Below are 54483 nucleotides of genomic sequence, written 5' to 3' on the forward strand. Positions count from 1 at the left end.
CAGGAGCCCGCGGCCGCCGGCGGCGGGGGGGGGGGCGGGGGGGGGGGAGGGTGTGGGTTGTACCCCCCCGAGGTTTTGCTGGGGCTCTTGGGGGGTGGGGTCGGGGGGCGGGCTTTTTCCCCCCCCCGACCCGATGCCTTCCGGGAGCTACGGGCGAGGCCTCGCGCCCTGCAGAGTGCGAGGCCTCGGCTGCGGAGCGCTGTGCTCAGAAGGCGGGCAGGACGCCGCCGTCGGGCCACTGGGTCTCGATGAACTCACGCACCTCGTCGGAGTGCAGCAGCCCGTTCAGCGTGACGATCTCCGCACGTTCCTTGTCCTCGCTGCGCACGGCCAGGAAGTTCGCGTACGGGTTGTCCTCGCCGGACTCGACGAACAGGGAGTCCGTCACGGGGTTGAGCCCGGCCTCCAGGGCGTAGTTGCCGTTGATGATGGCCAGGTCGACGTCGTCGAGCGCCCGCACGAGCGACTCCGGGGCCGTCTCGATGAACTCGAAGTTCATCGGGTTGTCCTCGATGTCGAGCAGGGTCGGGTCGGCGTCGCCGGTGTCCGCGAGCGTGATGAGGCCGTTCTTCTCCAGCAGGTCCAGCGCGCGGGCCTGGTTGCCCGGGTCGTTGGTGATGCCGAAGACGGCGTCGTCCGGCACGTCCTCGATCGTCTCCCACTCGTTGGAGTACGCGGCGTAGGGCTCGATGTGCACGCCCTCGAAGTGGTCGAACTCGTACCCCTGCTCCTCGACCTGCGAGGTGAAGTAGGGCAGGTGCTGGAAGTAGTTCGCGTCCAGGTCGCCCTCGGCGAGCGCGGTGTTCGGCAGCACGTAGTCGTCGAAGACCTCGATCTGCAGGTCGATCCCCGCCTCCTCGGCGAGGTTGTCCTTGACGAACTCCAGGACCTCGGCGTGCGGTGTCGGGCTGGCGCCGACGGTGAGCGTCACGGGGCCCGAGGCCTCGGAAGCTGTGTCGTCCGAGCCCTCGTCGGCGGACCCGCCGCAGGCGGCGAGAGTGAGCGCGGTGACGGTCGCGAGCGCGACGACGCTCAGGTTCTTTCTCATGGGTCGTCCTCCAGGACGGTTCGGGGAGATGGGTTCAGCGGTGGTCGAAGGCCCGGGCGAGACGGTCCCCCAGGAGCTGGATAAGGATGACGAGCACGGCGAGCAGCACCACGCAGACCGTCATGACGGCGGTGTCGAAGCGCTGGTAGCCGTACGAGATGGCCAGGGCGCCGAGCCCGCCGGCGCCGATCACGCCCGCCATGGCGGAGTAGCCCAGGAGCGCGATCACGGTGACCGTGAACGAGGAGACGAGTGCGGGCAGCGCCTCGCGCAGCAGCACGTGGACCGTGATGCTGGCCTGGCCGGCGCCCATGACGCGGGCGGCCTCGATCTTGCCGTCGGGCACGTCCCGGAACGCGGTCTCCGCGAGGCGCGCGTAGAAGGGGATGGCGCCCACGGTCAGCGGCACGACGGCGGCCTCCCACTGCAGGGTGGTGCCGACGACGAACCGCGTGAACGGCAGCAGCGCGATCATCAGCACCAGGAACGGCAGGGAGCGCACCACGTTGGCGACCAGGCCGACGACGGCGTTGACCGGCCGGCTCGGCGTCGTGCCGCCGGCCGACGTGCTGTAGAGGAAGACGCCGAGCGGCAGGCCCAGCGCCAGGGTCAGCAGCGAGGAGACCGCGACCATGAGCAGCGTCTCGACGGTCGCCTCCGGGAGCATCTCCTGCACCACGCGGTTGGAGACCAGCTCGTCCCACCAGGTCATCGGGTCACCTCGACCTCGTCGGTGGGTGCGGAGCCGGAGGGCTCTGCGCCAGCCTGCTCACCCAGCAGGCCGCTCTCGGCGAGCCGGGCGCGCACTGCCGCCGTCCGGGCGACGGGCACGTCGAGCTGCAGGCGGCCCACCTGGCGTCCCGCGATGGTCTCGATGGTGCCGGCGGCCACCTGGACGTCCGGGCCGAGGTCCGCGAGCGCGCGCAGCACCTGGTCGGTGGGCGTGCGGTCGGTGGTGTAGGCGACATCCAGCAGCGACCGCTCGCTCCCCACGGGCAGGTCGGGGACCGGGACCAGGTCGCGGGCGAGCCGGGAGCCGGTGCGGCCGGCGACCTCGGCGACGGGCCCGTGCTCGGCGACCCGCCCGCCGTCCAGCAGCGTGACGGTGTCGCAGACCTCGCGCACCACGCTCATCTCGTGGGTGATCACGAGCACGGCGATCGAGAGCCGGTCGCGCAGGTCCCGGATCAGGGAGAGGATCTGCCGTGTGGTCGCCCCGTCCAGCGCCGACGTCGGCTCGTCGCACAGCAGCACCGCGGGCCGGGCGGCCAGGGCGCGGGCGATGCCGACGCGCTGGCGCTGCCCGCCGGAGAGCTGCGCGGGGTGGGCGTCGAGCCGGTCGCCGAGGCCCACCAGGTCGAGCAGCTCCCGCGCCCGCTCGCGCCGCTCCCGGCGTCCGACGCCGGCGATCTGCAGCGGGTACTCGACGTTGCTCGCGATGGTGCGCGAGTCGAGCAGGTTGACGTGCTGGAACACCATGCCGATGCGGCGGCGCGCCGAGCGCAGCCGCCGCTCGGACAGGCCCGTGAGCTCGACGCCGTCGACCTCGACCGTGCCCGAGGTGGGCCGTTCCAGCAGGGTGAGGCAGCGGATGAGGGTGGACTTCCCGGCGCCGGAGTGGCCCACGACGCCGTGGATCTCGCCGGCGGCGACCGTGAGGTCGACGCCGGCGAGGGCGGTCACGGGGCGGGCACCGGCGTCGTACACCTTGCGCAGGCCGGTCAGGCGCACGCGGGGCGTGTCGGTGGAGGTGGGCGGCACGAGGTTCCTTCGGGGTGGTCGACGACGACGTCGGGGTGCGGGCTGCGCATGAAAGCACGCCCACGGGCGTGGTCAGGACCAGGACCAGGAACGTTTCAGGATGTGAGACGGCTGGCGGGCCCTACGCCGCGCGCGCCGCGCGCACCGGGGCGAGCGCGCCCGACCATGCGACCACGTCGTCGAACAGGTCGGTGAGCGCGGCCTCCTGACGCGGCTCCGGGGTCAGGGTCACGTACTCCTCGAAGTCGTGGTGGAACGACAGGGCGACGGCGCTGCGGACGGTCGCCAGGCGCAGCTCGGCCGCGACGAGCCGCAGGTGTTCGACGGCGCGGGTGCCGCCGGCCACGCCGTAGCTGACGAAGCCCGCGGCCTTGTCGTTCCACTCCGCGTAGAGGTAGTCGATGGCGTTCTTGAGCACGCCCGTGGTGGAGTGGTTGTACTCGGGCGTGACGAACACGTACCCGTCGAACCGCCCGATCACCCGCGACCACGCCTTCGTGTGGTCGTGCGTGTACGCGCCGCCGGAGGCCGGGACCGGCTCGTCGAGATGGGGGAGCGGACGGTCCGCGAGGTCGATCAGCTCGAAGGTCGCGTCGGTGCGCTCCTTGGCGCGGTCGAGGACCCACTGCGACACGGCGTCGCTGTAGCGTCCCGGACGGGTGCTGCCGACGATGATGGCGATCTCGGTCATGGTGCTGCTCCTTGGGCGTGGCGCCGGTTCGTGGACGGGAACCGGCGCGTGCGGTGTTGTCGGTCGTCAGCCGGAACAGGCGGCGACAGGCCCTTATGCCGGGTTTCGATCGCGCACTTCGAAGTGCGTCAGGCACCCTGAGGTGCCTGATGGGAAGCCGATGGAGGACGGAGTCGAGATGACCGACGCACATGAGCCCGCGCTCGCCACCGCGGACGGGTCGGTCCCGCGGTGCGCCACCGCCGAGGACCGGGACGCCGTCGGGCGGCTGTTCCGGCGGGTGGGGGACCGCTGGTCGCTGGTGGTGATCGCGCGGCTGCGGGACGGGCCGGTGCGGTTCACCACGCTGCTGCGCGGCATCGACGGCATCTCGCACCGGCTGCTGACGGTCACGCTCAACCGCCTCGCCGACGACGGGCTGGTCTCGCGCCAGGCGTTCGCCGAGGTGCCGCCACGGGTCGAGTACGCCCTGACCGAGCGCGGCGTGTCGCTCCTGGGCCCCGTCGGCGAGCTCGCGGCCTGGGCGGAGCGCAGGACGGAGGACGTGAGCGACTGACGGACACCCCGAGGTCACGTGGTCGGCTCCCGCCGGCCCTGTGACCTGGCCGTTCGCGGGGGCCGGCTCTAGTGTGGCCCGGTGGCCCCCTCGAACTCGCTCCGCATCGCGATAGCCCAGACGACCATCAGTGCGGACGCCCGGCAGAACGGCGAGACCGTGCGGCGGCTCATGCGGGAGGCTGCCGAGGCGGGCGCCCGTCTGATCCAGTTCCCCGAGGGGTGCCTGTCCGGGTACGCGAAGGAACAGATCAGCGACTGGGACCAGGTGGACTGGTCCGCCGTCGAGGAGGAGCACCACCGTGTGGCCGGGCTCGCGGCCGACCTACGACTCTGGGTCGTGCTGGGCAGCACCCACCGGCTCACCCCGCCGCACCGTCCGCACAACAGCCTGTACGTGATCGACGACGCCGGGCAGGTGGTCGGCCGCTACGACAAGCGCTACTGCTCCCACACCGAGATCAACCACTACTACACGCCCGGATTCGAACCGATGACGTTCTCTGTCGACGGGTTCACGTTCGGCTGTGCGATCTGCGTCGAGATCAACTTTCCTGAGCTGTTCTCGGAGTACGAACGGCTCGACGTGGACTGCTTGCTGCTGTCGGCCTACCCGGTGGACTCGATCTTCGAGGTCAAGGCGCGGGCGCACGCCGCGATCAACAACTACTGGCTGGCGATGTCCACCCCCGCACAGACCGCACACCTGCTCCGCTCCGAGCTGATCGGACCGGAGGGGACCGTGCTGGCGCGGGTGGGCGCGGGCGCCGAGCTCGTCATCGGTGAGCTGGACCGGGGCGCGCCGGAGCTCCAGGTCGCTCTGGGCAAGGCCCGTCCGTGGCGAGCCAGCGCCCGGGAGGGCGAGATCTACCGCACGAGGCGTGTCACGGACACGCGGAGCGCCGATCTCACCAACTTCTGAAGAGCGCACGAGCGCTGACCGGCAGGTTGCTCGGCGGCCCACCGTCACCGCAGCGAGCGCGGATCACGGTGGGCCGCCGGTCAGGTCGACGCCGGTGCCTACTTCTCCCAGCCGATGGTCTCCGGCAGCGGCGAGTAGAAGATGGTGCCGCCGATGTTGGCCAGGCCTTCGGACACCCCATAGATCGACGGTCCGCTGAACAGCGGCAGCAGGCCGTACTGCTGCAGGCCCTCACGCTCGATGGCGTTCGTCTCCTTCAGGGCCTCGACCGGGTCGGAGATCGTGGCGGCCTCGGCGATCCGCTCGTCGATCTCCGGTGTACCGGTGCCGGTCAGGTTGTCCAGGCTCTCGCTGCCGTAGAACCCGTCCAGGTCCTTGGCCCCGAACGGGTCCAGCGAGCGGTGCCCCACGTAGAACAGGTCGAAGCGGCGTTCTTCGAGGATCGAGTTCCACTCGCTGTCGGGCGTCGGGTTGATGTCGAGCTGGACCCCTATCGCCTTGAGCTGCTGGGCCAGGGCGCTCGTCCAGGCCTTCTCGAGCGGGTCGTCGCCGAGCAGCGGGTAGTCGAGCTCCAGCCGGGTGCCGTCCTTCTCCCGGACCCCGTCGTCGCCCGCGACGTAGCCTGCCGCCTCGAGGTCGGCGGCCGCCTGCTCCGGGTCGTACGTGACCGCCTGGCCCACGTTGTCCTCGTAGCCCTCCTGGAACGAGTACAGGTAGTTCGAGCCCGGCAGGGGCTCGGCGTAGTCGAGCCCCTGGAACTGGATCTCGGCGATCTGGGCCCGGTCGACGCTCTCGACGATCGCCTTGCGCACCGCGATGTCCGACAGCGCGGGTGACTTGGCGTTGAGCAGCAGCTTGTAGACGAAGGGGCTGCCGCCCTGGCGGATCTCGGTGCCCTCCACGCCCTGCAGGCGCTCCAGGCCCTCGGCGTCGCCGGCCGACGCGTAGTCGAGCTCGCCGTTCCGGAACGCGTTGGTGACGGCGTCCCCCTCCAGGTTCACCAGGACGCGCTTGTCGAGCCGACCCTTCTTGCCCCACCACTTGTCGTTGCGCACGAAGGTGACGTTGCCGGTCTTGGTGTCGAGCTCGCCGATCGTGTACGGGCCGGCGCCCCACTCCGGGTGTGCCTGGTCGACGTAGGCCTCGTTGAAGGTGTCGACGTCGGCCAGCTCCGGGTGGAGCACGGTCGTGAACAGGCCGGGCCACCAGGGGTCGGGGTGCGCGAACTCGATGACCGCCTGCTTGTCCGTCTCGCCCTTGGTCACCGAGGTGATGCCCTTGTAGCCGATGGCGGCGCTGGCGAGATAGTCCTTGTCGGACCCGTTGCTGGTCTTCCAGACCGTCTCGATCGCCCGCCAGTCGATCGGCGTGCCGTCGTTGAACGTCGCGTCCTTGTTGATCGTGATCGTGACCGTCTGCGCGTCGTCGGTGACCTCCTCGGCCACGTCGGCGAAGTAGTCGGGGTTGTACTGCACGTCCCCGGTGGGGGAGAAGGTGATGGTCACCGGGTTGTACCAGTTCCAGAACCGCGAGCTGTTCAGGTCGGAGTTCGTGTGGAACGGGTTGCCCTGGGGTGAGTACGTGCCCGGGACGCGCAGGGTGCCGCCCTCGGCCACGTTCTCGTACGGCTGCGGGTTGTAGTCGACCGGTGCGGGCGCCGCGGTGGCCGTGGGGGTGGAGCCCTGGTCGTCCGCCGGGCCGCCGGTCGAGCAGCCGGCCGCGAGCAGCGCCACGGCGGCGGCCGCGGCGACGGTGCGGACGAGTGGTCCGGTGCGGTGGATCGAGCGTCGTACAGGCATCGGTGTTCCTTCCTGGTTCCGCCCGCGGGATGTGCGGGCCGGGTCTGTGGGGGTGGGTCCGGTCCGGTAGGTCAGGCTGCGTGGCAGGCGGCCCGGGTTCCGGCCGGCGGGGTGTCCAGCTCCGGGCGCCGGGTCAGGCACAGGTGCTGGACGGCGTCGGGCAGGGTGGGGCGCAGCGGACACCGGTCGGCGAAGGCGCAGCCGGGTGGCAGGGCGGCCGCGCTCGGCTGCTCGCCGGCCAGGACGATCCGGGAGCGGGTCCGTTCCCGGACGGGGTCGGGGATGGGCGCGGCGGAGAGCAGCGCGCGGGTGTAGGGGTGGCGGGGGTCGGTGAAGAGGTCCTCGGCGTCGCCGGTCTCCACGAGCCGGCCCAGGTACATCACGACGATCCGGTCCGCGATGTGCCGCACCACGGCCAGGTCGTGCGCCACCACCAGATACGCCAGGCCGAGCTCGGCCTGGAGCCGGGCGAGCAGGTTCAGGACGTCGGCCTGGACCGAGACGTCCAGGGCCGAGACGGGCTCGTCGAGGACGAGCAGCCGGGGCCGGGTCGCCAGCGCGCGGGCGATGGTCACGCGCTGGCGCTGCCCGCCCGAGAATGCGGTGGGGAAGCGATCGAGCGACTCCGGCGGCAGCCCGACCAGGTCGAGCAGCTCCAGTACCCGCGTGCGGGTGGTCGCGGCGTCCACACCCGCCGCGCGCAGCGGTTCGGCGATCAGCTCGTAGACGGGCAGCCGCGGGTCCAGCGCTCCGGTCGGGTCCTGCATGACGATCTGGACCGACTGCCGCAGGTCGCGGGCCGACTGTCGGTCGCGCGGCTTTCCGACGTCGGTGCCGAGCACCTCGATGCTGCCGCTCTCCGGCGCACGCAGGCGCAGCAGCTCCAGGAGCGTCGTCGACTTGCCGCTGCCGGACTCCCCGACGAGGCAGAACGTCTCGCCCGCGCGGATCTCGAAGCTGACGTCGCCCACGGCGCGCAGGGTGCCGACCTGGCGCCGCAGCAGCGCACCCCGGGTGACCGGGAACGACTTGGCGAGGCCCTGGACACGCACCACGGTCTCGCTGACCTCGGCCGGGAGGACGGCGCCGGCGTCCGGGTTGCTGCCGGCGCCGTCGGGCAGTGTCGGGCCGGCGTCGTCGAACACGTCGCCCGGGCGCTGCCCGGAGACCTCGGCCGCCCGCAGGCACGCGCTCGCGTGGGCTCGGCCGGCGACGAGCTCCAGGGTCGGCTCGGCGGTGCGGCACCCGTCGATCGCGAGCGGGCAGCGCGGCGCGAACGGGCAGCCGGCGGGGCGGGCGAGCGGGGACGGCGGCTCCCCGCCGATGGGCACCAGCGGCTCGCGCCGGCGCGCGTCGACCGAGGGCACGGACCCGAGCAGACCCAGGGTGTAGGGCATCGCCGGGGCGGCGAAGACCTCGTGCACCTCGCCCCGCTCGACGACCCGGCCCGCGTACATGACGGCGACGTCGTCGGCGTGGCCGGCCACGACCCCGAGGTCGTGCGTGATCAGCAGCACCCCGGCGCCCGTGACCTCCTTCGCGGTCTCCAGCACGTCGAGCACCTGGGCCTGGACGGTGACGTCCAGGGCAGTGGTCGGCTCGTCGGCGATGATCAGGTCTGGGTCGTTCGCGATCGCCAACGCGATCACCACCCGCTGCCGCATGCCGCCGGAGAACTCGTGGGGGAACTGACGGGCCCGCTGTCGGGGGTCCGGAATCCCGACCAGGTCGAGCAGCTCGACCGCGCGCTCCCACGCCGCGCGCCGGGACGCGCGCGTGTGGACCCGGACGGCGTCGGCGAGCTGACGGCCGACCGTGGAGATCGGGGTGAGCGCGGACAGCGGGTCCTGGAACACGACGCCGATCCGCGCGCCGCGCACGCCGGACCACTGGCGGTCGTCCAGGCCGAGGAGCGGACGCCCGTCCAGGCGCACGTCGCCCTCGACCCGCGCGGTCCCGGGCAGCAGCCCGGCCACGCTCATCGCGGCGGCGGACTTGCCGGAGCCCGACTCGCCGACGATCGCGAGGGTGCGCCCGGCGTGCAGCTCGAGGTCGATGCCGCGCACCGCGTGCACGGGCCCGTGCTCGGAGCCGAACGTGACGTGCAGGTCGCGCACCGACAGCAGCGGGGCGCTCATCCGTGTGCCCCCGCCGTGGAGGTGGGGTCGAGCGCGTCGCGCAGGCCGTCGCCGACCAGTGTCATGGACACGGTCAGCAGCACGAGCAGCCCGGCGGGGAAGCCGAACATCCAGGGCGCGTGCGTGATGTTGGCCGCGCCCGCGGCGAGCATCGAGCCGAGGGAGACGTCGGGCGCCTTGATGCCGAAGCCGAGGAAGGACAGCGACGTCTCGCTGAGCACGGTGCTCACGACACCGAGGGTGAGGTTCACGACGAGCAGGGCTCCCAGGTGGGGGACGATGTGGCGGGCGACGATGCGCCACGCGGGCACACCCATGAACTCGGCCATCAGCACCCAGTCGCGCTCCCGCAGCGACGTCGAGACGGCCCAGATGACACGCGCCGTGGACATCCACCCGAAGAGTGTGAGGACCACGATCAGCACCACCCAGTCGCCCGCCACGCGGTTGGAGACCAGCGCCAGGATCAGGAACGACGGCACGACGAGCAGGAAGTGGATGGTGGCCAGCGCGACGCGCTCGGTACGACCGCCGAGGTAGGCGGCGCCCGCACCCACGAACGCTGCGATCGTGATGGTCGCGGCGGAGACCACGGTCGCGATGACCAGGGAGCGCTGCAGGCCGTGCACCGACTGGGCGAGGATGTCGTTGCCCGCCTGGTTGGTGCCGAAGGGGTGCTCCAGCGACGGCGGCTGGGTGAGCGCGGTGAAGTCGGACTCGTCCCAGCCCTGAACGGTCAGCAGGCCTCCGGCCACGGCGTACAGCACCAGCAGGGCGAACAGCGCGGCGCCCAGGACGGCGCCGCGGTTACGGGCGAACCGGCGCAGGTAGATCCGGGACCGGCCCAGGCGCAAAGGTGCGGGCACCGACTCGGGAAGCGGGCCCGGTGTGGCGCCCGCGGGGAGGTTCGTCATCTCAGGACACCCGCACTCTCGGGTCGAGCAGGGCGGTGGCGACGTCCGCCAGGATCGCCCCGACGGCGGTCGCGACCGCGCCGAACGCCGCGACGGCCACCACGCCGTGCACGTTGTTCAGGGCGATCGTCTGGGTGAAGTAGCTGCCCATGCCCCGCCAGCCGAAGACGGTCTCGGTGATGATCGCCCCCGTGAAGATGGCTGGGATGCTGAAGGCGACAGAGGCCGCGGTGGGGATCAGCGCGGCCGGCAGGGCGTGCCGCCGGATTGCCTGCGCGCGGGTAAGTCCGGTCGCCCGGGCGGTGCGGACGAAGTCGGCGTCGATCGTGTCCAGCAGCAGGGCGCGCTGGGTGAGGTGGTAGCCCACATAGCCGAGCAGCACCAGGTTCGCGGTGGGCAGCAGCAGCCGGACGAGCCGGTCGCCGACGATGTTCCAGGTGCCCTCGATCCCGGGGGCGCCGCTGCCTGCCACCAGGAAGAACTGGTGCCCGATGACGTGGTTGGCCCAGACGGCCAGCAGCACCAGGACCAGCGCGCTCACGGCGGTCGGGACGTTGAACAGCACGACCGAGACGGCCTGGGCGATGCGGTCCGCGGCGCGGTACTGCCGGCTCGCGGTCCAGACCCCGAGGCCGACGCCGAGCACCACCGACAGGAGCACGCCCGCGGTCAGGAGCTGGGCGCTGACGAGCATGCGGAACCCGATCTCGTCGTTCACCCACGTCCCGGTCGGGGACCGCCCCCAGTCGAAGTGCAGGACGACGCCGGTCAGCCAGCCCCACCACCGGCTCAGCAGGGGCTCGGTCGGATCGAGACCGTACGGCGCCAGCGCCGCCGCGATCTGCTCCGGCGTCCGGGGCGGGCGCAGCTCCCGGTAGTTGGACTGGGGGTCGAGGAACCAGCTGGCCAGAAAGTACGTCGCGTTCGTGGCGACGACGATCATGGCCAGCCATCCGGCCGTCTTGCGTGCGATGTAGCGCAGCACCCTTGTCGCTTCCTTCCGAGGCCGGGGCAGGCAGGGCCCGGCGAGCGGCGACACGTTAGGAGCCCGAAGCAATCGTGCAAACCAATGTGGCCAAATGTCCGCATCGTGGACAAAAGGGCCATGGTCGTCGGGTGGTACGCGAGCGGCCCCGCACCTGGGGCAGGTGCGGGACCGTGGCGAGGACGCGGCTCAGAGGACGGGCGGCACCGCGCCGGCGGGTTCGGTGACGGCGGTTGCGCCCAGCAGCGCACGTGGCATGACGGCGACGGCGCGCCGGTCGCGCAGCACCACGGCGTGCCCGGCCTCGTTCGGCCAGTGTTCCAATGCGTCGGTGACGAGCTCGCCGGTACCGACCACGGGCGGGGGCGGTCCGGCGGCGTCGCTGACGGGGGCGATGGCGCGTAGGAAGAGGGCGTGGGCGGTGTCGATGGTGGCGTACCCGATCGTCAGGTCGGGTCGTTCGCCTTCCGTCAGCCAGCTCAAGCTGCCTTGTGTATGTCGAACGGGCCCCGCTGACCCCGGCTCAGTGCGGTGCGTACGTTGGTGATCCCGTCTGGGCCTGGGCGAGTGCGCAGGCGCGTAGACCCAGGAGAGAGTCGGTGTCGGCGATTGACAATCCTTGCAGAGGTTGCGTCTTCGCCGGTCAAGCTGCCCTCGCGATCACGCAAGGGTGTGACGATACCTGCCAAGTCCCCCTCCGGACACTCTTCAACCCGCTGTGACCAGCGGGTTTGCCGAGCAGACGACCGCCGAGCACCTCGTAGAGGTCTCGGCGTTCTTTTTTTGTGGCGCGACCACGGGCGCTGAACGATCCGCCCACGATCTGTAGGTCCCGTCTCCTTCGTGACGAGCGCAGTGGTGATGGTCTCGGACGTGAGGCCGCCCGCGAGGATGCGGACGAGGTCGTTCTTCGTCTCGGCGATCTGCTTGTGCTGGGCACCTGGGCACCTGGGCACCTGGGCAATTTGCCGAGACCGATCCTGATTGCCTACCGCTCCGAACCCTCTAGGTCCTACTCAGGCGGCAGCCTGCCGCCTTCACAACGGAGGATCGGTCATGCGTACGTCAAGAATCGCTCCCTTGGCTGCGACAGCGGCCCTGGTGGGTCTGCCGTCGGTAGCCGCGCCGGCCGTCGCGGCAGAGAGCAACGAGCTCGCTGCTGAGCTCACTCAGCTCGACGACGCCGCAAGCCCAAACAGGATCAGCGCATGACACAGGCCACTGAGAGCCCCGCGGCGCCTTCGGTCGAGCGCTCTCCGGGCGGCGTGGGCTGGGCCGCGCTCGCAGGCGTGCTCGCTGGTGGCGCCGGGCTGGCCGTCGCGGAGCTCGTCGCCGCGGTTGTCGCACCCGGTGCCAGCACGCTCTTCGCGGGCGGCGCCGCCGTGGTGGACGCCGTGCCCCCAGGGCTCAAGGACGTTGCCGTGGAGTGGTTCGGCACCAACGACAAGGCCGTGCTGCTCGCCACGATGGGTGTGGTGCTGGCACTGGGTGCGGCGCTCGCGGGCTGGCTGGAGCTGCGCCGTCCGCCGGCGGGCGCGGTCCTGATGGGAGTTGTCGGCGTCGTCGGGGTCGTGGTCGCGGTGCTGCGCCCGAGCGCGACGCCGCTGTGGGCACTGCCCAGCGCCATCGGGCTGGGCGCCGCAGTGCTCCTGCTGCGTGCCGCCGTGGCGCGGCTGCGGCCTGTGCCGGGCCGGGGCGAGGTCTCGGCGGGCGAGACTCCGGGCGGCGCCGTGAACCGGCGTGGCTTCCTGGCCGTGTCGGGCATCACCGTGGGTGTCGCGGTGCTCGCGCTGGCCGGCTCGCGCGTGCTGTCCGCGGGCTCGACCGCGATCAGCGCCGTGCGGGAGAAGCTGCGCCTGCCCGCAGCGCGCACGCCGGCGCCGCCGGTGCCCGCCGGGGCTGACCTGAAGCTCGACGGCCTGGCGCCGTACGTCACCCCGAACGCGGACTTCTACCGCATCGACACCGCGCTGATCGTGCCGCAGGTGAACCCGCAGGACTGGTCGCTGGAGGTCCGTGGTCTCGTCGACGAGCCGTTCACGCTCACCTGGGACGAGCTCATGGAGCTGCCGATGGAAGAGCACTACGTCACTCTCTCGTGCGTCAGCAACGCCGTGGGCGGCGACCTGGTCGGCAACGCGCTGTGGCTCGGCTACCCGATTCGCGCGCTCCTGGAGCGGGCCAAGCCTCAGGCCGGCGCCGACATGGTGCTCTCCGGCAGCGACGACGGGTTCAGCGCCGGCACGCCGCTGGAGGTGCTCCAGGACCCGGACCGCGAGTGCCTGCTGGCGATCGGTATGAACGGCGAGCCCCTGCCCGAGGAGCATGGCTTCCCCGCGCGGCTCGTGGTGCCCGGCCTGTACGGGTACGTCTCGGCGACCAAGTGGGTCACCTCGCTGGAGGTCACCACCTTCGACGCCGACCAGGGCTACTGGACGCCGCGCGGCTGGTCAGCACTGGGGCCGATCAAGATCGCGTCGCGGATCGACGTGCCGCGCTTGTCCACGCCCGTGTCCGCCGGCGCCGTCACCGTCGCGGGCGTCGCCTGGGCGCAGCACACCGGCATCAGCAAGGTCGAGGTCCGGGCCGACGGCGGGGACTGGGTCACCGCCGAGCTCGCCGAGGCGGTGGGGCCGGACACCTGGCGCCAGTGGCGCACGTCGATCGATCTGGACGCCGGTTACCACAGCCTCGCGGTGCGTGCCACGGACTCGGGCGGACAGGTCCAGACCGAGACCAAGGCGCCGCCGGCTCCCAACGGCGCGTCGGGCTGGCAGACCGTCTCGATCACCGTGGACTGACCGGGGCGGTCGGGCCGTAGGTTCCTGAACTGGAGAAATGCGATCTGACCTGCGGGATCTTGTTCGGGTCCGAGGGGCGGCAGCGCCGGCCCGACGGCAGACGATGTCCCTCGTCGACACATCGGGCAGGTGTGCGTAGGGTGACCGGGTGGGGCGGGCCCAGAAGCGGATCGATGTCTTCATCTCGTACAGCAGGGCCGTCGACTCCCGGCTCGCGCCGGCGATCCAGCGTGGCCTGTCCCGCCTCGCGAAGAAGTGGTACCGGATCCGCGCGCTCACGGTCTTCCGCGACCAGACGGACCTGTCCGCGGCCGACTCGCTCGGCAGCGCGATCGAGCAGGCGCTGGACGACTCCAGGTTCTTCCTGCTTCTCGCCTCGCCCGAGGCTGCTCGGTCGAAGTGGGTGCGCCGGGAGTGCGAGTACTGGCTGCGCACCCGGGGCAGCGGCGCGTTCCTGATCGCATTGACGGACGGCACGATCTCGTGGGACGAGGAAGCCGGCGACTTCGACTGGGCCGCGACCGACGCGCTTCCGCCTGGCCTCGCAGGACAGTTCGATGCAGAACCGATCTGGGAGAACCTCACCTGGTCCCGTGATGTCACGTACCTGACGTTGAGGCACGGCGAGTTCCGCAGTGCGATCGCGACCCTGGCCGCCCCCGTCCACGGCCTCTCCAAGCGCGAGCTCGACAACGAGGACGTCAAGACGTTCCGCCAGCTCATGGGCGCCGCGGGGGTGCTGGTCAGCGGCCTGATGGTGCTCTTCGTCCTCGCTGGGCTCCTGTACCTGCAGGTCGACGTCGAGAAGGACAGGGCACTGGCGAACCTCGGTGACGCGACCGCGCTGAGCACGACCGCGCAGGCACAGCAGCAGCTTGTCGACGACACGGGGCACGACGTGCGCGCCTACCAGTTCCTCCTGGCGGGCCGGTCGGTCGCGAGATCATCCGCGGCCGAGGGCGCCGTGTACGACGCCGGGTTCGACGCCCTGTACACGCACCCGAACCTGCTCGACGTCGTCGCGCCGGCTCCAGGTGTCTCCGAGGGACTGACCACCGTGTCCGCGGACGGCACCCGTGCAGCCTCCGCCACCAGCGCCGGGCATGTCGAGGTGTGGAGCACCGGGACCGGGAACGCCGTCGGGCCGGAGCTGCAGGGCGCGACGGCGCCGGGCGGTGACGCCCTCGGGATCACGTTCAGCTCCGACGGGCGTCGTGTCGCCGTCGTGCACCCGGGAAGCGTCGTCGTGTGGGACACGGAATCCGGCGAGAAGGTGGCTGAGATCGCCAGGGACGTCCAGGTGCTCGAAGCCGGCATCGCGCTGAGCCCGGACGGGGGCATCGTCGCCGTCAACGGCGCGGACCTGCGGCTCTGGGACGTGGGGACCGGGGAACTGATCGATGCGCCGCTGCACGTGGTGGGCGGCGGGCATGTCGCGTTCAGCCCGGACGGGCGCCACGTCGCGTACGTCGACGTCTTCTCGGCCGGCGGCACGGTCCACATCCGTGAGGTCGCTGACCTCGATGGCGACGCGGTCACCTTCGACGACTCCGGCGGCATGTCCACCTGCATCGGCTTCAGCCCTGACGGGCGCGGGATCGCCGTCGGCACCGCCGAAGGGTCGCTGCGGCTGTGGGACGCACGCACGGGCGAGCCTGTGGGTTCCCGGATGACGGGCCACGAGGGCCCCGTGAACGACATCGCTTTCAGCCGCGACGGGACCCGCATAGCCACCACCGGGCAGGACAGGACCGTCCGCCTGTGGGACGCCGCAGCCGGCGAACCGGTCGGCTATCCGCTGACCGGGCCCAACCAGGCGGCCAACTTCGTGCGGTTCTCCCGTGACGGAGACGAGCTCGTCTCCGTCTCCTCCGACTACACGGTGCGGCGGTGGGACACCATGACGGGCTCGGAACCGCTCGATCTCGACGGACCGCTCGGCCCTGCACAGATCGCAGTCTCTCCTCAGGGAACCCGAGTGGCCGCGGGTGGGGCCCACGGGCTTCAGGTCTGGGACTACGTGACCGGGGAGCGGGTCGCGTCGGTACCGGTTCGCGACGGCGTCCGGAGCGTCGATTTCAGCCCGGACGGACGGTCGATCGTGATCGTGACCGTGCTCGGCGGCGACGTGATGGTCTGGGACGGCACGTCGCTGCGGCCCGTGTCCTTCACACCCTCCATCGACGCGGCCACGACGGCCGCGTTCATGCCCGAAGGGCTGCCGTTCATGCCCACCGGCACGGAGATCGCCGTCGGAACCGCGTCCGGCGACCTGGTGCTCGAGGACGTCGACGAGAACCTCGACGGCACTCCCGGCGCTACGATCCCTATCGGCTGCCCCGTCGGCCACATCGAGATCAGCGATGACGGCATGCGCCTCGCGAGCGGCTGCGTCGACAGCAGCAAGCTCGTCACTGTGGACGGGGCCACGGGATCAGCCGAGGTAGAGGAAGGGCCGGCCGCTGTCGACACGACGGTGTTCAGCCCGGACGGCAACACGCTGATCACCGGGACCTCCGACGGTCTGGTGTACCGCCGCGTCGGGAGTGCCGGCCGGAGCGCCTCCGTCGGCGTCCACCGCGACCGGATCACCGCTGTCGCCTACAGCCCCGACGGGCGGTTCTTTGCGTCCGCGAGCGAGGACGGCTCGGTGATCATCTATCCCGCGACGAGCACGCGGATCTCGGCCCGGCTCACTACCGGATTCGACTCCGTCGCCGCGCTCGCCTTCACGCCCGACGGCAGCCACCTCGTGGCGTTCGGCGGCAGTGAGCGCTCCGCCCGGATCTGGCGGGTCTTCCCGGACATCGGCACCGCGCTGTGCGACCGGACGCCGTACAACCTGAACGAGGAAGACTGGAACAAGTGGGTCTCGTCATCGCTCGACCACGAACTGCCGTGCCCCGGCAAGCCACCGGAGCCGGGCAGAGGTTCGTAGGACGTCCCGCTGCCTCGATTTGGGCACTGGACAGCACCGTCCGGAATGCTGTTGTATCGATTCAGTCGAGGGCCCGGGGTGAATCTTGCTCTGTTGGCTGTCGGCTTTCGTGGTCGATCCAGGCGTGAGCAAGGAGGCTCCCAGAGACCGCCGTCCACGAGAAGTGCCAGGTACGGCACGTGCACGCAGCCGATGCACGGCCCAGGCCAGGCAGTTTCGCTCGAACTGACCCAGTCCTTCTCCGACCTGCTCGGAGTGCGATGACGCAAGGAGGAATGAGCCATGCGAACGACCAGAACCACCGTAGGAGCCGTGGCCGTGCTGATGGTGGGTGCGCTTGCCGTCGGGGGCGGCCCGGCAGGCGCGCAGCCAGGCCCAGGGAGCGGCCCCGGAAGCGCCGGGAACGTGCAGCTCGAACATCTCGACCGCGGGCTCGTCGCCGCGAGCACCAGCGAGGGCGTCTTCCTCTCCTGGCGCCTGCTGGTCGACGAGGTCACCGGGCACACCGACGCGGGGATGGCGGGCGCCGACTTCGTCGTCTACCGCGACGGCAGGCGCGTCGCCACGGTCACGGACTCGACCAACTACGTCGACGCGGCCGGCGGTGCGGCGTCCCGGTACGCCGTCGCGCCGGTGACGCGGGGCAAGGGCGGCGGCGAGCGGATCGGGACGCGCAGCGCCCCGGTGACCGCCTGGTCCGACGGCCACCTCGACATCCCGCTGAACAAGCCCGCCGACGGCGTGACGCCCGCGGGGGAGAGCTTCACGTACTCGGCGAACGACGCGTCGGTCGCGGATCTCGACCGGGACGGCGAGCTCGAGATCGTGCTCAAGTGGGACCCGTCCAACTCGAAGGACGTGTCGCAGAAGGGATACACGGGCAACGCGTACCTGGACGCCTACGAGCTGGACGGCACCCAGCTCTGGCGCATCGATCTGGGGGTCAACATCCGGGCGGGCGCGCACTACACGCAGTTCCCCGTCTACGACTTCGACGGCGACGGCCAGGCCGAGGTCATGATGAAGACCGCGCCCGGCACGAAGGTCACGACCTACCGGAACGGCCGGCCTGCCGGCGAGCGGTACGTGCCGATCTCACGGGAGGACCGCCGGGCGGGCGTCACCGACGGGTCCGACTTCCGCTGGAGCGCGGCGGACTACGCCGACCATCTGGTGGAGCTGTTCCAGGGATGGACCGACGAGCCCGAGGTCCGCAGCGGCCAGTGGCCGGCGACGCTCGAGGAGGCGTTCGGCATCGAGCAGAGGTACACCTACCCGCTCTCGGCCGCCGACGCCCGCGAGCTGGTGGACTACTACATCGACGAGTGGGCGCCGGCCCGGTCCGACCGCAACGACCTGCGCACCTTCGCCGGCTTCGTCCAGACCGGGCCGGAGTACCTCACCGTCTTCGACGGCCGCTCCGGCCGGCCCCTGGAGACCGTCGACTACGAGCCCGGGCGCACCGACGACGGACTGCGCTGGGGCGACTACGAGTGGACCCGCATCGAGCCCGGCAACCGGGTCGACCGGTTCCTGTCCGGCGTCGCCTACCTCGACGGCGAGCACCCGTCGGCGATCTTCGCGCGCGGGTACTACACGCGGGCCGCGATCGTGGCCTACGACTGGGACGGGCGGGACCTGTCCACGCGCTGGGTCGCGGACTCCGGGTTCAAGCCGATGAACAACCCCTTCCTGGACAGCGAGAACAAGGACGTCGAGCCGGACCCGGACAACGAGCTCACGCGGCTGTGGGGTCAGGGGTTCCACTCGTTGTCCGCGGCGGACGTCGACGGCGACGGCAGGCACGAGATCGTCTACGGCGCGGCCACCCTCGACGACGACGGCACGCTGCTGTACTCGTCGTCCGACACCCTGCCCGAGGGGTCGGCGGACCCCGGCGCGACCGCGAACCTGGGCCACGGCGACGCCATGCACGTGACCGACGTCGACCCGTCGCGCCCGGGCCTGGAGATCTGGACCTGCCACGAGGGCGGCGCGGGTGTGCCCTACGGTTCCGTGCTGCGCGACGCCGCCACGGGCGAGGCGCTGTTCGGCGCGTACTCCGGCGTCGACACCGGACGCGCCCTTCTGGGCGACGTGCGACCGGACGTGCCTGGCCTGGAGGTCTGGCGCAGCGCCCAGGCGGGCGACGACCGGCCGCGGGCCGCCGGCCTGCTCAGCGCGACCGGTGAGCTGCTGGACCAGACAGGTCCCGGCCTCAACCAGAGCATCCGGTGGGCCGGTGACGGCACGACCCAGGTCGTGAGCGGTGACCGGGAGGAGACGCCGACCATCGAGGACTGGTCCAGGGGCACGGTGCTGACCGCCGAGGGCACCCGCACCAACAACTACTGGAAGGGCAACCCGTCGCTCGTCGCCGACATCCTCGGTGACTGGCGTGAGGAGCTCGTCTTGCCCACCGTGGACTCCTCGGCCCTACGGATCTACACGTCCACCGAGGTGAGCGGGATCAAGATGTACACGCTGCTGCACGACCCGCAGTACCGCGCCGAGGTGGCGCGGCAGCAGACCACCTACAACCAGCCGTCGCACCCGGGGTTCTACCTCGCGTCCGACACCGACTGGTCCCGGGTACCCGTCCCGTCACTGCGGTAGCGGTCCGGGACTGCTGGACATGCTTCGCTGAGGTGCCAGCCTGGTACCTCAGCGAAGCAGGGCTCACCGACCCCGGGGTACCAGCCGCACGAGCTGCGTGACGTGCTTGGGCTCGAGCTCGTCGAGGCTGTGTGCCCCGAGCAGCTTCATGGTCCGGACGACCTCGGTCGCGAGGATCTCGAGGGCGCGATCCACCCCGGCCCGGCCTCCGGCCATGAGTCCGTACAGGTAGGCGCGGCCGACCATGGTGAACCGTGCACCGAGCGCCACGGAGGCGACGATGTCCGCACCGTTCATGATGCCGGTGTCCAGGCCGATCTCGGTGTGCGCGCCGACCTCGCGGACCACGTCGGGCAGCAGGTGGAACGGGACGGGGGCGCGGTCGAGCTGGCGGCCGCCGTGGTTGGACAGGACGATGCCGTCGACGCCGTGGTCCACGAGGGCCTTCGCGTCACCCACGGACTGCACACCCTTGACCACGATCTTTCCTGGCCACATCTCCCGGATGATCGACAGGTCCTCGTAGCTGATCGTCGGGTCCATGGCCGAGTCGACCAGCTCCCCGACGGTGCCGCCCGTGGAGGAGAGCGATGCGAACTCGAGCTTGGGCGTGGTGAGGAAGTCGACCCACCACCACGGTCGCGGGATCGCGTCGACGACGGTGCCGAGCGTCAGCGCCGGCGGGATCGAGAAGCCGTTGCGGTTGTCCCGCAGGCGCGCACCCGCGACCGGCGTGTCGACGGTGAAGTGCAGGGTGTCGAACCCGGCCTCGGCTGCTCGGTCCACGAGGTCGTAGGAGACCTCGCGCTGCCGCATCACGTAGAGCTGGAACCAGTTGCGGCCGGTCGGGTTGGCCGCGGCGACGTCCTCGATGGAGGTCGTGCCCAGGGTCGAGAGGGTGAAGGGGATGCCGACGGCGCCCGCGGCCCCGGCCCCGGCGGTCTCGCCCTCGGTCTGCATCAGGCGCGTGAACCCGGTCGGTGCGATCGCGAAGGGGAACGCCATCGGGCCGCCGAGCACCTCGCGGCCGGTGTCGACGTGCGACACGTCGCGCAGCACCTCCGGGTGGAACTCGATGTCACGGAACGCGCCACGGGCGCGCGCCAGCGACAGCTCGCCCTCGGCGGCGCCGTCGGTGTAGTCGAAGGCTGCCTTCGGGGTGCGGCGCTTCGCGATCAGGCGCAGGTCCGCGATGGTGAGGGCGGCCGAGAGCCGACGGCGGCGCGCGTCGAAGTCGGGACGCTTGAACTGCATGAGCTCCAGGAGCTCCTGGGGCTTGGGGAACTGGCGCTGGACCACGGCTACCTCGACGGGTTGGTGACGGACGGAAAGGAATTTTCGCACGATGGCGCGCGGGTCTTCGGGCCAGCTGCTGAGCAGCCATGGGTGCGGGGCTGTCGGGCTCAGTCGCCTCGGGACGGCATCCACGGAATGGCCCGTCGCCGCCCGGGACGAGATCCTCAAAGGAGCGTGAACGCAATGGCGCGTACCCCGAAGCAGACGGCGAGCGAAGCCGATGGTTTGACCTACCGCCGAGCCCGTACCTGGGAGATCGCCTTCTCCCAGATGAACAACGGCTCGGCCATGGTCTTCTACACCCTCGTCGGTCTCATGAGCTATCTGCAGAACGCCGGGTACGGCATCGCGGTCGCGGCCGCCGGCCGTGGGGGATGCCCAGCCGCCCGCCGGCCCGAAGGATGGCGAGCCGGCGGCTTACGCGCCCCGCGGCGTCAGGCGTCGCTTTCGTCCGGTTGCCTCGCGGGCCCGAGCGAGTCGGGCATACCTGTTGTTGAATCCGAGTAACGTCTATTTGGAAACGGTGACCGCGATGAACGGTCTGAGCCTGGGGATCCCCGGGGTGGTGGGGGTCAGACCAGGAACGCACTTCTGTGCGCTCTACTCAGGCCCGGACGAGCGCGACCGGCTGTTGTTCTCCTTCCTGGAGGAGGGGTTGCGACACGGCGACAAGTGTCTGTGCCTGATCGACGACGTCGAGCCGGAGCGGGTCCGCGACCGGGCCTTGCGACCGGCGGGACCGGAGCGCTCGCCCCGGTCGGCTCAGCTCGACGTCGAACGGGCGTCGGACACCTACCTCCGTTCGGGGGCGTTCAGCATCGACGACATGATGAGCTTCCTCCTCGAGCGGATGGACGCGGCCGTCGGCGACGACTTCGGCCTCCTGCGTGCCGCCGGCGAGATGTCGTGGGTGCTGCCGGGTCCCCCGGGCTGGGAAGAGCTGTTCCGCTACGAGTCGGCCGTCAACCAGGCCGTCGTGCAGATGCCCGCCATCCTCATCTGCCTCTACGACCTGCAGAAGTTCGGGGCCGACATGCTCGTCGAGGTGCTGCATACCCACCCGCGGGTCCTGCTGGACCGCACCGTCATCGACAACCCGCACTACGTGGACCCGACGGAGTACGCCCCGCCCGCCGAGCTCACCTCGGGATCGCCGTATCCGCTGGTCAAGGCAGGTGCGGGTCGCGATGAGGTAACGGACCGGTGGGCGTCCCTGACCGACGCGGAGCTGCGGATCGCCTCCGGCGTCGCCCAGGGGCTGACCAACCGCGAGATCGCGGAGGAGCTGTACCTGTCCCCGCACACCGTGGATGCCCACCTCAAGCACGTCTACCTCAAGCTCGACATCCATACGCGCGTCGAGCTGACCGTGCTCGCCCTGCAGCACCACGGCGCAACGGGCTAGCCCGGGCGGTCCCCTCGATTACCCCGTTCACGGGATGTGGGTGACGTGCACGCCCGAGCAGCATGGCCGGTGGAACGTACCTCCGGCGAATGGACCAGTCATGGGCAGGGCAGTCGGTATCGACCTGGGAACGACCAACTCGGTGATCGCGGCGATGGAAGGTGTACAGCCGCAGGTCATCCCCAACACGGAGGGCAACCGGACGACGCCGTCGGTGGTCGCCTTCCTGGAGAACGGCGAGCGGCTGGTCGGTCAGATGGCCCGACGCCAGGCGATCCTGAATCCGAAGGGCACGATCTACTCGGCGAAGCGATTCATCGGCCGCAAGTTCGACGAGCTCAGCAGCGAGCTGAACGCCGTCTCGTTCGACGTGGTCGCCGATCCGGACGGCGCGGCGCGCTTCCGGGTCAACGGAAAGCTCTACGCCCCGGAGGAGATCTCGGCGCAGGTGCTCCGCAAGCTGGTCGACGACGCCGGGAAGTTCCTCGGCGAACGGGTCACCGAAGCGGTCATCACCGTCCCCGCGCACTTCAGCGACGCGCAGCGACAGGCCACCAAGGACGCCGGCAGGATCGCCGGGCTCGAGGTGCTCCGGATCATCAACGAGCCGACGGCGGCGGCCCTGGCCTACGGGATGGACAAGCTCGAGAACGAGACCGTGCTGGTCTTCGACCTCGGCGGCGGCACGTTCGACGTGAGCATCCTGACGGTCGGGGAGGGGGTGGTCGAGGTCCGGTCGACGGCGGGGGACACCCACCTGGGCGGCGACGACTTCGACCGCCGCATCGTCGACCACCTGGCCGAGGAGTTCAAGAAGTCCAACGGCATCGACCTCCGCGACGACCCCCAGGCCCTGCAGCGGCTGTTCGAGGCTGCCGAGAAGGCCAAGGTGGAGCTCTCGGCGGTGTCGCAGACCGCCGTCAACCTGCCCTTCGTCACTGCTGATGCCTCGGGCCCCAAGCACCTCAACGTCAACCTGATGAGATCGACGTTCGAGCAGCTCACCGACGACCTCGTCGAACGCTGCCTCGGTCCGGTCAAGCAGGCCATGAAGGACGCCAAGGTGACCGCGGACGACATCGACGAGGTCATCCTCGTGGGCGGCTCGACGCGGATCCCGGCCGTGCAGGCGCTGGTACGCCGCCTGACCGGTGGCAAGGAACCCAACATGACCGTCAACCCGGACGAGGTCGTCGCCATCGGCGCGGCCGTCCAGGCCGCGGTCATCAAGGGCGACGTCAAGGACGTCCTGCTGCTCGACGTCACGCCCCTGTCGCTGGGTCTCGAGACGATGGGCGGGGTGATGACCACGGTCATCGAACGCAACACGACCATCCCGGCCCGCCGCACCGAGATCTTCAGCACGGCGGAGGACAACCAGCCGGCCGTCGACGTCGTCGTCCTCCAGGGCGAACGGGAGCGAGCTGCCGACAACCGCGTGCTCGCCCGGTTCCGGCTGGAGAAGATCCGGCCCGCGCCCCGCGGCGTGCCCCAGATCGAGGTGACCTTCGACATCGACGCCAACGGCATCCTGCACGTCTCGGCGCGCGACAAGGACACCGGCGCCGAACAGCAGGTGACCATCAGCGAGACCTCGACGCTGAGCCAGGAGGAGGTCGACCGGATGATCAAGGACGCCGAGTCCCACCGTGGCGAGGACGCGGCGCTGCGTGAACGGGTCGACGCCCGGAACGAGCTCGACTCCGTGGCCTATCAGGTCGGCAAGGTGCTCGAGGAGGCCGGCACGTCCGTGCCCGAGCACGACCGTGCGCGTGCCGAGATGCTCGTCGGGGAGGCCCGGCAGGCTGTCGAGGGCGACGAGCCTGTCGACCGCCTCCGCGCACTCACCGGGGAGCTCCACCAGCTGCACCAGGCGCTGGGTGCCGCCACCCGCGGTGCCGGGTCGTCGACGGCCGGGTCGTCGACGTCGACGTCGAGCGCCTCCGGCGGTGGGTCGTCCGGTGATGACGACGACGTCATCGACGCCGAGTTCACGTCCCACTGACCGCCATGTCCGAACACGAGGCACCCACGACAGCGGCTCCGGGGGACGAGCCAGAAGAGGACACGACTCCGGCGGACGAGGCACCGGAGCGCGCCGACGAGCGTGCGGGCGAGCCCGGCGACCAGGCTCGCCGGATCGCGGAGCTCGAGGACGCGTGGCGGCGCACGGCGGCCGAGCTGGACAACTTCCGCAAGCGGTGCGCCCGCGACGTGGTCAGCGCCCGCGAGCAGGAGCGGGCGGCCGTGGCGAGTCGATGGCTGCCGGTCCTGGACAACCTGGAGCGGGCGCTCGAGCACGCGTCGTCCGACCCGGACCCCGTGGTCGAAGGCGTCCGGGCCGTGCTCGCGCAGGCGGTCGGCGTCCTGGCCGACCTCGGCTACCCGCGGCGTGACGACGACGGCCGGGCCTTCGACCCGGCCGTGCACGAGGCGGTCAGCACCGTGTCGGGTGAGGGACTGGTGCCCGGCACGGTCGCTCAGGTCGTGCGTCCCGGCTACGGCTCCGACGACAAGATCCTGCGGCCGGCCGCGGTCGTCGTGGCCACCAGGGCCTCCTGATGGCCAGGGACTTCTACGAGGTCCTCGGTGTCGGCCGCGAGGCCGACGCGGCCGAGATCCAACGGGCCTACCGCAGGCTGGCGCGCCAGAACCACCCGGACGTCAACAAGAGCTCCGACGCCGAGGAGCGGTTCAAGGAGATCGCCGAGGCCTACGACGTGTTGTCGGATCCCGAGCTGCGTCGCCGTTACGACGCCTTCGGCGACGACTTCCGACGCGTTCCCCCCGACACGGATCCAGCCGCCTGGCGCCGGGCCCGGACCTACGCCGATGCCGGCGCGGGCACGGGCGCTCGTGACCGACGGTCGTCGGGGGCCGGATTCGGATCGGGAGGCTTCGGGGACGACGTCGACATCGAGGACCTGCTCGGCGGAATCTTCGGCGGCGGGCGGCGCGGTGGACCGGGTTGGGACGCCTGGGGACCGGGCCCGGTCGCGGGTTCCGACCACGAGGCCGAGGTCGAGATATCCGTCGAGGAGGCCTACCACGGCACCGAGCGCAGCGTCGCGATCAGCAGCACCTCAGGCCCTCGCACGCTCGACGTCAGCATCCCGGCGGGTGTGGTCGACGGCCAGCGTATCCGGCTGCGCGGCCAGGGCGGGCCGGGCAGCGGATCTGCCGCGGCCGGGGACCTGTACCTGGTGGTTCGGATCGCCGACCACCCGCGCTACCGGGTCGAGGGTCGCGATCTCCACACCCTCGTCCCCGTCGCGCCGTGGGAGGCGGCGCTGGGCGCCTCGGTCTCCGTCGACACCCCTGGCGGCGCCGCCACGGTGAAGGTCCCGGCCGGCTCGTCCAGCCACCGTCGGTTGCGGCTCAAGGGCCGCGGGCTCCCGCACCGACGAGGCAAGCCGGGCGACCTCTACGCCGAGCTGCAGATCCGGGTTCCCGACGCTCTCACTGACGACGAGCGACAGCTCTTCGAGGAGCTCGCGAAGGTGTCCGGCTTCGACCCGAGGAGCAGACGATGACCGTGGCCAGGCACTACGCCCTCTCCCGGCCGTACCGGCTCAGCCTGGACAGCTATGCGCAGGTCACCGGCGTGCATCCCCTGCTCGTACGCCGCCTGGTCGCCCTCGGGCTGCTGGAGGTCACCCGCGACGCGCAGGGCCGGTTGTGGTTCGACCCCTCCCAGGTGCGGGAGATGGCCAGGATCCAGCGGCTGCGGATGAGCCTGAACCTCAGCTACTCCGCCATCGGGCTGGTGGTCGAGCTGCTTGACCGCATCGCGGAGCTGGAAAGGACACGTCGGCGAATGCCGCGACGAGGAGACGCCCCATGGACATGAACAGACTGACCCAGAAGTCGCAGGAGGCCCTGCACGACGCCCAGACGAAGGCGTTGCGCTTCGGCCATGTCGAGGTGGACGGGGAGCACCTGTTGCTGGCTCTCCTGGATCAGGCCGAGGGCCTGGTCGCCCCGCTGCTGACCCGTGCGGGGGCAGATCCGGAGCGGCTGCGCGAAGACCTGGAGGCGGAGCTCGGTCGCCGCCCGCGGGTCAGCGGCCCTGGTGTGACTCCCGGGCAGGTGCACATCACCCAGCGGCTGTCGCGGCTGCTCGACGCCGCGGACCGCGAGGCCCGCAGGCTCAAGGACGAGTACGTCTCGGTCGAGCACCTCGTCATCGCCCTGGTGGAGGAAGGCCCGGCCTCGGCGGCCGGGCGGCTCCTCCAGGCACAGGGGCTGACCCGGGACACCTTCCTGGCCGCGCTGACCGAGGTCCGAGGGCACCAGCGGGTGACCTCGGCGACCCCGGAGGGAACCTACGAGGCGCTCGAGAAGTACGGGCGCGACCTCGTCGCGGCTGCGACGGCCGGCAAGCTCGAGCCTGTGATCGGCCGGGATGCGGAGATCCGCAGGACCATCCAGATCCTGTCGCGCAAGAGCAAGAACAACCCCGTGCTGATCGGCGAGCCCGGGGTCGGCAAGACGGCGATCGTCGAGGGGCTCGCCCAGCGGATCGCCGACGGTGACGTGCCTGAGGGCCTGCGGGACAAGACCGTCTTCGCGCTGGACATGGGGGCGCTCGTCGCCGGGGCGAAGTACCGCGGCGAGTTCGAGGAGCGGCTCAAGGCCGTGCTCAACGAGGTGCAGTCCGCCGGGGGTCACATCCTGCTGTTCGTCGACGAGCTGCACACGGTCGTCGGCGCGGGCGCCGGTGAGGGGGCGATGGACGCGGGCAACATGCTCAAGCCGCTCCTCGCCCGCGGCGAGCTGCACATGATCGGTGCGACCACCCTTGACGAGTACCGCACGCACATCGAGAAGGACGCGGCCCTCGAACGCAGGTTCCAGCCGGTCCTCGTCGACGAGCCCGACGAGGAGGATGCCCTCTCGATCCTGCGCGGGCTCCGCGAGCGGTTCGAGGTCTTCCACGGCGTGCGGATCCACGACGGCGCGCTGGTGGCGGCGGTGACGCTGAGCCACCGCTACATCTCCGACCGCTTCCTGCCCGACAAGGCGATCGATCTCGTCGACGAGGCCTGCGCGATGCTGCGGACCGAGATCGACTCGATGCCGGCCGAGCTCGACGAGCTCACCCGGCGCGTGACCCGGATGGAGATCGAGGACGCGGCACTCTCGGCGGAGGAGGACTCCGCGAGCAGGGCCCGCCTCGAGGAGCTGCGCAAGGAGCTGGCCGACGCGCGGGCCGAGGCCGATGCCCTGCGCGCGCAGTGGGAGGCCGAACGGTCGGCGCTACGAGAGGTGCAGTCCCTGCGTGAGGAGCTCGAACAGGTCCGCGTCGAGAGCGAGAGGGCCGAGCGCGAGTACGACCTCAACCGGGCGGCGTCGCTCCGACACGGCCGGCTCCCGGAGATCCAGCGCCGGCTGGAGGCGGCCGAGTCCAGGCTCGCGGGCAAGCAGGGCGCTCGCGGGCTGCTGCGCGAGGTGGTGACCGCCGACGAGATCGCCGACATCGTGTCGCGGTGGACCGGCATCCCGGTCACGCGGCTCCAGGAGGGGGAGCGTGACAAGCTGCTCCGGCTCGACGAGGTGCTCCACGAACGTGTCATCGGCCAGGACGAGGCGGTCCAGCTGGTGGCCGACGCCGTCGTCCGCGCCCGCTCGGGCATCAAGAACCCCCAGCGGCCCATCGGCTCGTTCCTCTTCCTCGGCCCCACCGGTGTCGGCAAGACCGAGCTGGCCAAGACGCTGGCGGCCGCGATGTTCGACACCGCCGAGAACATGGTCCGGATCGACATGAGCGAGTACCAGGAGCGGCACACGGTCAGCCGGCTGGTCGGAGCACCCCCCGGCTACGTCGGCTACGAGGAGGGCGGTCAGCTCACGGAAGCCGTGCGCCGCAAGCCCTACTCGGTGGTCCTGCTCGACGAGATCGAGAAGGCCCACGTCGACGTGTTCAACACGCTGCTCCAGGTGCTCGACGACGGACGCCTGACCGATTCCCACGGCCGGACCGTCGACTTCCGCAACACCGTGCTGATCATGACCTCCAACATCGGCTCGGAACACCTCCTCGAGGGGGTCACCGCAGGTGGTGAGATCAAGGACGAGGCACGTTCCATGGTGATGCGCACCCTGCAGTCGCACTTCCGCCCGGAGTTCCTCAATCGTGTCGACGAGATCGTGATGTTCAAGCCGCTGACGCTCGCCGAGATCGAGCGCATCGTCGACCTCCAGCTCGAGGAGCTGCGCGAGCGGCTGGCCGACATGCGGATCACGCTCGACGTCACCACCGAGGCACGCCGCTTCATCGCGGACCAGGGCTTCGACCCCGCGTACGGCGCCCGCCCGCTGCGTCGGTACATCGCCCGCGAGCTGGAGACGCAGGTCGCCCGGGCGCTGCTGCGCGGCGACGCCGCCGACGGCGGCACGGTCTCGGTCGACGTCGCCGACCGGATGATCACGGTGACCGCGACCGGAAACCCGGCAGAGGCGCGGGCAGTCGCATGACCGCATCCACCCCGACGTCGACGACGATCGTGTGCAGCCACTGTGGAGCCAGGAACCGTGTTCCGGCCGTCGCCCGGGGCACGCCCCGCTGCGGGAGGTGCAGCACCCCGCTGCGCTGGGTGGTGGACGCGAACGACGCCGACTTCCACGCCGTCGTCGACGAGTCGAGCCTGCCTGTGCTGGTCGACGTGTGGGCGCCGTGGTGCGGGCCCTGCCGCATGGTGAGCCCGGCCCTGGAGAAGCTGGCCGGCGAGCTGGCCGGCAACTTCAAGCTCGTCAAGGTCAACGCCGACGACAACCCCGAGGTGAGCCGGCGGTTCGACGTCCGGTCGATCCCGACGCTGGTCCTCCTCGACCACGGCGAGGTGGTCGACAAGCAGATCGGCGCCCTCCCGGAGCCGCGGCTCCGTTCCTGGCTGGAGTCCGTGCTCCCGGCGAGGTCAGGATGACGGCCCTGCGCCGACACCACCGGTGCCTACCCTCGCCTCACCGACGAGCAGATCATGCTGCTCCGCTTGAGATCCACCGCGTCGACCGCCCGGTCGTCAGCGAACGGCCGGAGCCTTGCTCGGTCACCGAGGTCAGCGCTCGCGCGGGTCCCGCAGGGCCGCCATGGCCTCCATGAGCGTGGTGTGGACGTAGGTCAGCTCGGGCGTGGCGAACGACTCCCAGTCCTCGTCACCCTCCGGCTCCGTCCAGTCGTCGTCCCCGTCGACGCCGGCCTCCTCGGCGCCGCCCCCGGCGTCGTTCGCCGGGTTGTGCTTGTAGACCCACCACAGATGACCGAACGGATCCGCGAAGCGTGCCAGCACGTCGCCCCAGAATTCTGTCGGCTCCGTGACGACACGCGCTCCCGCCCCCACGGCACGCTGGAGTGTCGCGGCCGGATCCTCGACGTAGACCCGGACGAATGCCGGCGTGTAGGGCCACTGCGGCTTGCGGTCCGCGATCGTGATCGTGGAGTCGCCGATCTGGATCTCGGAGTGCAGGACCAGTCCGTCGGTGTCGGCGGTGCGGGCTTCCGGAACCTCGGTCGCGTCGAAGACGTCGAGCAGGAAACGGATGAGGCCGGAGGCGTCGTCCGACCAGATGAAGGGGTCGGCCGTCGCCGATCCGGCAGGGGCGGCTGGAACGGCGTGTGGTGTGGGAGTAGACATGGGCTCTCCTTGTTCTCGACGGGACTGCCAGTCTCGTCGGCCTTCCGGACAGTATTTGGCCACTTGTCGACCTAGCCTGAGGAGATGTCGACCAGTTCCCGAGCCCTCGAACTGCTCGGGCTCCTGCAGAACCGGCGTCACTGGCCGGGTGACGAGCTCGCCGGCCGCCTCGGAGTCAGCCCGCGCACCCTGCGTCGCGCCGTGAGCGGGCTGCAAGAGCTCGGCTACCCGATCGTGACGACCCGAGGAACGGGCGGTGGCTACCAGCTCGGCGCCGGCGCGTCGCTCCCGCCGCTCGTGCTCAGCGAGGACGAGGCCGCGGCCACGGTGCTCGGGCTCAAGGAGATCGCCACGGGTGCCCACCCTGCTTCCGCGGACGACGCCGTGAGCGCGATGGCGAAGATCGTGCAGGTGCTCCCGCCCCGCATTCGCGGCAGGATCGACAGCCTGCGGGCTGTCGCGGTCCCCGCGAGCGCCGAGCAGCGGGCGGCCATCGGTGATGTCACGGCGCTCACCACGCTGGCGCTCGCGTGCCGTGACAGCGACGCGGTGGAGTTCTCCTACCGGTCCCACGGTGGTGACGAGTCCTTGCGGACGGCGCAGCCGCACCGGATCGTGAACGTGGACAACCGGCTCTACCTCGTCGCCTGGGACCTGGATCGTGCCGACTGGCGTACGTTCCGGATCGACCGCGTCACCGGACCGCACCGCACCGGGAACCGGTTCGCGCCACGTCAGCTGCCCGGCGACGACCCCGTGGCCTTTGTGAACGCCCGGATCGGCGACCTGTCATCGCGCTTCCGCGTGCGCGCCACGGTGCACGCGCCCGTCGATCGGATCAAGGCCGAGATCGTGCACTACGGGACCGTCAAGCCGATCGACGACGGCTCGTGCGAGGTCTGCATCGCCGCAGAGTCGCTGGACTGGGCGGCTTTCTGCCTCGTGGCGATCGGCGCGCCCTTCGTCGTGCACGGACCGGCTGAGGCTGTTGACCACATGCGGGCCTGGGGCCAGTCGCTGATACAGGCGACGGCATCGGCCACCAGGATCCGGTAAGTCACTCCACCAGATGTTCTGGACGCAAGACACGCCAGACGACGAAGGGGACTGCTGCACGCTCAGGTGACGACTGGTCTCATGCGGCGAGCTGGGCCGGTGCGGCATCGATCCCTGGAGGTATCAAGCTCTCCCGACGCGAGATGGAATATGCCGGGATGAGGGGAGATTGACAATCGTCGAAGCGCCAATCAGGAGGGTGACGAATGCCGCGTCTGCGGATCCACGGGAACGATGTCCACTTCCTGGAGTACGGCGATCCAGGATCCCCGCCGCTCGTGGTCGTGCACGGGCTCTACGGCGAGGCATCGACGATGGCGCCGCTGGCTGAGCGGTTCGCAGACCGGTTCCGGGTCATCGTGCCCGACGCGCTCGGCCACGGCCTGTCGGCGCACCCACCCGCCTTCAGCCTCGAAGACCAGGGGCGGATGCTCGACGGCCTGATCGCTGCCCTCGGCTACGACGCGGCCTCGCTGCTCGGGGTCTCGATGGGCTCCTACCTGTCCGCGCAAGCGGCGGCCCACGAGCCCGCACGGATCTCCGGGCTCGTGCTGGTCGTCTCCAAGGCACACGGGCGGACCTCGTCGATGGCCGCCTATGCTGCCCGCGAGGGCTTCGACCTGGCCTCCGCCACCCCGGAAGAGACCGTCGGGTTCATGGCCGGGGCTCTGTGGTCGCCGCACACCCTGCAGCCGCGCCGCGAGGAGCTCCTGGCCGCGCAGCTCCGCTTCCAGCAGGTGGTCCTCACCCCGGAGGATCGGACCGTGATCGACCAGTCGCTGCGTGACTTCGACCTGCGGCCCATTCTTCCGGCGATCACCGCGCCGACCCTGGTCGTCTCCGGTAGGGCCGACGGACTGAACCCGCCCGAGGCCGGCGAGGAAGTTGCCCGCGGCATCCCCGGGGCTCGGTTCGAGGTCTACGAGCACTCTGGCCATATGTTGCCCTTCGAGGAGAGGGACCGGCTCGTGACCGAGGTCGAGGGCTTCGTGCTCGGCTGAGAGATAGGTCCCGGCACCCCTCCGGGGGCGTGCGGGGCGGAGGCGATGGACGTACTCCCATCGAATCGCAACATAAGGCTGCGGGTCGGGCCGGATGGTGCCGCGTGAGAACGCCGAGAACGGGCCCCCGCCGCGGCACGGCATCACCTGGCGATCCGGTCCCGGAGCGAGCCCTCCACGTCGTCGAGCGCAGTCTGGATGCGGCTGTGGACGCGTGGGTTCAGGAGGGCGGTGCCGTCGAAGTCACCGGAGGAGGCGTAGACGGAGACGGGCAGTGTCCGTGCCTGAAAGAAGGCGAAGAGCGGCCGGAGGGCGTGGTCGACGACGAGTGCGTGGTGGTGGCTGCCGCCGGTCGCGAGCAGGAGTACCGGCCGGTTGGCCAGGGCGTACTGCTCGACCAGGTCGAAGAAATGCTTGAACAGGCCGGTGTAGGAGCCGCGGAAGACCGGGGTCGCCGCGACAAGCAGGTCGGCCGTCTCGGCGGCACGGAGCTCGTCGTCCACCTCGGGGGTCACGCTCTCGCGATCGACGGCGCCGGTGAAGCCCGCACCGAGACGGTAGACGTCGACACGATGCACCTCGACGGGCATCGTCCGCTCCAGGGTGCGGACGGCGACGTCGGCCAGGGCAGCGGTCCTGGACCGGTCGCTCGGGCTCCCGTTGACGACGACCACCCGGAGCGGTGCGGGCTCAGGCATCGCCGGGCTCCTCGTCGTCGATGGTGCTGTCGCCGAGTGCCTTGCGGACGGCTGGTGCGACCTCGGTGCCGAGGCGTTCGACGGCGGCAAGGAGCTCGCGCTGCGGCATGCTGCCCGAGCCCATCTGGACGATGACCCGGGTCAGGCCGTACAGCTCACGGAAGCGGAGGATCTTGTCGGTGACCTCCTCCGGGTCGCCGACGAGGTAGCTGCCGGCGGGGGAGGCCCCGGCGTCGAACGCCTCGCGCGGCAGCATCATCCCGCGGCCACGCTGATGGTTGTGCTCCATCATGAACCGGGCGAAGGCCGGGTACATGGTGTCGCGTGCCTGCTGCGAGCTGCTGCCGACATAGCCGCCCACGCTGATGCTCACGGGCAGGGTCGCCGGGTCGTGCCCGGCCTGCGCGGCCGCCGACCGGTAGAGCTCGATCGACTCGCGGTGCAGGTCCATCGGGCCGAACAGGATGGCGAGCGCGAGCGGCAGGCCGCGCGTGCCCGTGCTGACCGCCGACGCGGGAGAGCCTCCGACGCCGACCCAGATCGGGATGGTCTCCCCGTAGGCGCGGGGCGCGATGTCCGCGTCCACGAGGGGAGGGCGGAGCCTTCCGGTCCAGGTGACCGGGTTCTCCCCGCGGATGCGGAGCAGTAGGTCGAGCTTCTCGCGGAAGAGCTCGGAGTAGTCGGCGAGGTCGTACCCGAACAGCGGGAACGACTCGGTGTAGGAACCCCGGCCCGCGATGATCTCGGCCCGGCCCGCGGAGAGCAGGTCGATCGTGGCGAACTGCTCCCAGACGCGCACGGGGTCCTCCGAGCTCAGCACGGTGACGGCGCTGGCGAGCTTGATCCGCTTGGTGGCCTCGGCCGCGGCCGCCAGCAGGATCGTCGGCGCGGAGCCGACGAAGTCGCTGCGGTGGTGCTCGCCCATGCCGAAGACGTCCAGACCGACGTCGTCGGCGACCCGGGCCAGCTCGATCGTCTCCCTGGCTCGTTGGTGCGGGGTGCGGGTGGTGCCGCTCACGGGGTCCGGTGTGACCTCGCCGAAGGTCATGATCCCGATCTCGAATGCCATCTTCTGTGTCCTCTCGGTGGCGCCACGACGTGTGGCCGCACCTCAACAACCTGCTTGCGCAGGCAACTATTCCGACGACGCGCCCTGGTTCGACTAGGTTTTGTCCATGGCGACTGAACGGCTGACCGAGCTCGAGGATGGGGCGTGGCGCGGCTTCCTGGTCGCCCACGAGCGCATCTGGCGCGAGATGGAGGCCGGCCTGGCCCCGCTCGGCGTCAGCATGGCCGAGTACAGCGTGCTCGGGCTGCTGGGGGAGGCCGGAGCGGGCGGCATGCGGCTGACCGAGCTGGCCGAGCTGCGGGGAATGTCGACCGGAGGGTTCTCCCGGCTCGCGGACCGGCTGGAGCACCGCGACCTGATCGAGCGCCGCCGCGTCGCCACCGACGGTCGCGGCTACGAGGTGGTCCTCACGCGAGCGGGGCGGTCGCTGCTGCGCGCGGCGTGGAAGCGTCAGCGCGCCGACATCGAGCGGCTCTTCCTCGGCAGGCTGAGCGACGAGCAGCTCAGATCCCTGGCCGGCGTCTGGGGAAGTCTCGCCGACCACGAGGCCGGCTGACGCCCTCGGCGGCTTCGTCCGCGAAGCCAATTCTGAGCTCCACGCTCTGGCGGATCGCCTGTACCGGCTGACAAGAGTAATGCTGCACGCGAGTGAGGATCGGGCCGCAACCGCAGATCAACCGGTCCGAGCATTATTCCGTCTGGAGAGGGAGTGATCACCGCCGAAGTGCTCGCCACCGCGGATCACGGCCACTCGTGGTGGCGGCCCGGGGGCACTCGACGTCGAGGCCTGCCCTCAGCGGTTCTTGCGGAAATGGTTGATCAGCGCGATGGCTGCGAAAGCGAGCCAGCCAACGAGGACTGTTGTGACTGCCGCGACGAACAAGCCGCTGCCGATCGTGTATGCGATCACACCCGAGGCGGCCCCGGCAATGAGCGGCATCAATGCGTCGCCATCGACTCGGCTTCGTCGGTCAGGCGTCTGATCCATGCGTATGAGGCTATCGCGAGGCCGCGACGCAGCCCGTGTACGTTCCGGCTGCGGCATGGGTAGCGAGAAAAGTGTGCCAGGCGACCATCCGGAGCCTAGGCAGCGATCCTTGGGCGTGTTCAAGAGGTGTGCGGCCGGGCGTCGGCCGCTGTTTGCTGCCCCAACGGCCTGAACGGAACCGGCACATGGGTGCGGTTGTTCTGCCCCCGGGTGCATCCGACCCCCAGGTCAGCGCTCTCGCCTGGATACGATCGCCCCATGTCGGGCCACTTCGATCCGCCGCCGTCTTTGCGATCCCGGGACCCGCGGGCGCGTCGCCTCGCGCGGCGGACTGGTTCCCTCGGCGCTCTGTTGCGTGAGGAACGCCGCCACACCGAGGAGCGTCGGCGTGAGGACCTTGGCGCATGGCGCCGAGAGCTGAAGTCGGTCATCGCGGTCGAGTTGATCGCCGGGCTCACGTTCTCGGTGCTCGTCGCCGGTGTGCTTGTCCTGTGGCAGGACGAGCGTGAGAATCAGCGGCAGGCCGCCGCCGAAGCCCTTGAAGACGAGCGCGAGGAGCACGCTGAGGTACTCGCGAACGTTCAGTACATCCGCGACGTGCTCGCCGAGGACAAGCCAAGGGACTTCCGGTATCTCAACCTGCGTGGCGCTGATCTTGGTGGCTTCGACCTCGGTTGCGAGATCCGGGTAGTCGCTGACGCCGACGAGGACGCCATCCTTTACCCGCTCGATCCCGTGTCGCGTGCGGAGTGTGCGGACCTCTCGGGTGCGGACCTGACGGGGGCGAACCTCTCCGGGACGAGGTTGACCGGTGCGGTGATGCGGGACGTCATATTCGCCCCGCGACGGTCCGAGGACACCTACCTCGCCGGAGCCTGGATCACCGGTCGGATCGACGCAGATCTGGACGGCGCCGACCTTCGAGGGGCGGTAGTCATCCTCGAGGAGGATGCTGCGACGGGCCACCTCGCCCTGCGCAACAGCACGATCGAGGGAGGTAGCCTCACCGACGCCAGGTGGTGGGACAAGGACCGATCGTTCGTCAGCGCGTATAACGTCTCGGCGACCGGGGCGCACGTCCCCTACCGCACCGAGTTCGGCTGCCTGAACGACGAGGTCGTCCACGTCGAGGTGTGCGACGACGTCGCATGGGGATGGACCCGCGACCAGCGTCATTTCGGCTGGCAGGAGCAGGAGAAGTTCTACGCCCTTCTCGGCTGCACCGTTGAGCCGGACGGCAAATACTTCCGTGACGTGAACTGCCCGGACGAGGCCCCGGTATGGATCGGCTTGGACGACCGGTCGTAATTACTGTTCGTAGCTGTCCGCCGGGCGCGCGGGGCGCCTCGTTTCGAGGCGCCCCTTCCCTCGCACGGTTGGGTGCACTGCCTGGCTCTGCTTCTCATTTGGTAGAGGCACCTGGACGACGGTCAAGGTGCAGCTATATGTTTCAGCCATGACTGAAATACCTAGCAACGACGATGAGTCGGAGCCGGAGCCGGAGCCGGAGTCGCGGAGGCTGGTGAGGCGCCATGAGCGATGAGCGCCAGAACCAGCTCATGCAGTGGGTGGAACAGGTGGCCACCTTCTGCGTGGAGGAGTGGGGGCTGCCGCCGATCACCGGGCGGGTCCTCGGGTGGCTGATGATTTGCGACCCGCCCGAGCAGTCCGCCGGCGAGATCGCCAGCACCATCCAGGCCAGCCGCGCATCGCTGACCTCCAACATGCGCCTGCTCGCCACCATCGGGCTGGTGCGCAAGGTGCGTCGCCCGGGGGACCGCACGGCCTACTACCGCATCGAGGACGACGCCTGGCACAAGGTCGTCCAGCGCAAGCTCGACAGCCTCAGCGCGTTCGGCGACATCGCCGAGGAGGGCTTCGCCCTCACCGGCCGCGAGGGCGCCGGCCGCATCAAGGCCGCCCAGGAATCCCTGACCTGGCTGCGGGACATCGCCGCCCGCAACCCCCTGCAGCGCTAGGAGAGAACCCATGCCGTCCCAGCAGCTCGACCTCAGCCCGGTGCAGGAGACACTGCTGCTCACCCTGTACGCACGGGCCATGGACGGCAAGGCGCCGAGCCCGATCCTCGGCGACACCCTCGCCGCAGCGGTCGCGGACCGGATCGCCGAGGACACCGGCTACGACTTTGCCAGGCTCAAGCTCAAGCCGAGCCTCGTCGTCAGCACCGCGCTCCGCGCCAAAAAGCTCGACGACGCCGTCCGCCAGTTCACCGCCACACACCCCGACGCGGTCGTCGTCGACCTGGGCTGCGGCCTCGACACCCGGTTCGCTCGCTGCGCCCCGCCCGCCGGCGTCGACTGGTGCGACGTCGACTTTCCCGACGTCATGGAGCTGCGCCGGCGGTACCTCCCGGACCGCTCGCACCTGATCGCCACGGACATCACCACGGCCAACTGGTCAGACCTTCTGCCTGACGACCGACCCACCATGATCGTGGCCGAAGGTGTGCTGCCCTTCCTGTCTGGCGACTCCTTCCAGACCACGGTCCGCCGGCTGACCACCCGGCTCCGGTCGGGCGAGTTCGTGCTCAACGGTTACACCCGCTTCGCCGCGTGGGCGATGAAGTACGACGCCTCCATCAAGGCTCTCGGCATCGATGCGGCCCAAGGCTTCGACGACCCCCGCGAGCCGGAACACTGGGATGCCGGCCTCACCCTCGTTTCCGAGCAACTGCTCACCCGTGCCCCGGAAGTCGCAGCATTCCCACAGCCAGTGCGTGCACTGACCGGCCTCATGGCCCGCAGCACCGCGATGTCCCGGCAAGGCGCACGCATACTCCACTACCGGTTCTGAACGTCGCAGAGGTGCCGAACTCCGGCCAGGGCGATGCGGTCCATCTGCAGCAGCCCGTCGAACGGCCGCCCGCCGGCGGCTCTTCAGCCCGTCAGTGACTACGGGGGGAGGCTACCGGGGGCTGGGACCTCAGCCGGTGATCAACCGTGAGCGCGGTTCCTGGTCACGCCGTTGTCGCGCTGGGCTGGCGCGAGCGGAACGTGTGCCGGTACGCCATCGGCGACAGGCCGAGGGCAGTCGCGAGGTGGTTGCGGAGCGACGTCGCTGTCGCGTATCCGACAGTGGTGGCTATCTCGTCGATGCCGATGTCGGTCGTCTCCAGCAGTTCCCGCGCCAGTGCGAGCCGCTGGTGGGTCAGCCATCGCCGGGGCGCGAGCCCGGTCTCCGCTCGGAAGCGGCGCGCGAACGTCCGCTCGCTCATGTGCGCGTGCCGTGCGAGCTGCGGGACGGTAAGCGGCTCGCCCAGCCGTTCCAGGGCCCACTGTCGGGTCTCCGAGGTCGAGGCGTCCCGCGGATCGGGTACCGGCCGCTCGATGAACTGCGCCTGCCCGCCGTCGCGATGCGGGGCGACCACGCAGCGGCGGGCGGCGCGGGTGGCCATCTCGGAGCCGTGATCCATGCGGATCAGGTGCAGGCACAGGTCGATGCCGGAGGCCGCGCCCGCCGAGGTGAGCACGTCGCCCTCGTCGACGAACAGTACGTTCTCGTCCAGGTTGATCCAGGGGTACCAGCTGCGGAACAGTGGCCCGCACTCCCAGTGCGTGGTCGCCGTGCGCCCTTTCAGCAGCCCGGCTGCGGCGAGCGTGAAGACGCCGGTGCAGATCGACACGACACGAGCGTCGGGGCGGATCTGTGCGAGCGCGGCGAGGACGCCGTCATCGAGGCTGCGCTTGAGGAACCGGGGCTCGACGGGTGCGACGATCACCGTGTCGGCGTGGCTGATCGCGTCGATGCCCGCGGTGGGCACCACCGCGAAGCCCGCGTTCGTCGCGATCGGCGCCCCGTTGGGCGTGCACAGCGTCACGTCGTAGGCGCCGTCCGTCGCACCGAAGACCCGCGCGGGGATGCCCAGTTCGAACGGGTAGGCGCCGGCCTGGGCGAGGACGACGACGCGGTGCGGCACACGAACAGACATGACTTGATTATGGTGCTCAGCCAGGTTCAGGCCGCCGGTGCTCGACGACACGACCCTCCTCGATCCGCCACAGCTCGTTGCCACTGATGGCAGATATCGCCCGGGAAGCGATATTCCTGCCAGACTCCGCCACTTTCCTGCCGACTCTTGCGGGCCACGGCCGGAGCCCGGCCTCGGCGTGCCACGCTCACCGAATGAGCACGGAGACGAACACGATCATCGGCTACACCCGGAACCTCCCCGCCTCGGATTCGAATGCGTTCGAGCTGCAGACCGGCCCGATCCCGACACCGGCCCCCGGAGAGCTCGTTGTGCGGGTCGAGGCTGTCTCGGTGAACCCCGTCGACGTGAAGGTTCGAGCTCACGTGCCGCCGCACGGGCTCCGCGTGCTCGGTTACGACGCCTCGGGGATCGTCGTCGCGGTGGGCGAGGGCGTCTCGGAGTTCACGCCCGGCGACGCAGTCTTCTACGCAGGCAGCATCGGCCGGGCAGGGAGCAACCAGCGGTTCCAGAGTGTGGCGGCGCGGATCGTTGGCCACAAGCCGCAGCGCGTCTCGTTTGGCGAGGCCGCCTCACTGCCACTGACCTCTCTGACCGCGTGGGAGGCGGCATTCGACCGGCTCGGCATCGGTGAGGACTCGGACGGCGACCTGCTCGTCGTCGGCGCGAGCGGTGGCGTGGGATCCGTCCTCCTCCAGCTCGTGCGTGCCCGCGCACCGAAGGTGCGGCTGATCGGCACTGCGGGCGCGGCGAACGCCTCGTGGGTTCGCTCGATGGGAGCGCACGAGGTGGTCGACCACAAGGCGGACCTGGCCGCGCAGGTGCACGCGTTGGCGCCGCAGGGCGTGCGCTGGTTGTTCACTGCACACTCCGAGCACCAGGAACGTCTGTACGCGAGCATCGTCGAGCCGTTCGGGCGCATCGTCGCGATCGACGACGGTCCGCGCGACGTCTCGCCACTGAAGGACAAGAGCATCGGCTGGCTGTGGGAGCTGATGTTCACGGATCCGCTGCACCTTCCGCAGTCGCACCACCAGCGCTGGATCCTCGATCAGGTGTCCGCCCTCGTCGATTCCGGCCAGGTGCGCCCGACCGTGACCGAGAACCTCGGGCCTATCTCGGTCGGCTCGCTGCGGCGTGCGCACACAGCGATCGAGACCGGCCGCGCGGTCGGCAAGATCGTGCTCGAGGGCTGGGAGAGCTGACGTGGCTTCGCCGGCCAACACCCTGACCCGTCCAGTACCACCGAAAGGCCCCGACATGAACGACGCGCCGATCCTGTTGACCCACACCTCCCCGCAGGTCGCTACCATCACGTTCACGAATCCGCCCGTCAACCTCGTCGTGGGCGCGATTCCCCGGCGGCTCCACGGGATCGTGGAAGAGCTCGCGGACGACGAGCAGCTGCAGGTGCTCGTCTTCGAGAGCGACGTGCCCGACTTCTTCCTGAACCACTTCGACCTTGCGCACCTCGACGATTTCCCGCAGCCGAAGGATCCCGGCGGCCCGCAGCTGTGGACGGACATCTCATTACAGCTCACCAAGGCGCCGTACATCACGGTCGGCAAGATCCGCGGGCGCACGCGCGGCGGCGGCAATGAGCTCGCTCTCGCCCTCGACCTGCGTTACGCCAGCCTGGAGAAGGCCTTCTTCGGCCAGCCCGAGGTCGGCACCGCGGTCGTCCCCGGTGGCGGCGGAACTGAGCGCCTGCCGCGGCTCGTCGGACGCGACCGCGCACTCGAGGCAGTGCTCACCTCCGTCGACTACGACGCCGCCACCGCCGAAAGGTGGGGATGGGTCACCCGCGCACTGCCGGACGCGGAGCTGGACGAGTTCGTCGACGGGATCGTTGCCCGCCTCGCCGCGTTCGATCACACAGCGCTCGCCACCGCCAAGCGGATGGTCAACCGCGCGGCCCTTCCCCCGGACGAGGATCTCGTGACCGCGTACGCGGAGTTCATCGCGACGACGAACCTGCCTGGATATCTCGCGCGAGCGGCCGCGGCCGCGCTCACGCCGGAGCAGGCACTACAGGCCGAGTACAACCTAGGCGAGGTCCTCGGTACTGCCGCGCTGCGTCGTGCATCCGCCGGGGGCCAGTGAACGGGCTCCCTGGTCTTTCTGAGCGACACGTCGCTCGGAACCCAACCCGTCGGCGCTGGCCGACGAGGGGCCCCACGGACCGACCGGGCGTCCGGTCGAGGCAGGTGGCGTCCCGCCCGGTCGGGCGGGACGTCATGGGGTGGTCAGGCTGCAGCCGGGCTGTTTCAGGTCACGCCGCGAGCTGCTTCTTCAGGGTCTCGACGTCGTGGACGTTGGACATCTGCACGAACTTGCCGTCGCGGACCTTGTACATGGCGATCTCGTCGATCTCGATCCGAGCGCCCGTCGGCGCCACACCGAGCCATTGCTTGGTGGGTGTGCCGTGGTTGACGGAGTGGCAGGACAGCGTCCCGCCTTCTGCGTCGATCACGACCTCCTTGATCTCCCACCGGATGTCAGGGACGGCGTCCGCGATGCCCTTGAGCGCGGCGATGACGTCGTCGCGGGTAGCCGGCTGGCCGTGGGAGACGATCGACTCGGCGACGAACTCGTCCATGCGGTCGAACTCGTGCGCGTTGAGCGCCTCGGTGTAACGGTCGTAGAACTCGCGGATGTTGAAGTCGGACATGACTGCCTTTCTCGCCCGGTGTCCGGGCCTGTGCTCATGTTCACCTGCACCCTCGATGCTGCCGGAGCGTGTCCGTAAGATCCATGACGCGGAGTCCAGACTTCTTTACACATCGTCCAAGCTCTGCTGGTCAGGGGAGCGTGACCGTCACCGCGGCGGGGGCCGCCGCCATCGATGCCCGGATGAGTCGGCACAGCTCGGCGCGGGTCGCGTTCGTCTCGGCGTCGGGCGCCGAACGCCACACGTCGACGGCGGCCCGGTGGCCGGCGACAGCGACGGCGCACACGATCCGGGCCGAGAGGTCCGCCGCTGGTGTGCCGGCCAGCCGTTCCACGATCGCGTCGATCACCTGCTGCGTGAATCGCTCGCACACCAGCATGCCCGCGGCGTCGATCGTCGGGTGGGTGCCGCTCAGTCGTGCGCTCAGCACTGCGAGGCGCTCCCAGCCGGGTGGCATCCGATCGACGACGTCGACCAATGCGTCGCCCAGAACCATCAGCAGCGGCCCGCGGCGCGCGAGCACCTGATCGAGCTCGGTGATCAGGGTGCGCCAGACGTCGTTCAGCGGGGTCAGGGCGAGGTCCTCCTTGCCGGCGAAGTAGCGGAAGAAGCTCCGCTTGGACACCTCGGCCTGATCGCACAGCCAGTCGACGGTCACGGCGTCATACCCACGCTCGACGAAGGCCGGCAGTGCGATCTCGACCAGCCGCTGTCGGCTGCGCGCGATCCGTCGGCTGCGCAGGGTGCCGGTAGCGGGCGTCGTCGTCATGCGCCGATCCTAGCAAAATGGCACTCAGTAGCAGTTGGCATACAGTAGCGCCATGCTCGCATGGACGGTCGACCACTCGTCACCCAGCCACCTCGGCCTGCGGGAGGTGCCGGACCCGGCACCAGGACCGCACGACGCGGTCATCCAGGTGCGAGCCTTCGCGCCGAACCACGGGGATCTGGAGGCCCTGCCGAGCCTGCCCGACGGCATGATTCCCGGCTGGGACGCAGCGGGCGTCGTCGTGGCCGAGGCTCTGGACGGCACCGGGCCGCGCCTCGGGCAGGTGGTGGCGTCGCTCGGGACGGACAGCGCCTGGGCGGAGCGTCGGCTCGCGACCGCGGAATCTGTCGGGGTCGCCCCCGACGGCGCCGATCCCCACCGCACGAGTGTCGTGCCGGTCGCCGCCACCAGCGCGCTGCGCGGGCTGCGCCGCCTCGGCCCGCTGCTGGGGCGCCGCGTGCTGGTGCTGGGCGGGACCAGCGCTGTCGGGCTGTTCGCCGTCCAGCTCGCTGCCCGCGCCGGTGCCGAGGTGGTCGCCACGACCAGGAACCCTGCCGCGCACCAGCGGCTGGTCGAGCTCGGTGCGCACGAGGTCGTCGCCTCGCCGTCCGACCTGGACGGCGACGTCTCCGGCGTGCTCGACCTCCTGGGCGGTACCTACCTGGTCCAGGCGTTCGCGCGGCTCGCGCCCGGCGGCACGCTCGTGGCGCTCGGGCATGCGGCCGGGCAGGGGGAACACTTCGCGTACGGCGACCTGTTCGGCGACGCGGCCCGGCACGACCGGTCCCTGACGACGTTCTTCCTCGGCGCCGAGCCCGACCTCGGCCCCGACATGGCGTGGCTCGCGGCCGAGATCCACGGCGGACGGCTCGACCCGGTGGTCGGAGCCGTGCGGTCATGGCGCGAGCTGCCGGATGCCTTCGCCGCCGGGGTGGAGCGGACGTCCGGCAAGATTGTCCTGGCCATCGAGTGAGGGGGCCAGGACTTGTGGCGGCCCACCGCGGAGAGCCTCACTGCGAGGAGTGGTCCTGGGCCCACCAGGCCGTCGGCCGGACGACGAACGCGACGTGGCCGGTCCGCACGGGATACGCGGCCCCCGTGTACTTGCGCGCGATCTGGTCGATGATGTCCTGGCCCCGGCCGCCGTCCACCCGCTCGACGACCACGCCCCGGACGGACGCCATGTCGTAGGCGTTGTCGGGGGCGGTGACCGAGACGGCGACGCGCGGATCACGAGCGAGGTTGCGGTCCTTGCGTGACCCCTCGATCGTGAAGAAGACCAGCTCGGAGTCGCCGTGCCGGTCGATCCACAGCGGCACCGAGTGCGGACTGCCGTCCGTGTCGAGCGTCGCCAGGTGCGCGACGGCGCCTCCGGAGAAGTAGCGGACGACGTCGGACCAGTCCTTCATGAGGTTCCTTTCGTACTCTCCCGCGACCGCCGCTCGTGCGACGACCGCTGTCAGCGTGCCTTGCACCGGGGTCGAGCAGAAGTGACGCTGCGTCACCACCTGCCGCGTGCCTGCTCGCGTGACGGCGCGGGGGTGAGTCCCAGCGGACGTCGCCTGTGCCTGTCTCACTCGTTGAGACAGTATCCGATGGTTCTTGTCGGGTTTGTGCGGTCTGGCTACCTTCCGCGGCACGTCGCCTCGCGACGGCCGTCCAACCTGAAGGGAGCTCCTCCGCATGTCCGACAGCACTCCTGGCACAAGCCCCGCCGCCACACCCGTCACCGTGGAGTCGGTGCGCCGTGTCCACCTGTCCGAGGACTGGCTCGCCACCGGCGTGGGCCTGGCGCTGGTCGTCCTCGGCATCCTCGGCCTGATCCCTGAAGGGCTGGTGCCCTGATGAGCACACCACCGCAGCCCGCCACGCCCGACGACGACGCCACGCCCGCCGCCACGCCCACCGCCGTCGACGGCGACCGTCCGGGACCGAGCGACCCGGGCGACGTCGCGCTGGCCGGTTCACCCGTCCAGACCGGCCGGCGTCAGGGTGCCGTCCGGGTCGTCGCCGGCCTCGTGGTGCTCCTCGGGATCGCGTGGCTCACCCGCTACCTGGAGCAGAACGTGCCGGTCTGGCTGGAGGACACCTCGCTGGGCGGGATCGCGAAGTCGGTCGAGTACCCGGTGTACGCGATCGCGCTCGGGCTGCTCGGCAACCTGGTGCTGTCCCTGACCGGCGTCAGGGACAGGCTGGCCGCCGCGTTCCGCACCGAGTTCTTCATCAAGACCGGCCTGGTGCTGCTGGGCGCCACGGTCAACCTGGCGCTCATCGTGACGGCGGCGGGCCCCGCCATCGCGCAGGCGTTCGGCCTGATCGTGCTGGTGTTCGGGTTCACCTGGTGGCTCGGCGGGCGGCTCGGGATCGACCAGAAGCTGCGGGCCCTGCTGTCCTCGGCAGTGTCCATCTGCGGCGTGAGCGCGGCGATCAGCGCGGCCGGGGCGGTGCAGGCCAAGAAGGAGCAGCTCGCCTACACCGCGAGCATCGTGATCATCTTCGCGCTGCCGTCGATCTTCGTGCTCCCGGCCCTGGCCGAGGCGCTCGACCTCTCCCCGGCGGTGGCGGGCGCGTGGATCGGCGGCAACATCGACACGACGGCGGCGGTGACGGCGGCCGGCGCGCTCGCGGGGGACGACGTGCTCGCCGTGGCGGCGATCGTGAAGGCCACGCAGAACGCGCTCATCGGGGTCGTCGCGATCGCGCTGACCGCCTGGTTCGCCTTCCGGGTGGACCGGACCGAGGGCGCGCCCCGTCCGCGGGCCTCCGAGCTGTGGACGCGGTTCCCGAAGTTCGTGCTCGGGTTCCTCCTCGCGTCGGTCGTGGCGACCGTCTACGTCAACGCGGTGGGCGCGGACGCTTCCGCGGACAACATCGCGGTACTCAAGTCGCTCAGCACGGTGTTCTTCATCGTGGCCTTCGTGTCGATCGGCCTGGAGTTCAAGGTGTCGGCCGTGCGCGAGGCGGGCTGGCGTCCGCTGGTCGTGTTCGGTGCTGCCGCCGTGTTCAACCTCGTGGTCGGGCTCGGCCTGTCCAGCGTCCTGTTCGCGGGGGTCGAGGTCTAGGCGGGCGCCGGCCCGGACCCGCGACGCCGGGGACGGGCCGGCGCCGTCGTCCGGCCGTGGTTCACTGACCCCGTGACGCGACCCCTGCGCAAGCTCGGTTTCCTGACCATCGGTCTGTTCGACCCGGACCACCCTCGTGCGGGGCACGAGGCCACCCTGCGGCTCATCGAGCTCGGCGAGCAGCTCGGCCTGGACAGCGCGTGGCTGCGCCACCGGCACCTGCAGCACGGCATCTCGTCCCCGGTGGCAGTGCTGGCCGCGGCCACGCAGCGCACCAGCCGGATCGAGCTCGGTACCGCCGTGACCCCGCTGGGCCTGGAGAACCCGTTCCGGCTGGCGGAGGACCTCGCCACGGTGGACGTGCTCTCCGGCGGCCGGCTCAACCCCGGGGTGAGCGTGGGCCCGCCGATCCACTGGGACCACCTGCGCGACCACCTGTACCCGACCACGTGGCAGCACGAGGACTTCTCCAAGGCGCGCGTGGAGCGGCTGCTGCACAACCTGTCGGGCGGCGCGGTCTCCACGTTCGAGGGGACCGAGGGCATCGAGACGTACTCCACGCGCATCCAGCCGTTCTCGCCGGGCCTGCGGGAGCGCGTCTGGTACGGCGCGGCCTCGGCGTCGTCGGCGGCCTGGGCCGGGTCGGCGGGCATGAACCTCCTGACCTCCTCGGTGCTCGACGCCGGGGATGCGGAGCGCCCGGACTTCGCGGCGCTCCAGCGCGAGCAGATCGAGCTGTTCCGCGCCGCCCACCCGGCCGGGCAGGCGGCCCGGGTCTCGCAGGGCCTGGTGGTGATCCCCACGGACGGCGCCACGCCGGACCAGGTCGCCCGGTACGAGGCGTACGCGGCGGCCCGCCTGCCGCGCACCGCGGCGCATGCTGTTCGCGCCCGACCTCGTGGGGCCGGCCGAGCAGCTCGCCGAACGGCTGAGCGCGCACGCCGGCTTCCAGGCCGTGGACGAGGTCGCGTTCGCGCTGCCGTTCACCTTCGACGAGCCGGACTACGTGCAGATCCTCACCGACCTGGCGACGCGGCTCGGACCGCTGCTGGGCTGGGCGCCCGCGCGGCCCTCGGCCTGACGCCGCACGACGAGGTCCGCACAGGCAGGGGCGCGGGGCTGTCCTCGCGCGACTCGACGAACAGGAATCCCGTCATGGGATTGAGCCCGGCCTCCAGGGCGTAGTCGCCGTTCACGAAGGCTGGTCGACGTCGTTGACCGCCCGCACGAGCGACTCCGGGGCCGCCGTACCGGGCCTCCCGTGCGGACGACGCGCGTCCGGGGGCCCTGCCCGGTCTAGGTGTCGTACCCGAGCCCGTCCCAGGGTTCGTAGTAGGCGATGAAGTCGCCCGGCATGACGCTGATGAAGTAGGTGCCGTCCTCGTACCTGTCGAGGTTCCAGCCGAACGTGACACCGTCGACGTCCTGGGTGAACGGTTCGACCTCGATGGGCTCGAGCACGTACTCGCCGAGCTCTCCCAGCCGGGCGTCGACAAGGTGGTCCGAACCGGACGGCCCGGCCTGACCGGGCGGAAGCCCGTCTGCTCGGGGGACTGCGTCGACCTGGATCTCGTCGAACGTGCCGTCCGCGTTCCAGAAGAACACTCCGACATAGGCGGAGTCGCCGTCGAACAGTTCCTCGCTGAGGAAGAACTTGCGGCCGTCCTCGGCGGTGCTCGCGTAGGGCACGTGGTAGTCGTCGGGCACGATGGTGAAGCGTTCGGGGGCCTGCCCGACGGCGGCGCTGTCCTCGGGCGGAGGTCCTGCCGGGACGCCGCATCCGGTCATGCCTGCGGCCACGGCGAGGGCGAATGTCGCCCGCAGCCCGGTGCGACGACCGGGGAAGCTCGACGCAAAGGGCTCGCTGCGCGATAGGGACCAACTCATGGCGGCGAGCCTACGGTCGGGATGGACCCCGCTGAGCCGTGCGGTCGTGAACTGCGGAGCTCGCAAGGCGATCTCACCCGCGAGTTCACCCGCTCGGCGTCCTTGCGGTCAGGACGTGCCGCATGCTGCCGTGACGACCTCGCGCCACAGCTGAGGGTGGGTGTGCCAGAAGTCGTGGGGCACGTCGGGAACCGTCTCGAATCGAGCCTCGGGGACGAGCGCGCCCAGCTGCGCGAGCGGCCACGACGGGCGGATGTCCGCGCCCGCGGCGAGGAAGGTCATCGGCACCGGAGAGTCGGCGAGCTTCCGCCAGATCCCGGGCTCGTGGATCCAGTCGAGGAACGATGCCTGGAGGGCGGCGTGGACCTCGGGAGACCAGGCGATGTCGGGTGCTGCATCGGTTGCCTTGCCCGCCTCGTACTGCGCGGACCAGGTGCGGTCCTTGTGCAGCCCGTGCCCGGCGATGCCGACGACCTGGGCCACCGATTCTGGGTGGTCGAGTGCGTAGCGGACGGCGAGGTCGCTGCCCCAGGAGTGGCCCAGCACGGTCCATTGTTCGACGCCGGCGGCGTCGCGCACTGCTTCCAGGTCGGCCACGGCCTGCGCCATGGTGTGCGGGCCACCGCCGGACCTGCCGACGCCGCGGGGCTCCGGAAACCAAGCCCGGAAACCCTGCGGAGCCAGCTCGTCGGCCGACAGGTAGTGGACACAGCCCGGCCCGCCGGACAGCACGACGACGTCCGGCCCCGCTCCGTGGACGCCGACATGGAGTCTCGTGCCGTCCGGAGTCGTCACTGCCGTGGAGTCCATTGCGCGATGCTATCGATCGTGTCCAAGCTCCTCCGGGGAGCCTGGCATGCGGATCTCCGGGAACGAGCGAGCGCGAGAGATGGGCGTCTTCTGCCCAGAGGAGGTAAAGGACTGTGGCGAACCCGCCGTTCGTCTTGGAATCAATTATCTGGTGGATCGTTCAGTGCGAACCGTCGGAGACTCGCTTCCCGGCCGTGCGAGACGTCATAAGTCGAGCGCTGCGCCGAATGGAGGCGCTGGATCGCGACAGCGCTGGACTGTACGCGCACCTGGTCGCGCGCGCCGAGTCCGAATTCGAGCACGAGTACCTTGCTTCCTGTTTTCCGGAGGCGGCCGGTTTGACCCCGGCTTCTGAGGTTTCCTTACGCGGTGTGCCTGGCACTCCGATGCACATCGACCACCCGGAGCATCGATGGCGAGTTGACAATGTCGACTTTGAGATACGCGACCTGGACGCCGCCGTCGAACTGTGGTGGTTCGGCAGGCGCAACACAGAAGTGCTGGATGATCTCATCTTTGACGGCGTCCAAATTGCTGTCTCGAACGTGTTGATACTCTCCCAGCGCCAGGCCAGGGTGTTGTTCGACGGGCTCTGGGATGAAGCGCGCGACGCTCACGAGAAGTCCTCGTTGATCACCGCGCTCGCCGAAGAGTTCTCTCGACGAGATATCTTTCATGAATTTCCGATCTTGTATCGGTGGACCGACGTCGATGGTCCGGTTCGCGACGAGATGCTGAATCAGGGCTATCTGGCCGGCCGTGCGGATGGTTCATCGGGTCCACCTCCCGAACGGCCGGACTGGGTGGCCATCGCGAGGAGCTTTTGGACAGACGTGCGTGAGCTGGACGAGGAGGGCCGCCGGGATGCTGCGATCGACATGGAGGTGCTGTTGCGCGGGCCGGTGTTTCGGTCCGTCTTCATCTTCCGCGAGCTGTGGTCAAGCGCACGCAATGACGACGAGCTGATCTGGCTGTTGGACTATTTTCGTTTTCCGTTCTGCGAACTGGATTTGGCGACGGAAATCCCAGAGATCAGGGATGCTGCCCGCCGAAGTGCGGAAATCCGGTATGTGCTGGAGAGGCTCACGTCGTAGAAATAGGGGTGTGCGAGAGCTGCCGCGGCGAGGTGGGCCGTTGGTCGTCGTGGCTCCATCGGACGGTTCCGCCGCCCGGTGCCCGCGGGGCGGGTGAATGTGCACCGCATGGCGCACCACCTCTTGACCACCAGCGGCTGCCCCGATAGTCCGGTATGTGCCGATGGCCAGGCGCGAACGATGCCGCTGGTCACCAGCGCACAGACCCAGCTACCAGCAAGGAGAGTCGTGAGCCGTGCCCCACGTACCACCCGAGTCCTGAACACTGCGCTGGGCCCTTTCGTCACGGGCTACCGGGACCCCGCCGGGTCCTGGGCGAAGGCGGTCGCTCAGGTCGAGAAGACCGAAGATACCCAGGACCGCCGGTTCGCCGACGACCTCGGCCAGATCCTCCACGGGGCAGCCGAGATACCGCGGCTGTCGCCGCTGGGCTGGTTCCTGATCTTCAACGAGGTCAAGGGCAAGTACGCCAACCGGCTGCGGGTCAACCGTGTGCTGTCCGAGCACCCGCAGGTCGCCGAGGAGCAGATCACCGCGCCGGTGTTCGTGTGCGGGCTGCCGCGCACCGCCACCACGCTGGCCCACCGGGTCCTGGCGCAGTCGCCGGATCACCGCGGTCCGCTGACCTGGGAGCTGCAGCACACGACCCTGCACGACCCGCTCACGGCGCGGCGGGTGATCAAGCAGCTCGAGCAGGCCCTGTCCCTGATGGAGCTCGTCGCTCCCGGTCTGCAGCACAAGCACCCGACGTACATCGACCGGCCGGAGGAGTCGGTGCTGTTCTTCGCGCACGGACCCCAGTGGCCGCTGCAGCGCGGACCGATGCCGTCCTACAGCGCCTGGCTCACCGACCAGTACGACGTGACGTCAGAGTACGAGTACCTGAAGCTCGGCCTGCAGGTCCTCCAGCACGGGCGCGAGCCCAAGCGGTGGGTGCTGAAGTACCCGGGGCACCTGGGCGACATGGACACCATCCAGAAGGTGTTCCCGGACGCGACGTTCGTGTGGACCCACCGTGACCCCGTCACGGTCATCGGTTCGTTCGCCAGTCTCCTGGAGACGCTGCAGGCGATGTGCCTGTACGAGACCGACCCTGCGGCGATCGGACGAGCCACGTTGGATCATCTGGTCACCCAGGTCGAGCGCGGCCTGGCCGCGCGGATGAGCATGCCGCCGTCCTCGATCGTGGACGTGCCCTACCACAAGCTGTCCGCCGACCCGGTCACCGTGGTTCCCCGCCTGTACGCGGCGATCGGGGCGAGGTGGACCACCCGCGACCAGGAACACCTGGCCGAGGTGATCGCCAGGCCGAAGGGTGCCCCGTCCCACCAGTACGACCTGTCCCGCTACGTCGACCGCGCCGAGGCCGAAGCGGCCTTCGCGCAGTACAACCGCATGCTGGACCGCCTCGACCTGCGCGACGCCACCCCGGCCGTCGAGCTGTGACAGGCATCAGCGAAAGTCCCCGGCATGGTCGATCGCCCACTGCTCGAAGGGGCGGCCGGTCGCGCCGGTGACGGCCGCGTAGTCGGGCGTGGGGACCTCGGGACGGTCGACGGTGCTCGCCCATGACCTGAGGGCGCCGTCGGCCGTCGCCGCGGACCACCCGGCGGACATCAGCGCCTCGCGGACCTCCTGCGCGGGGAGCTCGTCCCAGGTCACCGTCCTCCCGACGGCGGCCCCGATGGCGCGGGCCTGTTCCCGCTGCGTCAGCGCCGAGGGGCCGGTGATCTCCGGTACGGCGCCCACCAGCCGGTCGGTCAGCAGAGCGATCGCGGCGACCTCGGCAAGATCGGCCTCGTGCACGAGCGCCCGGGCGCCCTCGCCGTAGACCCAGCTGACCGTCGACCGTTCCCGCACCTGCTGCGCCCAGCCGAGGGTGTTGGCCGCCATCCCTCCCGACCGCAGGAGCGTCCACTCGACGTCGGAGGCGCGGACGGCCTGCTCGATGTCGGTGTGGAACTGGAGGATCGGGTCGGGGGCGGAGCCGCCGTCGTCCCGGACCCCGATCGCCGAGAGGTAGACGACGCGCCGGACGCGTGCCGTGATCAGGTCGACGACTGCTCGCGTCAGCTCGCCACCGCCCAACGGCCAGACCAGGAAGACGCGATCGACGTCGCGGAGCGCGGCTCGCACGGAGTCGAGGTTCGTCAGGTCCCCGCGCACCACCTCGACGCCGTCGGGCAGGTCGGCGGAGCCCGGGGCGCGGACCATCGCCCGGACCGTCACGTCCTCCCGGCCGGCGGCCAGGCGTCTGACGAGCGCACCACCGACGTTCCCCGTCGCGCCGAGGACCAGGACCCTTGCTGTTCCGGTAGTCATGCGGTGATCGTGCGACTTCGACCTGGGTCGAAGTCAACGCGTGGGTCGCTCGATAGGCTCGTCGAGTGGCCGACCACCGTGAGCAGCAGCCGGAGATGAGCGTGGGGGAGCTGGCCAGGCGCGCCGGGGTCAAGGCCTCGACCGTGCGTTTCTGGGATGAGCACGGTCTGCTCAGGAGCCGGCGCACACCGGGGAACCAGCGGCGTTTCGACGACGTCTCCCTGGCTCAGGTGCGCTTCATCCGGTGGTCGCAGGACGTGGGCGCGTCCCTGGACGCGATCCGGTCCGTCCTGCACAAGCTGCCCGCAGGGGTCGCTCCGAATCGTGCGGTCCAGCTGAGAGCGGCCCGCTGCTGGCGGGAGCACCTGGACCAGGAGTCCCGTGAGCTGCGGGCTCGCTACCAGCGGTTGTCCCAGCCATTGGCGTCGGCTCCTTCGCCTGACGTCTAGCCACCATCATCCGGGCCGGCCGCGGCCGAGCACGCGGCCCGTGACATTGCCGGGCCTCTGGTCAGGTCCGCTGCACACTCGTTTCCACGGCCGGTACAAGGGTCGCGAGCAGCGCGAACGCTGCGCGCATGTCGGCCTGGCTCGGCGTGGGCAACGCGGTCGACCCGCCGATCATCAGGAGGTGCGGTACCAGCGCGGCGACGCGCGCCTGGTCCGGGTCGGGCAGGACATCGCGCCACAGAGAGGTGAGGGACTCGAGCCGTGCCGTGTCGACCCGCTCCTGCGCGGTGCGCGCGGCCGGGTCGGCGAACGCCCATCCGCGGACCGCGGCCTCGAGGCGGGGGTCGAAGGAGAAGTGGTCCGGCAGCCGTGTCAGCGCGTCCCGGGGCGGCAGGTCGGCGACGGCGGCCAGGGCGCGTCCCACCGCATCCAGAGAGTCCTGCTCGTACCTATCCAGGATCGCCTGCCGATAGTCCTCGATCCCGCCGAAGTGGTGATGGAAGGAGCCCTTCGTCAGCCGCAGCCGCCCTGCGATCCTGTCGATTCGTAGGCCTGTGGTTCCTTGCTCGCTGAGAACAACCAGGCCTTCGTCGATCCACTGCTCGCGCGAAATCATCTATAGAACATACCATGCCGCATGGTATGTTCGGCGGATGGTGCTGCTTCCCGACCCTGTCTGGCCCGTCGTCGTGCTCGCCGTGATCTCACTCGTGGACGGCGTCCTGTGCCTCAAGCCTGCCTCCTTCATCGCCGCGTGCTTCGACGACGTCGGCTTTCCTCGCAAGTACTGGTGGGTGGCGTCGCCGATCAAGTTCGCCGCGGCCGCAGGTCTCGTGGCTGGCATCTGGATCCCAGGCCTGGGCGTGCTCACCACCGCCTGCCTGGTGCTGTACTTCGTGCTCGCGATCGCCATGCACGTCAGGGCGCACGACTTCGGCCGGAACCTGTTCCTCAACGCCACGGGGATGCTCCTGCTCTGCGTCGCGACGCTCGTGTTCGCGTGGTCGTGAAGTCCGCCGTCATCGCCATGTCCTCGTGCTCCAGGTTGTGGCAGTGCAGCATGAACGCCTCCGCGTGGTCCGTGAACCGGACTGCCACCCCGACACCTCCCGCGGGCCGCACGTCCACGGTGTCCTTCCAGCCCGCGTCGTACGGACCAGGCCCGCCGTTGTTGCGCCCCACCACCTGGAACGGGTCGAGGTGGACGTGGACCGGGTGGTGGACGTCGGTGATGAAGCGCCACACCTCGATGTCGCCGAGCCGGGGGCGGGCCGACGGGCGACCCGGCCGGTACGGTTCGCCGTTGATCGTCCAGCCGTGGTGCGCGCTGAGCTGGAAGCGGAAGGTCCGCGTGGTCGTGGCGCGGCCGGGGTCCAGCCGCTCGATCGACGAGAGCCGCTCGGGCACCCGGGCGTCGCCGTCCGAGCGGGCCGAGGAGACGTCGAAGCACATCACCTCGGTCGTCCGCCCCTCGCCCAGGCGGTTGAGGAGGCGCACCCGCGTGCCGGGCCTGAACCTGGCGAAGTCGACGTCGACGTCGAACCGCTCCGCCGGCGCGATGTCCAGCGCGTCGTGGGCGAGCGGCCGCTCCAGCAGGCCGCCGTCGCCGCCGGCCTGCACCAGCGCGCCGCCGCCCGACGGTTGCGGGTCGAGCTCCCGCTGCGCTACCAGGCCGAGCCTGCCGTTCACCGTGCGTTGAACGATCGTCAGACCGGGCGCCAGGTCGGCGAGCGCGACCACGTAGCGCGCGATCTGCGCGCCGCCGTCGATCGGGCGGAGGGCGGCCTTGGCCACGCCGCCGCCGCCGGACGTGAACCGCCTCCTGGACGACGTCCTCGGCATCGGCCACAGAGCCGGTGAGCCGGTAGGCAACGCCGATCAGCTGACGGCGCTCGCTCATGATCACGCTCAGCCCGAGGTCGTCGTCGCCCGGCTCGACGTGGGTGCTCACGACGTCGGGGCCGCCCCGCGGGTCGCCGGCGCGAGCTCCCGGGATGCCACGGCAGAGCGGTCCGTCGCGGCGTCGATGATTCTCCCGGCGCCCCGGGGTCTACGGTTCGTTCCCCTCCCGTCGCTTGAAGGAGACATCCGTGAAGCTTCTGCTCACGTCCGCCGGTGTCAAGAACGCGAGCATCCACGACGCGCTGCTCGGCCTGCTCGGTCGGCCGGTCGCCGAGTGTGACGCCCTCTGTATCCCCACCGCGATGTACGGGCATCCCGAGGTCGGTCCGGGAGTCAGGGCGTGGAACTTCATCGCCGGACGCTCTGCCGAGCCGATGACCGAGCTCGGGTGGAAGTCCGTGGGGGTGCTGGAGCTGACGGCGCTGCCCACGATCGACCGCGAGCACTGGGTCCCCAGGCTTCGGGCCGCGGACGTCCTGCTGGTGGCGGGCGGTGATGCCCTGTACCTGAACCACTGGATGCGGGAGTCCGGTGTCGCGGACCTCCTGCCGTCGCTCACCGAGACGGTCTACGTGGGGATGAGCGCGGGCAGCATGGTGATGGCGCCCCGCATCGGGCAGTTCTTCGTCGGGTGGACGCCGCCGTCAGGCGGGGACGCCACGCTGGGGGTCGTCGACTTCTCGATGTTCCCGCACGTCGACCACCCGATGCTGCCGTACAACACGATGGCCGCCGCCGAGCTGTGGGCGGTCGGGATCGGTGGTCCGGCGTACGCGATCGACGACGACACCGCCCTCGTCGTGGTCGACGGGTCCGTCGAGGTCGTGTCCGAGGGGAGCTGGAAGCTCTTTGGCGGCCAGTAGATCGCACGCATGCGTGACGACGTCAGTGTGGGGCTGAGCCCGCGCGCTCGCGGAGGGCGTCGAGCTTCTGCGCGTCGGGAGTGCCCGGGACGGCCCAGTTCATGACGACGTGCAGGTCCGCGCGTTCGATGGTGAGGATGTCGCAGTCCAGGGTGATCGCACCGAGCTCGGGATGGACGACGGTCTTGTGGGAGCCCTCCAGCGGCAGAGTCTCGTAGCGCGCCCAGAGCTCGTCGAAGTGTGCGGACGCCCGCAGGGCATCAATCAGTGCTGTGACGGCGCGGTCGTCGGGGTACCGGTCGGCGGCGCGCCGCAGGTCGGACACCATCATGCGTTCGAACGCATCGGTGTGTGCGGTGTCCCGCTCCACACCGGAGGTTCCCTCCGGTG

At 70.4% G+C, this 54483-nt stretch carries 54 protein-coding genes (1 of these 54 cut by a window edge); 30 read left to right on the forward strand and 24 right to left on the reverse strand.

The window, feature by feature from the left end; genetic code table 11:
• Nucleotides 1-205: 205 nt before the first annotated feature.
• The 4 genes from ACFV9Q_RS19215 to ACFV9Q_RS19230 all read right to left on the reverse strand — a co-directional run bounded on the left by ACFV9Q_RS19215 (nucleotide 206) and on the right by ACFV9Q_RS19230 (nucleotide 3500).
• Nucleotides 206-1048, reverse strand: a complete 843-nt coding sequence (locus ACFV9Q_RS19215) for a MetQ/NlpA family ABC transporter substrate-binding protein (protein WP_377235706.1) — start codon at nucleotides 1046-1048, stop codon at nucleotides 206-208.
• Nucleotides 1049-1082: 34 nt separating this feature from the next.
• Nucleotides 1083-1760: a methionine ABC transporter permease gene (locus ACFV9Q_RS19220; RefSeq protein ID WP_377235707.1), complete on the reverse strand. Its 678-nt coding sequence runs from the start codon at nucleotides 1758-1760 to the stop codon at nucleotides 1083-1085.
• A complete protein-coding gene (locus ACFV9Q_RS19225; protein WP_377235708.1) occupies nucleotides 1757-2809 on the reverse strand; it encodes a methionine ABC transporter ATP-binding protein in 1053 nt (350 codons plus the stop codon). Before ACFV9Q_RS19225 ends, ACFV9Q_RS19220 begins: the two co-directional genes overlap by 4 nt.
• A 121-nt stretch (nucleotides 2810-2930) precedes the next feature.
• The gene (locus ACFV9Q_RS19230; RefSeq protein WP_377235709.1) at nucleotides 2931-3500 is read right to left on the reverse strand and encodes an NADPH-dependent FMN reductase; all 570 of its coding nucleotides are present in this window, start codon (nucleotides 3498-3500) and stop codon (nucleotides 2931-2933) included.
• A gap of 178 nt (nucleotides 3501-3678) precedes the next feature.
• Between ACFV9Q_RS19230 and ACFV9Q_RS19235 the strand changes: the two genes are divergently transcribed.
• Together ACFV9Q_RS19235 and ACFV9Q_RS19240 are read left to right on the forward strand one after the other, a co-directional pair.
• Entirely contained in the window at nucleotides 3679-4056 is a 378-nt protein-coding gene (locus ACFV9Q_RS19235; RefSeq protein ID WP_377235710.1) for a winged helix-turn-helix transcriptional regulator, read from the forward strand.
• Between the two features lie 81 nt (nucleotides 4057-4137).
• A complete protein-coding gene (locus tag ACFV9Q_RS19240; protein WP_377235711.1) occupies nucleotides 4138-4977 on the forward strand; it encodes a carbon-nitrogen hydrolase family protein in 840 nt (279 codons plus the stop codon).
• Between the two features lie 98 nt (nucleotides 4978-5075).
• Here the strand turns inward: ACFV9Q_RS19240 and ACFV9Q_RS19245 are convergent, their stop codons facing one another.
• The 5 genes from ACFV9Q_RS19245 to ACFV9Q_RS19265 form a co-directional block, all read right to left on the reverse strand.
• Nucleotides 5076-6776 (reverse strand): ABC transporter family substrate-binding protein, encoded by a 1701-nt coding sequence (locus ACFV9Q_RS19245; RefSeq protein WP_377235712.1) that lies wholly within the window; start codon nucleotides 6774-6776, stop codon nucleotides 5076-5078.
• A 71-nt stretch (nucleotides 6777-6847) separates the two neighbouring features.
• The gene (locus tag ACFV9Q_RS19250) at nucleotides 6848-8914 is read right to left on the reverse strand and encodes a dipeptide ABC transporter ATP-binding protein (protein WP_377235713.1); all 2067 of its coding nucleotides are present in this window, start codon (nucleotides 8912-8914) and stop codon (nucleotides 6848-6850) included.
• The gene (locus tag ACFV9Q_RS19255; RefSeq protein WP_377235714.1) at nucleotides 8911-9828 is read right to left on the reverse strand and encodes an ABC transporter permease; all 918 of its coding nucleotides are present in this window, start codon (nucleotides 9826-9828) and stop codon (nucleotides 8911-8913) included. The genes ACFV9Q_RS19250 and ACFV9Q_RS19255 overlap by 4 nt, the downstream gene beginning before the upstream one ends.
• 1 nt (nucleotide 9829) lies before the next feature.
• Entirely contained in the window at nucleotides 9830-10813 is a 984-nt protein-coding gene (locus ACFV9Q_RS19260) for an ABC transporter permease (protein WP_377235715.1), read from the reverse strand.
• A gap of 189 nt (nucleotides 10814-11002) precedes the next feature.
• Nucleotides 11003-11296 carry a hypothetical protein gene (locus ACFV9Q_RS19265; protein ID WP_377235716.1) on the reverse strand — a complete coding sequence of 98 codons (294 nt, stop codon included), beginning with the start codon at nucleotides 11294-11296 and terminating at the stop codon, nucleotides 11003-11005.
• A gap of 725 nt (nucleotides 11297-12021) precedes the next feature.
• Between ACFV9Q_RS19265 and ACFV9Q_RS19270 the strand changes: the two genes are divergently transcribed.
• The 3 genes from ACFV9Q_RS19270 to ACFV9Q_RS19280 all read left to right on the forward strand — a co-directional run bounded on the left by ACFV9Q_RS19270 (nucleotide 12022) and on the right by ACFV9Q_RS19280 (nucleotide 19168).
• Nucleotides 12022-13614: a molybdopterin-dependent oxidoreductase gene (locus tag ACFV9Q_RS19270; RefSeq protein ID WP_377235717.1), complete on the forward strand. Its 1593-nt coding sequence runs from the start codon at nucleotides 12022-12024 to the stop codon at nucleotides 13612-13614.
• A gap of 148 nt (nucleotides 13615-13762) precedes the next feature.
• The gene (locus ACFV9Q_RS19275) at nucleotides 13763-16552 is read left to right on the forward strand and encodes a TIR domain-containing protein (RefSeq protein ID WP_377235718.1); all 2790 of its coding nucleotides are present in this window, start codon (nucleotides 13763-13765) and stop codon (nucleotides 16550-16552) included.
• A gap of 282 nt (nucleotides 16553-16834) precedes the next feature.
• Nucleotides 16835-19168: a rhamnogalacturonan lyase gene (locus tag ACFV9Q_RS19280; RefSeq protein WP_377235719.1), complete on the forward strand. Its 2334-nt coding sequence runs from the start codon at nucleotides 16835-16837 to the stop codon at nucleotides 19166-19168.
• A 63-nt stretch (nucleotides 19169-19231) separates the two neighbouring features.
• Here the strand turns inward: ACFV9Q_RS19280 and ACFV9Q_RS19285 are convergent, their stop codons facing one another.
• Complete coding sequence (locus ACFV9Q_RS19285; protein ID WP_377235720.1) at nucleotides 19232-20467, reverse strand: alpha-hydroxy-acid oxidizing protein; 1236 nt, start codon at nucleotides 20465-20467, stop codon at nucleotides 19232-19234.
• A gap of 171 nt (nucleotides 20468-20638) precedes the next feature.
• Between ACFV9Q_RS19285 and ACFV9Q_RS19290 the strand changes: the two genes are divergently transcribed.
• From ACFV9Q_RS19290 to trxA, 8 genes are all read left to right on the forward strand, one after another.
• On the forward strand, nucleotides 20639-20971 hold the full coding sequence (locus ACFV9Q_RS19290) for a hypothetical protein (protein WP_377235721.1): 333 nt from the start codon (nucleotides 20639-20641) through the stop codon (nucleotides 20969-20971).
• Between the two features lie 25 nt (nucleotides 20972-20996).
• Nucleotides 20997-21869, forward strand: a complete 873-nt coding sequence (locus ACFV9Q_RS19295) for an MEDS domain-containing protein (RefSeq protein ID WP_377235722.1) — start codon at nucleotides 20997-20999, stop codon at nucleotides 21867-21869.
• A gap of 100 nt (nucleotides 21870-21969) precedes the next feature.
• Nucleotides 21970-23874: a molecular chaperone DnaK gene (gene dnaK, locus ACFV9Q_RS19300; RefSeq protein ID WP_377235723.1), complete on the forward strand. Its 1905-nt coding sequence runs from the start codon at nucleotides 21970-21972 to the stop codon at nucleotides 23872-23874.
• 5 nt (nucleotides 23875-23879) lie between these two features.
• The gene (locus tag ACFV9Q_RS19305; protein ID WP_377235724.1) at nucleotides 23880-24431 is read left to right on the forward strand and encodes a nucleotide exchange factor GrpE; all 552 of its coding nucleotides are present in this window, start codon (nucleotides 23880-23882) and stop codon (nucleotides 24429-24431) included.
• The gene (locus ACFV9Q_RS19310) at nucleotides 24431-25402 is read left to right on the forward strand and encodes a DnaJ C-terminal domain-containing protein (protein WP_377235725.1); all 972 of its coding nucleotides are present in this window, start codon (nucleotides 24431-24433) and stop codon (nucleotides 25400-25402) included. Before ACFV9Q_RS19305 ends, ACFV9Q_RS19310 begins: the two co-directional genes overlap by 1 nt.
• Nucleotides 25399-25719, forward strand: a complete 321-nt coding sequence (locus tag ACFV9Q_RS19315) for a chaperone modulator CbpM (RefSeq protein WP_377227635.1) — start codon at nucleotides 25399-25401, stop codon at nucleotides 25717-25719. The genes ACFV9Q_RS19310 and ACFV9Q_RS19315 overlap by 4 nt, the downstream gene beginning before the upstream one ends.
• Nucleotides 25710-28346, forward strand: coding sequence for an ATP-dependent chaperone ClpB (clpB, locus tag ACFV9Q_RS19320; RefSeq protein ID WP_377235726.1), 2637 nt, complete (start codon nucleotides 25710-25712; stop codon nucleotides 28344-28346). The genes ACFV9Q_RS19315 and clpB overlap by 10 nt, the downstream gene beginning before the upstream one ends.
• Entirely contained in the window at nucleotides 28343-28795 is a 453-nt protein-coding gene (trxA, locus tag ACFV9Q_RS19325) for a thioredoxin (RefSeq protein ID WP_377235727.1), read from the forward strand. Before clpB ends, trxA begins: the two co-directional genes overlap by 4 nt.
• A 132-nt stretch (nucleotides 28796-28927) precedes the next feature.
• On the opposite strand, the gene ACFV9Q_RS19330 is transcribed toward trxA, so the two are convergent.
• A complete protein-coding gene (locus ACFV9Q_RS19330; RefSeq protein ID WP_377235728.1) occupies nucleotides 28928-29503 on the reverse strand; it encodes a VOC family protein in 576 nt (191 codons plus the stop codon).
• An 84-nt stretch (nucleotides 29504-29587) separates the two neighbouring features.
• On the opposite strand from ACFV9Q_RS19330, the gene ACFV9Q_RS19335 reads away from it, so the two are divergent.
• Together ACFV9Q_RS19335 and ACFV9Q_RS19340 are read left to right on the forward strand one after the other, a co-directional pair.
• On the forward strand, nucleotides 29588-30559 hold the full coding sequence (locus ACFV9Q_RS19335) for a helix-turn-helix transcriptional regulator (RefSeq protein ID WP_377235729.1): 972 nt from the start codon (nucleotides 29588-29590) through the stop codon (nucleotides 30557-30559).
• Between the two features lie 206 nt (nucleotides 30560-30765).
• A complete protein-coding gene (locus ACFV9Q_RS19340) occupies nucleotides 30766-31560 on the forward strand; it encodes an alpha/beta fold hydrolase (RefSeq protein ID WP_377235730.1) in 795 nt (264 codons plus the stop codon).
• 143 nt (nucleotides 31561-31703) lie between these two features.
• Here ACFV9Q_RS19340 and ACFV9Q_RS19345 read toward each other — a convergent pair whose 3' ends face one another.
• Together ACFV9Q_RS19345 and ACFV9Q_RS19350 are read right to left on the reverse strand one after the other, a co-directional pair.
• A complete protein-coding gene (locus ACFV9Q_RS19345) occupies nucleotides 31704-32258 on the reverse strand; it encodes an NAD(P)H-dependent oxidoreductase (protein ID WP_377235731.1) in 555 nt (184 codons plus the stop codon).
• Nucleotides 32251-33327: an LLM class flavin-dependent oxidoreductase gene (locus ACFV9Q_RS19350; RefSeq protein ID WP_377235732.1), complete on the reverse strand. Its 1077-nt coding sequence runs from the start codon at nucleotides 33325-33327 to the stop codon at nucleotides 32251-32253. Before ACFV9Q_RS19350 ends, ACFV9Q_RS19345 begins: the two co-directional genes overlap by 8 nt.
• A 106-nt stretch (nucleotides 33328-33433) precedes the next feature.
• Between ACFV9Q_RS19350 and ACFV9Q_RS19355 the strand changes: the two genes are divergently transcribed.
• The gene (locus ACFV9Q_RS19355) at nucleotides 33434-33883 is read left to right on the forward strand and encodes a MarR family winged helix-turn-helix transcriptional regulator (protein WP_377235733.1); all 450 of its coding nucleotides are present in this window, start codon (nucleotides 33434-33436) and stop codon (nucleotides 33881-33883) included.
• A 237-nt stretch (nucleotides 33884-34120) separates the two neighbouring features.
• Here ACFV9Q_RS19355 and ACFV9Q_RS19360 read toward each other — a convergent pair whose 3' ends face one another.
• Nucleotides 34121-34315 (reverse strand): hypothetical protein, encoded by a 195-nt coding sequence (locus ACFV9Q_RS19360; RefSeq protein WP_377235734.1) that lies wholly within the window; start codon nucleotides 34313-34315, stop codon nucleotides 34121-34123.
• 258 nt (nucleotides 34316-34573) lie between these two features.
• Here ACFV9Q_RS19360 and ACFV9Q_RS19365 point away from each other — a divergent pair, with 258 nt between their 5' ends.
• The 3 genes from ACFV9Q_RS19365 (at nucleotide 34574) to ACFV9Q_RS19375 (ending at nucleotide 37129) form a co-directional block, all read left to right on the forward strand.
• Entirely contained in the window at nucleotides 34574-35623 is a 1050-nt protein-coding gene (locus ACFV9Q_RS19365; protein ID WP_377235735.1) for a pentapeptide repeat-containing protein, read from the forward strand.
• Between the two features lie 224 nt (nucleotides 35624-35847).
• Entirely contained in the window at nucleotides 35848-36294 is a 447-nt protein-coding gene (locus ACFV9Q_RS19370) for a GbsR/MarR family transcriptional regulator (protein WP_377235736.1), read from the forward strand.
• A gap of 10 nt (nucleotides 36295-36304) precedes the next feature.
• Complete coding sequence (locus ACFV9Q_RS19375) at nucleotides 36305-37129, forward strand: class I SAM-dependent methyltransferase (protein ID WP_377235737.1); 825 nt, start codon at nucleotides 36305-36307, stop codon at nucleotides 37127-37129.
• 163 nt (nucleotides 37130-37292) lie between these two features.
• Here the strand turns inward: ACFV9Q_RS19375 and ACFV9Q_RS19380 are convergent, their stop codons facing one another.
• Nucleotides 37293-38264 carry a GlxA family transcriptional regulator gene (locus tag ACFV9Q_RS19380; RefSeq protein WP_377235738.1) on the reverse strand — a complete coding sequence of 324 codons (972 nt, stop codon included), beginning with the start codon at nucleotides 38262-38264 and terminating at the stop codon, nucleotides 37293-37295.
• A 194-nt stretch (nucleotides 38265-38458) separates the two neighbouring features.
• On the opposite strand from ACFV9Q_RS19380, the gene ACFV9Q_RS19385 reads away from it, so the two are divergent.
• Both ACFV9Q_RS19385 and ACFV9Q_RS19390 read left to right on the forward strand, forming a co-directional pair.
• Nucleotides 38459-39469 (forward strand): zinc-binding alcohol dehydrogenase family protein, encoded by a 1011-nt coding sequence (locus ACFV9Q_RS19385; protein WP_377235739.1) that lies wholly within the window; start codon nucleotides 38459-38461, stop codon nucleotides 39467-39469.
• 55 nt (nucleotides 39470-39524) lie between these two features.
• A complete protein-coding gene (locus ACFV9Q_RS19390) occupies nucleotides 39525-40367 on the forward strand; it encodes an enoyl-CoA hydratase/isomerase family protein (RefSeq protein WP_377235740.1) in 843 nt (280 codons plus the stop codon).
• Between the two features lie 169 nt (nucleotides 40368-40536).
• Here the strand turns inward: ACFV9Q_RS19390 and ACFV9Q_RS19395 are convergent, their stop codons facing one another.
• Nucleotides 40537-40935 (reverse strand): ester cyclase, encoded by a 399-nt coding sequence (locus ACFV9Q_RS19395; RefSeq protein WP_377235741.1) that lies wholly within the window; start codon nucleotides 40933-40935, stop codon nucleotides 40537-40539.
• A 130-nt stretch (nucleotides 40936-41065) separates the two neighbouring features.
• Complete coding sequence (locus tag ACFV9Q_RS19400; protein WP_377235742.1) at nucleotides 41066-41704, reverse strand: TetR/AcrR family transcriptional regulator; 639 nt, start codon at nucleotides 41702-41704, stop codon at nucleotides 41066-41068.
• A gap of 52 nt (nucleotides 41705-41756) precedes the next feature.
• Here ACFV9Q_RS19400 and ACFV9Q_RS19405 point away from each other — a divergent pair, with 52 nt between their 5' ends.
• Nucleotides 41757-42677, forward strand: a complete 921-nt coding sequence (locus tag ACFV9Q_RS19405) for a zinc-binding dehydrogenase (protein ID WP_377235743.1) — start codon at nucleotides 41757-41759, stop codon at nucleotides 42675-42677.
• Nucleotides 42678-42714: 37 nt separating this feature from the next.
• On the opposite strand, the gene ACFV9Q_RS19410 is transcribed toward ACFV9Q_RS19405, so the two are convergent.
• On the reverse strand, nucleotides 42715-43113 hold the full coding sequence (locus tag ACFV9Q_RS19410) for a TIGR03618 family F420-dependent PPOX class oxidoreductase (protein WP_377235744.1): 399 nt from the start codon (nucleotides 43111-43113) through the stop codon (nucleotides 42715-42717).
• Between the two features lie 274 nt (nucleotides 43114-43387).
• On the opposite strand from ACFV9Q_RS19410, the gene ACFV9Q_RS19415 reads away from it, so the two are divergent.
• From ACFV9Q_RS19415 to ACFV9Q_RS19425, 3 genes are all read left to right on the forward strand, one after another.
• Nucleotides 43388-43549, forward strand: coding sequence for a hypothetical protein (locus ACFV9Q_RS19415; RefSeq protein WP_377235745.1), 162 nt, complete (start codon nucleotides 43388-43390; stop codon nucleotides 43547-43549).
• Nucleotides 43549-44766 carry a YeiH family protein gene (locus ACFV9Q_RS19420; RefSeq protein WP_377235746.1) on the forward strand — a complete coding sequence of 406 codons (1218 nt, stop codon included), beginning with the start codon at nucleotides 43549-43551 and terminating at the stop codon, nucleotides 44764-44766. The genes ACFV9Q_RS19415 and ACFV9Q_RS19420 overlap by 1 nt, the downstream gene beginning before the upstream one ends.
• Nucleotides 44767-44838: 72 nt before the next feature.
• The gene (locus ACFV9Q_RS19425) at nucleotides 44839-45951 is read left to right on the forward strand and encodes an LLM class flavin-dependent oxidoreductase (protein WP_377235747.1); all 1113 of its coding nucleotides are present in this window, start codon (nucleotides 44839-44841) and stop codon (nucleotides 45949-45951) included.
• A 111-nt stretch (nucleotides 45952-46062) separates the two neighbouring features.
• Here ACFV9Q_RS19425 and ACFV9Q_RS19430 read toward each other — a convergent pair whose 3' ends face one another.
• The gene (locus ACFV9Q_RS19430) at nucleotides 46063-46653 is read right to left on the reverse strand and encodes a hypothetical protein (RefSeq protein WP_377235748.1); all 591 of its coding nucleotides are present in this window, start codon (nucleotides 46651-46653) and stop codon (nucleotides 46063-46065) included.
• Nucleotides 46654-46761: 108 nt separating this feature from the next.
• Nucleotides 46762-47463 (reverse strand): alpha/beta fold hydrolase, encoded by a 702-nt coding sequence (locus ACFV9Q_RS19435; protein ID WP_377235749.1) that lies wholly within the window; start codon nucleotides 47461-47463, stop codon nucleotides 46762-46764.
• Between the two features lie 113 nt (nucleotides 47464-47576).
• Here ACFV9Q_RS19435 and ACFV9Q_RS19440 point away from each other — a divergent pair, with 113 nt between their 5' ends.
• Together ACFV9Q_RS19440 and ACFV9Q_RS19445 are read left to right on the forward strand one after the other, a co-directional pair.
• Nucleotides 47577-48557 (forward strand): hypothetical protein, encoded by a 981-nt coding sequence (locus ACFV9Q_RS19440; protein WP_377235750.1) that lies wholly within the window; start codon nucleotides 47577-47579, stop codon nucleotides 48555-48557.
• 228 nt (nucleotides 48558-48785) lie between these two features.
• Nucleotides 48786-50003, forward strand: a complete 1218-nt coding sequence (locus tag ACFV9Q_RS19445) for a sulfotransferase family protein (RefSeq protein ID WP_377235751.1) — start codon at nucleotides 48786-48788, stop codon at nucleotides 50001-50003.
• Between the two features lie 6 nt (nucleotides 50004-50009).
• Here the strand turns inward: ACFV9Q_RS19445 and ACFV9Q_RS19450 are convergent, their stop codons facing one another.
• A complete protein-coding gene (locus ACFV9Q_RS19450; RefSeq protein WP_377235752.1) occupies nucleotides 50010-50879 on the reverse strand; it encodes an SDR family oxidoreductase in 870 nt (289 codons plus the stop codon).
• Nucleotides 50880-50944: 65 nt separating this feature from the next.
• Between ACFV9Q_RS19450 and ACFV9Q_RS19455 the strand changes: the two genes are divergently transcribed.
• Nucleotides 50945-51328, forward strand: coding sequence for a MerR family transcriptional regulator (locus ACFV9Q_RS19455; RefSeq protein WP_377235753.1), 384 nt, complete (start codon nucleotides 50945-50947; stop codon nucleotides 51326-51328).
• Nucleotides 51329-51389: 61 nt separating this feature from the next.
• Here ACFV9Q_RS19455 and ACFV9Q_RS19460 read toward each other — a convergent pair whose 3' ends face one another.
• Nucleotides 51390-51944, reverse strand: coding sequence for a TetR/AcrR family transcriptional regulator (locus ACFV9Q_RS19460; RefSeq protein ID WP_377235754.1), 555 nt, complete (start codon nucleotides 51942-51944; stop codon nucleotides 51390-51392).
• Nucleotides 51945-51981: 37 nt separating this feature from the next.
• Between ACFV9Q_RS19460 and ACFV9Q_RS19465 the strand changes: the two genes are divergently transcribed.
• Entirely contained in the window at nucleotides 51982-52338 is a 357-nt protein-coding gene (locus ACFV9Q_RS19465; RefSeq protein ID WP_377235755.1) for a DoxX family protein, read from the forward strand.
• Here the strand turns inward: ACFV9Q_RS19465 and ACFV9Q_RS19470 are convergent.
• On the reverse strand, nucleotides 52280-53170 hold the full coding sequence (locus ACFV9Q_RS19470) for a multicopper oxidase family protein (RefSeq protein ID WP_377235756.1): 891 nt from the start codon (nucleotides 53168-53170) through the stop codon (nucleotides 52280-52282). The genes ACFV9Q_RS19465 and ACFV9Q_RS19470 overlap by 59 nt on opposite strands.
• A 248-nt stretch (nucleotides 53171-53418) precedes the next feature.
• On the opposite strand from ACFV9Q_RS19470, the gene ACFV9Q_RS19475 reads away from it, so the two are divergent.
• Nucleotides 53419-54093, forward strand: coding sequence for a Type 1 glutamine amidotransferase-like domain-containing protein (locus ACFV9Q_RS19475; RefSeq protein WP_377235757.1), 675 nt, complete (start codon nucleotides 53419-53421; stop codon nucleotides 54091-54093).
• 22 nt (nucleotides 54094-54115) lie between these two features.
• Here the strand turns inward: ACFV9Q_RS19475 and ACFV9Q_RS19480 are convergent, their stop codons facing one another.
• A protein-coding gene (locus ACFV9Q_RS19480; RefSeq protein WP_377235758.1) for a helix-turn-helix domain-containing protein crosses the window boundary here: on the reverse strand, nucleotides 54116-54483 show its final stretch. The gene runs 499 nt beyond the window's last position; 368 of the gene's 867 nt are visible here — the last part of the coding sequence; its start codon lies beyond the right edge, outside the window — the gene reads right to left on this strand; the stop codon is at nucleotides 54116-54118.

Origin of the sequence: Promicromonospora sp. NPDC059942 (assembly GCF_042731755.1) — a bacterium.
GTDB lineage: Bacteria > Actinomycetota > Actinomycetes > Actinomycetales > Cellulomonadaceae > Promicromonospora.

Excerpts from the sequence above, each read along its gene's own strand:
- ACFV9Q_RS19355 (WP_377235733.1), top strand. The coding sequence starts at position 33,434 with ATGGCGACTGAACGGCTGACCGAGCTCGAGGATGGGGCGTGGCGCGGC.
- ACFV9Q_RS19330 (WP_377235728.1), bottom strand. The coding sequence starts at position 29,503 with ATGTCTACTCCCACACCACACGCCGTTCCAGCCGCCCCTGCCGGATCG.
- ACFV9Q_RS19220 (WP_377235707.1), bottom strand. The coding sequence starts at position 1,760 with ATGACCTGGTGGGACGAGCTGGTCTCCAACCGCGTGGTGCAGGAGATG.
- ACFV9Q_RS19435 (WP_377235749.1), bottom strand. The coding sequence starts at position 47,463 with ATGGACTCCACGGCAGTGACGACTCCGGACGGCACGAGACTCCATGTC.
- ACFV9Q_RS19405 (WP_377235743.1), top strand. The coding sequence starts at position 41,757 with ATGCTCGCATGGACGGTCGACCACTCGTCACCCAGCCACCTCGGCCTG.
- ACFV9Q_RS19295 (WP_377235722.1), top strand. The coding sequence starts at position 20,997 with ATGAACGGTCTGAGCCTGGGGATCCCCGGGGTGGTGGGGGTCAGACCA.
- ACFV9Q_RS19400 (WP_377235742.1), bottom strand. The coding sequence starts at position 41,704 with ATGACGACGACGCCCGCTACCGGCACCCTGCGCAGCCGACGGATCGCG.
- ACFV9Q_RS19335 (WP_377235729.1), top strand. The coding sequence starts at position 29,588 with ATGTCGACCAGTTCCCGAGCCCTCGAACTGCTCGGGCTCCTGCAGAAC.
- ACFV9Q_RS19380 (WP_377235738.1), bottom strand. The coding sequence starts at position 38,264 with ATGTCTGTTCGTGTGCCGCACCGCGTCGTCGTCCTCGCCCAGGCCGGC.
- ACFV9Q_RS19430 (WP_377235748.1), bottom strand. The coding sequence starts at position 46,653 with ATGAGTTGGTCCCTATCGCGCAGCGAGCCCTTTGCGTCGAGCTTCCCC.
- ACFV9Q_RS19415 (WP_377235745.1), top strand. The coding sequence starts at position 43,388 with ATGTCCGACAGCACTCCTGGCACAAGCCCCGCCGCCACACCCGTCACC.
- ACFV9Q_RS19245 (WP_377235712.1), bottom strand. The coding sequence starts at position 6,776 with ATGCCTGTACGACGCTCGATCCACCGCACCGGACCACTCGTCCGCACC.
- ACFV9Q_RS19230 (WP_377235709.1), bottom strand. The coding sequence starts at position 3,500 with ATGACCGAGATCGCCATCATCGTCGGCAGCACCCGTCCGGGACGCTAC.
- ACFV9Q_RS19360 (WP_377235734.1), bottom strand. The coding sequence starts at position 34,315 with ATGGATCAGACGCCTGACCGACGAAGCCGAGTCGATGGCGACGCATTG.
- ACFV9Q_RS19350 (WP_377235732.1), bottom strand. The coding sequence starts at position 33,327 with ATGGCATTCGAGATCGGGATCATGACCTTCGGCGAGGTCACACCGGAC.
- ACFV9Q_RS19465 (WP_377235755.1), top strand. The coding sequence starts at position 51,982 with ATGGTGCTGCTTCCCGACCCTGTCTGGCCCGTCGTCGTGCTCGCCGTG.
- ACFV9Q_RS19470 (WP_377235756.1), bottom strand. The coding sequence starts at position 53,170 with ATGCCGAGGACGTCGTCCAGGAGGCGGTTCACGTCCGGCGGCGGCGGC.
- ACFV9Q_RS19375 (WP_377235737.1), top strand. The coding sequence starts at position 36,305 with ATGCCGTCCCAGCAGCTCGACCTCAGCCCGGTGCAGGAGACACTGCTG.
- ACFV9Q_RS19235 (WP_377235710.1), top strand. The coding sequence starts at position 3,679 with ATGACCGACGCACATGAGCCCGCGCTCGCCACCGCGGACGGGTCGGTC.
- ACFV9Q_RS19395 (WP_377235741.1), bottom strand. The coding sequence starts at position 40,935 with ATGTCCGACTTCAACATCCGCGAGTTCTACGACCGTTACACCGAGGCG.
- ACFV9Q_RS19370 (WP_377235736.1), top strand. The coding sequence starts at position 35,848 with ATGAGCGATGAGCGCCAGAACCAGCTCATGCAGTGGGTGGAACAGGTG.
- ACFV9Q_RS19315 (WP_377227635.1), top strand. The coding sequence starts at position 25,399 with ATGACCGTGGCCAGGCACTACGCCCTCTCCCGGCCGTACCGGCTCAGC.
- ACFV9Q_RS19365 (WP_377235735.1), top strand. The coding sequence starts at position 34,574 with ATGTCGGGCCACTTCGATCCGCCGCCGTCTTTGCGATCCCGGGACCCG.
- ACFV9Q_RS19410 (WP_377235744.1), bottom strand. The coding sequence starts at position 43,113 with ATGAAGGACTGGTCCGACGTCGTCCGCTACTTCTCCGGAGGCGCCGTC.
- ACFV9Q_RS19420 (WP_377235746.1), top strand. The coding sequence starts at position 43,549 with ATGAGCACACCACCGCAGCCCGCCACGCCCGACGACGACGCCACGCCC.
- ACFV9Q_RS19390 (WP_377235740.1), top strand. The coding sequence starts at position 39,525 with ATGAACGACGCGCCGATCCTGTTGACCCACACCTCCCCGCAGGTCGCT.
- trxA (WP_377235727.1), top strand. The coding sequence starts at position 28,343 with ATGACCGCATCCACCCCGACGTCGACGACGATCGTGTGCAGCCACTGT.
- ACFV9Q_RS19345 (WP_377235731.1), bottom strand. The coding sequence starts at position 32,258 with ATGCCTGAGCCCGCACCGCTCCGGGTGGTCGTCGTCAACGGGAGCCCG.
- ACFV9Q_RS19280 (WP_377235719.1), top strand. The coding sequence starts at position 16,835 with ATGCGAACGACCAGAACCACCGTAGGAGCCGTGGCCGTGCTGATGGTG.
- dnaK (WP_377235723.1), top strand. The coding sequence starts at position 21,970 with ATGGGCAGGGCAGTCGGTATCGACCTGGGAACGACCAACTCGGTGATC.
- ACFV9Q_RS19215 (WP_377235706.1), bottom strand. The coding sequence starts at position 1,048 with ATGAGAAAGAACCTGAGCGTCGTCGCGCTCGCGACCGTCACCGCGCTC.
- ACFV9Q_RS19310 (WP_377235725.1), top strand. The coding sequence starts at position 24,431 with ATGGCCAGGGACTTCTACGAGGTCCTCGGTGTCGGCCGCGAGGCCGAC.
- ACFV9Q_RS19385 (WP_377235739.1), top strand. The coding sequence starts at position 38,459 with ATGAGCACGGAGACGAACACGATCATCGGCTACACCCGGAACCTCCCC.
- ACFV9Q_RS19340 (WP_377235730.1), top strand. The coding sequence starts at position 30,766 with ATGCCGCGTCTGCGGATCCACGGGAACGATGTCCACTTCCTGGAGTAC.
- ACFV9Q_RS19305 (WP_377235724.1), top strand. The coding sequence starts at position 23,880 with ATGTCCGAACACGAGGCACCCACGACAGCGGCTCCGGGGGACGAGCCA.
- ACFV9Q_RS19450 (WP_377235752.1), bottom strand. The coding sequence starts at position 50,879 with ATGACTACCGGAACAGCAAGGGTCCTGGTCCTCGGCGCGACGGGGAAC.
- ACFV9Q_RS19460 (WP_377235754.1), bottom strand. The coding sequence starts at position 51,944 with ATGATTTCGCGCGAGCAGTGGATCGACGAAGGCCTGGTTGTTCTCAGC.
- ACFV9Q_RS19255 (WP_377235714.1), bottom strand. The coding sequence starts at position 9,828 with ATGACGAACCTCCCCGCGGGCGCCACACCGGGCCCGCTTCCCGAGTCG.
- ACFV9Q_RS19250 (WP_377235713.1), bottom strand. The coding sequence starts at position 8,914 with ATGAGCGCCCCGCTGCTGTCGGTGCGCGACCTGCACGTCACGTTCGGC.
- clpB (WP_377235726.1), top strand. The coding sequence starts at position 25,710 with ATGGACATGAACAGACTGACCCAGAAGTCGCAGGAGGCCCTGCACGAC.
- ACFV9Q_RS19270 (WP_377235717.1), top strand. The coding sequence starts at position 12,022 with ATGACACAGGCCACTGAGAGCCCCGCGGCGCCTTCGGTCGAGCGCTCT.